General features: G+C 35.5%; 66 protein-coding genes and 1 other annotated feature (1 of these 67 only partly in view). Of the genes, 41 read left to right on the top strand and 25 right to left on the bottom strand.

Translation table 11 applies throughout. The annotated features are described in order from the left end of the window. The 5 genes from E3U55_RS07125 to E3U55_RS07105 all read left to right on the top strand — a co-directional run. On the top strand, positions 1-285 hold the 3' end of the coding sequence (locus E3U55_RS07125; protein WP_134339745.1) for a fatty acid--CoA ligase family protein. It extends 1,260 nt beyond the left edge of the window; only the last 285 of its 1,545 coding nucleotides appear in the window; the start codon falls outside the window, past its left edge; the stop codon is at positions 283-285. 170 nt (positions 286-455) lie between these two features. Continuing rightward, on the top strand, positions 456-1,466 hold the full coding sequence (locus E3U55_RS07120) for an ABC transporter substrate-binding protein (protein WP_134339744.1): 1,011 nt from the start codon (positions 456-458) through the stop codon (positions 1,464-1,466). A 12-nt stretch (positions 1,467-1,478) separates the two neighbouring features. Continuing rightward, positions 1,479-2,483, top strand: coding sequence for an ABC transporter permease (locus E3U55_RS07115; RefSeq protein WP_134339743.1), 1,005 nt, complete (start codon positions 1,479-1,481; stop codon positions 2,481-2,483). Further along, on the top strand, positions 2,467-3,264 hold the full coding sequence (locus E3U55_RS07110) for an ABC transporter ATP-binding protein (RefSeq protein ID WP_134339742.1): 798 nt from the start codon (positions 2,467-2,469) through the stop codon (positions 3,262-3,264). The genes E3U55_RS07115 and E3U55_RS07110 overlap by 17 nt, the downstream gene beginning before the upstream one ends. A 208-nt stretch (positions 3,265-3,472) precedes the next feature. Continuing rightward, the gene (locus E3U55_RS07105) at positions 3,473-3,985 is read left to right on the top strand and encodes a competence protein ComK (RefSeq protein ID WP_134339741.1); all 513 of its coding nucleotides are present in this window, start codon (positions 3,473-3,475) and stop codon (positions 3,983-3,985) included. On the opposite strand, the gene E3U55_RS07100 is transcribed toward E3U55_RS07105, so the two are convergent. Then, the gene (locus E3U55_RS07100; RefSeq protein WP_134339740.1) at positions 3,933-4,322 is read right to left on the bottom strand and encodes a hypothetical protein; all 390 of its coding nucleotides are present in this window, start codon (positions 4,320-4,322) and stop codon (positions 3,933-3,935) included. The two genes, E3U55_RS07105 and E3U55_RS07100, sit on opposite strands and share 53 nt — an antisense overlap. A gap of 142 nt (positions 4,323-4,464) precedes the next feature. On the opposite strand from E3U55_RS07100, the gene E3U55_RS07095 reads away from it, so the two are divergent. The 6 genes from E3U55_RS07095 to E3U55_RS07075 all read left to right on the top strand — a co-directional run bounded on the left by E3U55_RS07095 (position 4,465) and on the right by E3U55_RS07075 (position 14,006). Then, positions 4,465-5,112, top strand: a complete 648-nt coding sequence (locus tag E3U55_RS07095; protein WP_134339739.1) for a TVP38/TMEM64 family protein — start codon at positions 4,465-4,467, stop codon at positions 5,110-5,112. A gap of 12 nt (positions 5,113-5,124) precedes the next feature. After that, a complete protein-coding gene (gene addB, locus E3U55_RS07090) occupies positions 5,125-8,610 on the top strand; it encodes a helicase-exonuclease AddAB subunit AddB (RefSeq protein ID WP_134339738.1) in 3,486 nt (1,161 codons plus the stop codon). Then, positions 8,611-12,330 carry a helicase-exonuclease AddAB subunit AddA gene (gene addA / locus E3U55_RS07085; protein ID WP_134339737.1) on the top strand — a complete coding sequence of 1,240 codons (3,720 nt, stop codon included), beginning with the start codon at positions 8,611-8,613 and terminating at the stop codon, positions 12,328-12,330. It abuts the gene before it with no gap. Between the two features lie 119 nt (positions 12,331-12,449). Next, the gene (locus E3U55_RS17305) at positions 12,450-12,605 is read left to right on the top strand and encodes a hypothetical protein (RefSeq protein ID WP_153801914.1); all 156 of its coding nucleotides are present in this window, start codon (positions 12,450-12,452) and stop codon (positions 12,603-12,605) included. 12 nt (positions 12,606-12,617) lie between these two features. Then, positions 12,618-13,496 (top strand): aminoglycoside 6-adenylyltransferase, encoded by an 879-nt coding sequence (locus tag E3U55_RS07080; protein ID WP_134339736.1) that lies wholly within the window; start codon positions 12,618-12,620, stop codon positions 13,494-13,496. A 39-nt stretch (positions 13,497-13,535) separates the two neighbouring features. Beyond that, complete coding sequence (locus tag E3U55_RS07075) at positions 13,536-14,006, top strand: hypothetical protein (protein ID WP_134339735.1); 471 nt, start codon at positions 13,536-13,538, stop codon at positions 14,004-14,006. A gap of 75 nt (positions 14,007-14,081) precedes the next feature. Here the strand turns inward: E3U55_RS07075 and E3U55_RS07070 are convergent, their stop codons facing one another. From E3U55_RS07070 to E3U55_RS07045, 6 genes are read right to left on the bottom strand one after another with little or no spacing between them, the layout of a single operon-like run. Then, the gene (locus E3U55_RS07070) at positions 14,082-14,300 is read right to left on the bottom strand and encodes a spore germination protein (RefSeq protein ID WP_134339734.1); all 219 of its coding nucleotides are present in this window, start codon (positions 14,298-14,300) and stop codon (positions 14,082-14,084) included. Positions 14,301-14,309: 9 nt separating this feature from the next. After that, positions 14,310-14,669, bottom strand: a complete 360-nt coding sequence (locus tag E3U55_RS07065; protein WP_194840839.1) for a spore germination protein GerPE — start codon at positions 14,667-14,669, stop codon at positions 14,310-14,312. A 1-nt stretch (position 14,670) separates the two neighbouring features. Next, a complete protein-coding gene (locus E3U55_RS07060; RefSeq protein WP_134339732.1) occupies positions 14,671-14,856 on the bottom strand; it encodes a spore gernimation protein GerPD in 186 nt (61 codons plus the stop codon). Further along, complete coding sequence (gene gerPC, locus E3U55_RS07055) at positions 14,846-15,433, bottom strand: spore germination protein GerPC (protein WP_134339731.1); 588 nt, start codon at positions 15,431-15,433, stop codon at positions 14,846-14,848. Before gerPC ends, E3U55_RS07060 begins: the two co-directional genes overlap by 11 nt. 38 nt (positions 15,434-15,471) lie before the next feature. Next, on the bottom strand, positions 15,472-15,690 hold the full coding sequence (locus E3U55_RS07050) for a spore germination protein GerPB (protein WP_134339730.1): 219 nt from the start codon (positions 15,688-15,690) through the stop codon (positions 15,472-15,474). A gap of 13 nt (positions 15,691-15,703) precedes the next feature. Further along, on the bottom strand, positions 15,704-15,904 hold the full coding sequence (locus tag E3U55_RS07045; RefSeq protein WP_134339729.1) for a spore germination protein: 201 nt from the start codon (positions 15,902-15,904) through the stop codon (positions 15,704-15,706). A gap of 104 nt (positions 15,905-16,008) precedes the next feature. Here E3U55_RS07045 and E3U55_RS07040 point away from each other — a divergent pair, with 104 nt between their 5' ends. Genes E3U55_RS07040 through E3U55_RS07025 form a run of 4 tightly spaced genes read left to right on the top strand, consistent with a single transcriptional unit; the run spans position 16,009 to position 19,323 of the window. Beyond that, positions 16,009-17,166 carry a DUF418 domain-containing protein gene (locus E3U55_RS07040; protein WP_134339728.1) on the top strand — a complete coding sequence of 386 codons (1,158 nt, stop codon included), beginning with the start codon at positions 16,009-16,011 and terminating at the stop codon, positions 17,164-17,166. Beyond that, the gene (locus E3U55_RS07035; RefSeq protein ID WP_134339727.1) at positions 17,167-18,372 is read left to right on the top strand and encodes a DUF2157 domain-containing protein; all 1,206 of its coding nucleotides are present in this window, start codon (positions 17,167-17,169) and stop codon (positions 18,370-18,372) included. Positions 18,373-18,374: 2 nt separating this feature from the next. Then, positions 18,375-18,905 carry a GDYXXLXY domain-containing protein gene (locus E3U55_RS07030; protein ID WP_134339726.1) on the top strand — a complete coding sequence of 177 codons (531 nt, stop codon included), beginning with the start codon at positions 18,375-18,377 and terminating at the stop codon, positions 18,903-18,905. A gap of 34 nt (positions 18,906-18,939) precedes the next feature. Beyond that, positions 18,940-19,323 (top strand): nuclear transport factor 2 family protein, encoded by a 384-nt coding sequence (locus E3U55_RS07025; protein ID WP_134339725.1) that lies wholly within the window; start codon positions 18,940-18,942, stop codon positions 19,321-19,323. A gap of 76 nt (positions 19,324-19,399) precedes the next feature. Here E3U55_RS07025 and E3U55_RS07020 read toward each other — a convergent pair whose 3' ends face one another. After that, a complete protein-coding gene (locus E3U55_RS07020) occupies positions 19,400-20,590 on the bottom strand; it encodes an ornithine--oxo-acid transaminase (protein ID WP_134339724.1) in 1,191 nt (396 codons plus the stop codon). A gap of 127 nt (positions 20,591-20,717) precedes the next feature. On the opposite strand from E3U55_RS07020, the gene E3U55_RS07015 reads away from it, so the two are divergent. Beyond that, complete coding sequence (locus E3U55_RS07015; RefSeq protein ID WP_134339723.1) at positions 20,718-21,098, top strand: YisL family protein; 381 nt, start codon at positions 20,718-20,720, stop codon at positions 21,096-21,098. Positions 21,099-21,171: 73 nt separating this feature from the next. Then, on the top strand, positions 21,172-22,485 hold the full coding sequence (locus E3U55_RS07010) for an alpha-amylase family glycosyl hydrolase (RefSeq protein ID WP_194840838.1): 1,314 nt from the start codon (positions 21,172-21,174) through the stop codon (positions 22,483-22,485). Positions 22,486-22,532: 47 nt separating this feature from the next. Here E3U55_RS07010 and E3U55_RS07005 read toward each other — a convergent pair whose 3' ends face one another. Beyond that, positions 22,533-23,387, bottom strand: coding sequence for a DegV family protein (locus tag E3U55_RS07005; protein WP_134339721.1), 855 nt, complete (start codon positions 23,385-23,387; stop codon positions 22,533-22,535). Positions 23,388-23,527: 140 nt separating this feature from the next. Between E3U55_RS07005 and E3U55_RS07000 the strand changes: the two genes are divergently transcribed. Both E3U55_RS07000 and E3U55_RS06995 read left to right on the top strand, forming a co-directional pair. After that, on the top strand, positions 23,528-24,382 hold the full coding sequence (locus E3U55_RS07000; RefSeq protein WP_134339720.1) for a YitT family protein: 855 nt from the start codon (positions 23,528-23,530) through the stop codon (positions 24,380-24,382). 281 nt (positions 24,383-24,663) lie between these two features. After that, positions 24,664-25,560: a BsuPI-related putative proteinase inhibitor gene (locus E3U55_RS06995; RefSeq protein ID WP_194840837.1), complete on the top strand. Its 897-nt coding sequence runs from the start codon at positions 24,664-24,666 to the stop codon at positions 25,558-25,560. Positions 25,561-25,610: 50 nt separating this feature from the next. Here the strand turns inward: E3U55_RS06995 and E3U55_RS06990 are convergent, their stop codons facing one another. The 9 genes from E3U55_RS06990 to E3U55_RS06955 form a co-directional block, all read right to left on the bottom strand. Beyond that, positions 25,611-25,874, bottom strand: coding sequence for a NifU N-terminal domain-containing protein (locus E3U55_RS06990; RefSeq protein WP_134339718.1), 264 nt, complete (start codon positions 25,872-25,874; stop codon positions 25,611-25,613). Between the two features lie 81 nt (positions 25,875-25,955). After that, positions 25,956-26,816, bottom strand: coding sequence for a D-amino-acid transaminase (dat, locus tag E3U55_RS06985; RefSeq protein WP_134339717.1), 861 nt, complete (start codon positions 26,814-26,816; stop codon positions 25,956-25,958). Positions 26,817-26,905: 89 nt separating this feature from the next. Continuing rightward, positions 26,906-27,703 (bottom strand): phosphonate ABC transporter, permease protein PhnE, encoded by a 798-nt coding sequence (gene phnE, locus E3U55_RS06980; protein ID WP_134339716.1) that lies wholly within the window; start codon positions 27,701-27,703, stop codon positions 26,906-26,908. Continuing rightward, positions 27,703-28,512 carry a phosphonate ABC transporter, permease protein PhnE gene (gene phnE, locus E3U55_RS06975; RefSeq protein WP_134339715.1) on the bottom strand — a complete coding sequence of 270 codons (810 nt, stop codon included), beginning with the start codon at positions 28,510-28,512 and terminating at the stop codon, positions 27,703-27,705. The genes phnE (E3U55_RS06980) and phnE (E3U55_RS06975) overlap by 1 nt, the downstream gene beginning before the upstream one ends. Beyond that, a complete protein-coding gene (gene phnC, locus E3U55_RS06970) occupies positions 28,496-29,281 on the bottom strand; it encodes a phosphonate ABC transporter ATP-binding protein (RefSeq protein WP_134339714.1) in 786 nt (261 codons plus the stop codon). The genes phnE (E3U55_RS06975) and phnC overlap by 17 nt, the downstream gene beginning before the upstream one ends. 83 nt (positions 29,282-29,364) lie before the next feature. Further along, positions 29,365-30,279: a phosphate/phosphite/phosphonate ABC transporter substrate-binding protein gene (locus tag E3U55_RS06965; RefSeq protein ID WP_134339713.1), complete on the bottom strand. Its 915-nt coding sequence runs from the start codon at positions 30,277-30,279 to the stop codon at positions 29,365-29,367. 146 nt (positions 30,280-30,425) lie between these two features. After that, positions 30,426-30,650: a DUF3813 family protein gene (locus tag E3U55_RS06960; protein ID WP_134339712.1), complete on the bottom strand. Its 225-nt coding sequence runs from the start codon at positions 30,648-30,650 to the stop codon at positions 30,426-30,428. After that, positions 30,651-30,776: a hypothetical protein gene (locus E3U55_RS17810; protein ID WP_267195383.1), complete on the bottom strand. Its 126-nt coding sequence runs from the start codon at positions 30,774-30,776 to the stop codon at positions 30,651-30,653. 94 nt (positions 30,777-30,870) lie between these two features. Next, positions 30,871-31,707 (bottom strand): Cof-type HAD-IIB family hydrolase, encoded by an 837-nt coding sequence (locus E3U55_RS06955; RefSeq protein WP_134339711.1) that lies wholly within the window; start codon positions 31,705-31,707, stop codon positions 30,871-30,873. Between the two features lie 151 nt (positions 31,708-31,858). Between E3U55_RS06955 and E3U55_RS06950 the strand changes: the two genes are divergently transcribed. Both E3U55_RS06950 and E3U55_RS06945 read left to right on the top strand, forming a co-directional pair. Then, positions 31,859-32,623, top strand: a complete 765-nt coding sequence (locus tag E3U55_RS06950) for an alpha/beta fold hydrolase (protein ID WP_134339710.1) — start codon at positions 31,859-31,861, stop codon at positions 32,621-32,623. Positions 32,624-32,762: 139 nt separating this feature from the next. After that, positions 32,763-33,224: a flavin reductase family protein gene (locus E3U55_RS06945; protein ID WP_134339709.1), complete on the top strand. Its 462-nt coding sequence runs from the start codon at positions 32,763-32,765 to the stop codon at positions 33,222-33,224. Between the two features lie 434 nt (positions 33,225-33,658). On the opposite strand, the gene E3U55_RS06940 is transcribed toward E3U55_RS06945, so the two are convergent. Further along, a complete protein-coding gene (locus E3U55_RS06940) occupies positions 33,659-34,279 on the bottom strand; it encodes a flavin reductase family protein (RefSeq protein WP_134339708.1) in 621 nt (206 codons plus the stop codon). A gap of 213 nt (positions 34,280-34,492) precedes the next feature. Here E3U55_RS06940 and E3U55_RS06935 point away from each other — a divergent pair, with 213 nt between their 5' ends. The 4 genes from E3U55_RS06935 (at position 34,493) to E3U55_RS06920 (ending at position 37,055) form a co-directional block, all read left to right on the top strand. Continuing rightward, on the top strand, positions 34,493-35,260 hold the full coding sequence (locus E3U55_RS06935) for a dioxygenase family protein (protein ID WP_228547494.1): 768 nt from the start codon (positions 34,493-34,495) through the stop codon (positions 35,258-35,260). Between the two features lie 33 nt (positions 35,261-35,293). Further along, positions 35,294-35,764, top strand: coding sequence for a DUF3237 domain-containing protein (locus tag E3U55_RS06930; protein WP_134339706.1), 471 nt, complete (start codon positions 35,294-35,296; stop codon positions 35,762-35,764). A 9-nt stretch (positions 35,765-35,773) separates the two neighbouring features. After that, positions 35,774-36,643, top strand: coding sequence for an alpha/beta hydrolase (locus E3U55_RS06925; RefSeq protein WP_228547498.1), 870 nt, complete (start codon positions 35,774-35,776; stop codon positions 36,641-36,643). 100 nt (positions 36,644-36,743) lie between these two features. Beyond that, positions 36,744-37,055 carry a metal-sulfur cluster assembly factor gene (locus E3U55_RS06920; protein ID WP_134339704.1) on the top strand — a complete coding sequence of 104 codons (312 nt, stop codon included), beginning with the start codon at positions 36,744-36,746 and terminating at the stop codon, positions 37,053-37,055. Positions 37,056-37,117: 62 nt separating this feature from the next. Here the strand turns inward: E3U55_RS06920 and E3U55_RS06915 are convergent, their stop codons facing one another. Then, entirely contained in the window at positions 37,118-37,927 is an 810-nt protein-coding gene (locus tag E3U55_RS06915) for an undecaprenyl-diphosphate phosphatase (RefSeq protein ID WP_134339703.1), read from the bottom strand. Positions 37,928-38,002: 75 nt separating this feature from the next. On the opposite strand from E3U55_RS06915, the gene E3U55_RS06910 reads away from it, so the two are divergent. Continuing rightward, on the top strand, positions 38,003-38,296 hold the full coding sequence (locus E3U55_RS06910) for a hypothetical protein (protein ID WP_228547493.1): 294 nt from the start codon (positions 38,003-38,005) through the stop codon (positions 38,294-38,296). Positions 38,297-38,642: 346 nt separating this feature from the next. Here E3U55_RS06910 and E3U55_RS06905 read toward each other — a convergent pair whose 3' ends face one another. Then, on the bottom strand, positions 38,643-38,822 hold the full coding sequence (locus tag E3U55_RS06905; protein ID WP_134339702.1) for a YjzD family protein: 180 nt from the start codon (positions 38,820-38,822) through the stop codon (positions 38,643-38,645). Positions 38,823-38,936: 114 nt separating this feature from the next. Here E3U55_RS06905 and E3U55_RS06900 point away from each other — a divergent pair, with 114 nt between their 5' ends. From E3U55_RS06900 to fabF, 4 genes are all read left to right on the top strand, one after another. Then, positions 38,937-39,350: a hypothetical protein gene (locus E3U55_RS06900; RefSeq protein ID WP_134339701.1), complete on the top strand. Its 414-nt coding sequence runs from the start codon at positions 38,937-38,939 to the stop codon at positions 39,348-39,350. A 95-nt stretch (positions 39,351-39,445) separates the two neighbouring features. Continuing rightward, positions 39,446-40,399, top strand: coding sequence for a BMP family ABC transporter substrate-binding protein (locus E3U55_RS06895; RefSeq protein ID WP_134339700.1), 954 nt, complete (start codon positions 39,446-39,448; stop codon positions 40,397-40,399). A gap of 87 nt (positions 40,400-40,486) precedes the next feature. Then, positions 40,487-41,425, top strand: coding sequence for a beta-ketoacyl-ACP synthase III (locus E3U55_RS06890; protein ID WP_134339699.1), 939 nt, complete (start codon positions 40,487-40,489; stop codon positions 41,423-41,425). A 16-nt stretch (positions 41,426-41,441) separates the two neighbouring features. Continuing rightward, on the top strand, positions 41,442-42,677 hold the full coding sequence (gene fabF, locus E3U55_RS06885; RefSeq protein ID WP_134339698.1) for a beta-ketoacyl-ACP synthase II: 1,236 nt from the start codon (positions 41,442-41,444) through the stop codon (positions 42,675-42,677). An 84-nt stretch (positions 42,678-42,761) separates the two neighbouring features. Here the strand turns inward: fabF and E3U55_RS06880 are convergent, their stop codons facing one another. Continuing rightward, entirely contained in the window at positions 42,762-43,679 is a 918-nt protein-coding gene (locus E3U55_RS06880) for an LCP family protein (protein WP_407644101.1), read from the bottom strand. A gap of 242 nt (positions 43,680-43,921) precedes the next feature. Here E3U55_RS06880 and E3U55_RS06875 point away from each other — a divergent pair, with 242 nt between their 5' ends. Together E3U55_RS06875 and E3U55_RS06870 are read left to right on the top strand one after the other, a co-directional pair. Next, complete coding sequence (locus E3U55_RS06875) at positions 43,922-44,128, top strand: hypothetical protein (RefSeq protein WP_134339696.1); 207 nt, start codon at positions 43,922-43,924, stop codon at positions 44,126-44,128. A gap of 72 nt (positions 44,129-44,200) precedes the next feature. Next, positions 44,201-44,962, top strand: coding sequence for a DUF3603 family protein (locus tag E3U55_RS06870; protein WP_134339695.1), 762 nt, complete (start codon positions 44,201-44,203; stop codon positions 44,960-44,962). Positions 44,963-45,136: 174 nt separating this feature from the next. Here the strand turns inward: E3U55_RS06870 and trpS are convergent, their stop codons facing one another. Continuing rightward, on the bottom strand, positions 45,137-46,135 hold the full coding sequence (gene trpS / locus E3U55_RS06865; RefSeq protein ID WP_134339694.1) for a tryptophan--tRNA ligase: 999 nt from the start codon (positions 46,133-46,135) through the stop codon (positions 45,137-45,139). Positions 46,136-46,234: 99 nt separating this feature from the next. Continuing rightward, positions 46,235-46,433 (bottom strand) — a binding site (T-box leader). A 211-nt stretch (positions 46,434-46,644) separates the two neighbouring features. Between trpS and E3U55_RS06860 the strand changes: the two genes are divergently transcribed. The 3 genes from E3U55_RS06860 (at position 46,645) to spxA (ending at position 49,470) form a co-directional block, all read left to right on the top strand. Further along, a complete protein-coding gene (locus E3U55_RS06860) occupies positions 46,645-47,871 on the top strand; it encodes a putative glycoside hydrolase (protein WP_134339693.1) in 1,227 nt (408 codons plus the stop codon). A 294-nt stretch (positions 47,872-48,165) separates the two neighbouring features. Continuing rightward, positions 48,166-48,756, top strand: a complete 591-nt coding sequence (locus E3U55_RS06855) for a GNAT family N-acetyltransferase (protein ID WP_134339692.1) — start codon at positions 48,166-48,168, stop codon at positions 48,754-48,756. Between the two features lie 318 nt (positions 48,757-49,074). Next, positions 49,075-49,470 carry a transcriptional regulator SpxA gene (gene spxA / locus E3U55_RS06850; protein ID WP_134339691.1) on the top strand — a complete coding sequence of 132 codons (396 nt, stop codon included), beginning with the start codon at positions 49,075-49,077 and terminating at the stop codon, positions 49,468-49,470. A gap of 44 nt (positions 49,471-49,514) precedes the next feature. Here the strand turns inward: spxA and E3U55_RS06845 are convergent, their stop codons facing one another. Continuing rightward, positions 49,515-50,192: a TerC family protein gene (locus E3U55_RS06845; protein WP_134339690.1), complete on the bottom strand. Its 678-nt coding sequence runs from the start codon at positions 50,190-50,192 to the stop codon at positions 49,515-49,517. Between the two features lie 323 nt (positions 50,193-50,515). Between E3U55_RS06845 and mecA the strand changes: the two genes are divergently transcribed. The 4 genes from mecA (at position 50,516) to pepF (ending at position 55,927) form a co-directional block, all read left to right on the top strand. Continuing rightward, complete coding sequence (gene mecA, locus E3U55_RS06840) at positions 50,516-51,223, top strand: adaptor protein MecA (protein WP_134339689.1); 708 nt, start codon at positions 50,516-50,518, stop codon at positions 51,221-51,223. A gap of 133 nt (positions 51,224-51,356) precedes the next feature. Next, a complete protein-coding gene (gene cls, locus E3U55_RS06835) occupies positions 51,357-52,865 on the top strand; it encodes a cardiolipin synthase (RefSeq protein WP_134339688.1) in 1,509 nt (502 codons plus the stop codon). A 17-nt stretch (positions 52,866-52,882) separates the two neighbouring features. After that, on the top strand, positions 52,883-54,037 hold the full coding sequence (locus E3U55_RS06830; protein WP_134339687.1) for a competence protein CoiA: 1,155 nt from the start codon (positions 52,883-52,885) through the stop codon (positions 54,035-54,037). 81 nt (positions 54,038-54,118) lie between these two features. Next, complete coding sequence (gene pepF, locus E3U55_RS06825; RefSeq protein WP_134339686.1) at positions 54,119-55,927, top strand: oligoendopeptidase F; 1,809 nt, start codon at positions 54,119-54,121, stop codon at positions 55,925-55,927. A gap of 38 nt (positions 55,928-55,965) precedes the next feature. On the opposite strand, the gene E3U55_RS17535 is transcribed toward pepF, so the two are convergent. Then, positions 55,966-56,136, bottom strand: coding sequence for a hypothetical protein (locus E3U55_RS17535; RefSeq protein WP_194840836.1), 171 nt, complete (start codon positions 56,134-56,136; stop codon positions 55,966-55,968). Between the two features lie 241 nt (positions 56,137-56,377). On the opposite strand from E3U55_RS17535, the gene E3U55_RS06820 reads away from it, so the two are divergent. Next, on the top strand, positions 56,378-56,773 hold the full coding sequence (locus E3U55_RS06820; RefSeq protein WP_134339685.1) for a hypothetical protein: 396 nt from the start codon (positions 56,378-56,380) through the stop codon (positions 56,771-56,773). A gap of 61 nt (positions 56,774-56,834) precedes the next feature. Then, the gene (locus tag E3U55_RS06815; protein WP_134339684.1) at positions 56,835-57,185 is read left to right on the top strand and encodes a hypothetical protein; all 351 of its coding nucleotides are present in this window, start codon (positions 56,835-56,837) and stop codon (positions 57,183-57,185) included. The last annotated feature ends 175 nt before the right edge of the window (positions 57,186-57,360 follow it).

Genomic DNA, 57,360 nt, shown 5'->3' with positions numbered 1-57,360 from the left:
AATGTGTATCCACGTGAAGTAGAAGAAGTTCTTTATAGTCATAACAGTATAAGTGAAGTGGCTGTAATTGGTGTACCTGATCCCAACTTAGGAGAAGTAGTGATTGCTTTTGTTGTCGCAACTGATGATTCAGTCACCGAAGAAGAGCTTATGAAACTCTCAAAAGATAAATTAGCTAAATATAAAGTTCCTAAAGAAATTCGTTTCTTAGACGAACTTCCAAAAAATACAACAGGAAAAATTTTAAGAAGAAGTCTTAAAGACCAATTAGCATCACAACAGTAAAGTAAACGTTTTCATAATTCCTTAGCCTTTTTGGCTGAGGAATTTTTTTATTTAAAAAGGGTTGATTTTTATTTTCAAAATAAATATACTAGTCATCAACATTAAAAAATACTTTACTACATAAAAGCACACAAGCATAAAAGTGCAAAAGTGGGATTGGGGAGTTGGAAATGAAAAAACTATTAAACCTATTAATGATGTCGACGATGCTATTAATCGTTGCAGCTTGCGGAACATCAACGGATGCGGAAAGTGAAAGTAATGGAGCGAGTGGAAGTGAAGAATCACAGTTCACAGTAGGGATTACTCAAATTGTTGAGCACCCTTCACTCAATCGAGCAACAGAAGGTTTCAAAAAGGCTTTAACTGATGCAGGGTTAAATGTTGAGTTTGAAAAAGAAGTGGCTCAAGGTGATAACAATAATAATCAAATGATTGCTCAAAAATTCGTGAGTGATGAAGTTGACTTAATTTTTGCTAATTCAACACCAAGTGCTCAGAGTGCACTTAATGAAACATCAGAAATTCCGATCGTTTTTACATCGGTAACTGACCCAGTTGGTGCAGGTTTAGTGGAATCGATGGATGAGCCGGGTGGAAATGTTACAGGTACTGCAGACATGCACCCAGATACATTGCCAAAGACATTAGACCTTATTAAAGATTTGAAAGCTGCATCAATTGGTTTAATCTATAACGCCGGTGAACAAAATTCGGTATCTCAGATTGAAGCAGTTAAAGAGTTGGCAAATGAAAAAGGGCTAGGAACTGAAGAAGCTACAGTGTCATCTTCTTCTGAAGTTAAACAAGCAGCTGAATCACTAGTTGGTAAAGCAGATGCTTTCTTAGTCATTACAGATAACACAGTTGTAAGTGCACTAGAAACTGTATTAATGGTTGGTCAAAATGAACAAATGCCAGTCGTAGTAAGTGAACACGATTCAGTAAAGCGTGGTGGCTTTGCAGCTTATGGTTTTGATTACTTCGATATTGGTTATGAAGCTGGTGAAAAAGCTGTACAAATTCTTAAGGATGGCAAATCACCAAGCGAAATTCCTGCACAATTTCCTCAAAATCTAACGCTTCAAATCAACAAAGAAGCTGCAGAGAAAATGGGAGTTGAGCTAACGGATGAATTAAAGGAAAAAGCAACAATAGTGACAACTGAGAAGGACGAATAGAGGAGAGGTAATATGGTAGGGGCATTATACGGAGCAGTAGAATCAGGATTAATATACGCCATCATGGCACTGGGTGTTTATATTTCATTTAGAATACTAGACTTTCCGGACTTGACGGTTGATGGAAGCTTTGTAACTGGAGGTGCTGTTTCATCAGTTATGATCGTGAACGGCACTAATCCATTCATTGCTACTTTAGCAGGTGCATTTGCCGGATTACTGGCTGGAGTATTAACAGGGTTATTGCATACCAAAGGAAATATTAATCCACTATTAGCTGGTATTCTTATGATGATTGCGTTGTATTCTGTGAACTTACGTTTAATGGGTCAACCAAATATACCAATGCTTAATGAGACAACTTTATTTACCACGTTGTCTTCCTGGTGGCAAAGCATGAATTTAGACGGGCTCTTATTAATACCATTTGAATGGTTCGGCATAGCTGACTATGCACCGCGAACGTTTTACGTGATTGTTTCAATGATCGTCATTGTATATCTTGTTAAGAAGCTGCTCGATTTCTTCCTGCGTACAGAAGCGGGTATTACGTTACGCGCAACAGGTGATAATCAGTCGATGGTTAGAAGCTTTTCAACGAACACTAATCTTTACATAGTTGCTGGAATGGGACTATCGAATGCATTAGTTGGTTTAAGTGGAGCATTGGTCGTTCAATTTAACGGATTTGCGGATGTGAACTTAGGTGTTGGAATGATTATTATCGGCTTAGCCTCTGTCATTATCGGTGAAGTTCTATTCGGAAAAGACAAAATTGTGAGAATGACGCTAGCTGTTATTCTCGGTTCGATTGTTTACAGAGCGATTTATTCATTAGCACTGCGTGTTGAGTTTTTAGAAGCTAGTGATATGAAACTCATTACGGCACTCATTGTTGCTTCGGCCTTAGTCATACCGAACTGGTTAGATAAAACAAATGCCAAACGTCAATTTAAGAAATCAAAAAAAGCAGCATTGAAGCAAAAAGGAGCGGTTCAACATGCTTCAGCTAAATAATATTCATAAAACATTTTATCCAAACACGCCAGATGAACGCAGGGCTTTAAATGATGTGTCTCAATGTTTAAACCCAGGTGATTTTGTTACCATTATCGGCAGTAATGGTGCTGGTAAATCAACCCTTTTAAATATGTTAGCTGGAACCCTCTACCCTGATGAAGGTGACGTTTGGATTGATGGTAAAAATGTAACCGCCATGCCGGAAGAAAAACGCGCAAAATTCATCGGACGTGTCTTCCAAAATCCATTAATGGGTACAGCACCTGGCATGACAATTGAAGAGAACATGATGATTTCACTTGGTCGAACGAAGCGCAGAAGCATAATTAGCGGGGTTACGAAAAAAACTCGAGACCGCTTTCGTGAACACTTATCCACTTTAGAAATTGGCTTAGAAGATCGTTTGAACTCTAAAGTTGGACTCTTATCTGGTGGTGAACGCCAAGCTTTATCTCTATTAATGGCAACATTCACTGAACCGAAAATTTTGTTGTTGGATGAGCACACAGCAGCTCTTGATCCTTCAAAGGAATCGCTCATCATTAACTTAACGAAAGATTTAGTTGAAAAACATAAACTAACGACAGTTATGGTGACACACCAAATGGAACAAGCGATTGAACTCGGAAACCGATTATGGATGATGGATGAAGGTAACGTCATTTTTGAAGCGGATGAAAACAAGAAAAAAGATTTAACCGTGCCTGATTTATTAAATGAATTTGAAAAAGTACGTGGCCGACGCATGGCAAATGACCGGGCGTTGTTAGCCAAATAATTCTCAATGAAGCTCAACCCTGATATTTAGGGTTGAGTTTTATTTTTTACTTTTTGTTAATATTTTTAAGTAAATAGGTAAAAAATTATCGTTATTTTGTGTGTTTTTCGTTTTGAACACTTAAAAATTTGCAATTAGGTGACTTAACTTTTTTAATGTTTTTTTATATATTTTATTCGAAAAAAGACAAATTAAGGAGGCGTAATAGATGAAGTTTAATGATACACCTAAAATTTCAGGGAAAACGATGGTAATCCGTCCTTATGAACTCGGTGAAGATAACTTTGGTTCATATGTGTTAGAAAAAGGTGGTGAGTATTATACTCATCTTAACCCTAGACAGCTTATGGATCAGACCTGTAAAGAATATGGTGCAGACCTTAGAGGACGTCTAAACGGTACACAGCATATTTCAGGTGTTAATCGAAAAGCACCGATTGCGATTGATACTCATAGCCAAGTGTTCTATGTCCCAACAACATCCCCTAAGTCAAAGGAATGTACGTGGCTTTGTTACAATCACATTCAATACATTGAAAAAGTGAAGCCAAAGGTTACGAAAGTTCATTTTAATAATGGTAAAGAAATTATATTAGATATTTCTTATTCCTCTTTAAATAATCAATTACAAAAAACAGCTCAATATAGTGATATGTTAGAAAAACGAGTTAGAAAGCTTCAGAAAGAAATCGAGCTTGATCTTTTAGAGCTTCAACCATAAGTTCTTGATAAAGCATTTCAACTTTTTTCCGAACGGCGGGGTTAAAGTACCGGCGTTCTTCTTCGTATCCTCGAGCAATAAAAAGGTACGTCGAAAACGTATCATTTTTCTGCACAAATACAACATCCATCTGACCCTTACGCATTTTCGCTCTTAAGCTTTTTCGTTCATTCTTCGCAAGTTGTTCCATATGTCTTAACAATTTCAAATAAGGTTCTTTTATTTTAAATGCTCCTGTCTCGATCTGTTTAATATCTTTTTCAAGGACAATAATGGCCATAGATAGAAAAAGAAAGCGGGAAGTAATTTCAAATTCTTCGTCTTTTAAGTAACGCATGGTGTTCATCCCTCCACTGTAATCGAACATGTGTTCTTATTATAGTTTATTGTTGAAAATAATTCAAGAAGGGAACAGTATGCAAAAGGCTGTTTTTTTTATAAAATAGTAATAGATGAGATAGAGATAGGAGCTACTAATGATGAACGAGGGATATTCTAATCTTGATGAATTAAAAGACATGCTCTCAGATTCTGTAATCGGGAGTTATATTATACAATTATTAGAATTCTATGGAAGCTTGGGTCCTATTCCAGGACTTGCTCTTCCTTTTATAGAAGCATTTTTACCATTCTTACCAGTTATTGTTTTTATATTAGCTAATTCCATTGTGTATGGCTTATTCTTCGGCTTTTTATTTTCCTGGATTGGCTCAGCAGCTGGTGCGATTTTAGTATTTATTTTGGTTCGTAAATTAAATAAATACCATTGGGTGCAACGGTTAAAACAACAAAAGCAGGTTCATAGGGTTATCGGCTTCTTCGATCGCCATGGGTTTGGACCAATTTTCTTATTATTATGTTTTCCATTTTCACCTTCCGCGATTATTAATGTCGTTGCAGCATTTACTAGAATTTCTCTTCAACAATTTATGCTGGCGGTTTTATTAGGAAAAGCTGCTATGATATTTTCGGTATCCTATGTTGGTGATAGCATTGCGTCTTTTGCTCAGAATCCTTCTAAGACAATCGTGGTCGGTGTCTGTATAGGGCTGTTTTGGATTATTGGTAAATTAATTGAAAAACGGATGACGGCAAAAGCTGATAAACTTAATGAATTAGAGGAGTAAGGGGGAATTGTTATGGCCTTACAATTTATTTTAGGACGTTCGGGTTCAGAATTCGGACATTACATTTTAGATGAGATCACCGAGGAGATTAAACAGGATCCACAAGGTGATCCTATTTTTTATTTAGTGCCAGACCAGATGGCCTTTCAACAAGAATATGAGCTTGTAAGAAAGCCGGGGGTAAGTGGCTCAATCAGGGCACAAGTGTTTAGTTTTTCGAGACTTGCCTGGTACATATTTAACGAAGTTGGTGGAGCAACGAAACCGTTTATATCGTCAACTGGTATTCAAATGATGCTTAGAAAGCTTGCGGAAGAGCATAAAGAGGAACTAGTCGCTTTTCAAGAAGCGGTAGACAAGCAAGGTTTTATTGATCACCTAGAAAAAATGATTACAGAATTAAAACGTTATCGAATCACGCCAGAATCCTTAAACAGTGTAGTCATGGAGATGGCTAAGTTTCAACACCAGCACCCTAATGAAGTGGCATTAAAAAATAAATTATCAGACCTGGCTCTGATCTATTTTGAGCTAGATCAACAATTACGTGGTCATTATATTGACCATGAAGACCAACTGGAATTAATGGTCGAAAAAATTAGACAGACAGGTATTTTAAGTGATTCTACTATTTACATCGATGGGTTCCACCGTTTTACACCTCAAGAATACTATGTTATCGAAGCATTAATGAAATATGCGAAAGACCTGAAGATTACACTCATGATTAATCCAGGTGTGTCTGATGGCAGTGAGCTGGACCTTTTTTATCAAACTAAGACGACGTATGATACTCTGGCAGAAATTGCTGAAGAAGCGGACATTGAATTAGACGAACCGTATTATTTATCACCTCAACAACGTTTTAAGGGAAATGGTGCGCTCGAGCATATGGAGCGTTATTTTGAGATGCATCCAATCCCTGAATATAAAGGTGAAACGCCAATAAAATTAGTTGAGTCTGTTCATCCCAGAGCAGAAGTTGAAGGTGTGGCACAGGAAATCACACGTTTAATCCGTGATGAAGGCTATCGCTATCGTGATATGGCCATCTTAATTCGTCAACCTGAAGTGTATCATGATTTAATTCAAACGATATTTGAAGATTATGAGATTCCGGTTTTCATCGACGAAAAGAAGACGATGTTGAATCACCCATTTGTTGAGCTGATTCGAACAGGTCTAGAAATTATTAATAGTAATTGGCGTTATGATGCTGTTTTCCGTTTACTTAAGACAGGCTTTGTAATACCTGACGATGAAGAGTATCCACTTACCGAAGAAGCGGTTGATACCTTGGAAAACTATGTTTTAGAATATGGGATTCGCAGAAGAGATCAATGGTTATCTAAAGAAAAATGGCCATACCAGCGTTTTACAGGTCTAGAATTCAGACGTCAAACGGATGAAGAGCAAGAGATGGAGAATCAGATTAATGCTTACCGTAAACAGGTTGTCCGAGCTTTAGAAAGATTTGATCAGAAAATCCATGATGCAAAAACGATAGCGGAAAAGTGTCAGGCAGTTTTTGAGTGGTTAGAGCATTTAGATGCCCCACGTTCGCTAGAAAAATTACGTGATCACTATGATCAAGTAGGACGCGTTGAAACAGCACGTGAACAAGAACAAGCTTGGCAAGCTGTGATGGAATTATTTGATGAAATGGTAGAAATGATCGGAGAAGATGAAGCATCTGATGAATTGTTCTTACAAGTCGTTGAAGCTGGATTTGATACTCTGACTTTTGCTCAAGTGCCACCGACGATTGATCATGTGATTATAGGTAGCGTAGAACGCTCACGTATCTCAAACGTCAAAGCGGGCTTTGTACTAGGAGCAGTAGAGGGTGTTTATCCGCTAAAGCCGCCTGGTGAAGGAATGGTCACAGATGATGAGCGTTTAATTCTAGAAAATCACGGGGTGACGTTAGCTGATCGTGCAGAGCGTGTGTTATTAGACGATCGCTTCTATATGTACATCGCCTTTACCTTAGCATCAGAAAAGCTTTGGGTTAGTTATCCGTTAAGTGATGAAGAAGGACGTTCAAAAGTCCCTGCGCCGATAGTGAAGCGTCTTGATTCGATGTTTCCAGAAGCTGAGCATAAATGGATTATGGATGATGAAGATGAACAAGATCCATTACGTTTTATTAATAATCAAGAAAAATCTCGTGCGATCTTAACAGCTGAACTCTCAAAATACCTTCGAGGTTATCCGATGGCTGATGTTTATTGGGATACCTTACATTGGTACGTTAAGCATGAAGTTCAAGGCGGAAAAACACAACGAGTGTTGCAAAGTTTATTTTACCGACCAGAACCGGACAACCTTCAGTCTGAAACCGTTAGTCAATTGTATGATCAAACGATTCGATCCAGTGTCTCTCGTTTAGAGACGTATCATCAGTGTTCTTATCGTTATTTTGCGCAGTATACGTTAGGCTTAAATGAACGTAATACGTTTCAGTTGGCGGCACCTGATATTGGGCAGCTCTTCCATGAATCATTGCGCCATATCACCGAATGGGTGTATGAAGAAGGAAAAGCATTTTTTGAGTTAACTGAAGAGGAGATTCAAAAGTATGCCAGACGTGCTGTAGAACAATTGGCACCAATATTGAATCACCAGATTTTATTCAGTTCAAATCGATATAAATATATTTTGCGAAAGCTTGAACAGGTAATAATCAGAGCGACCAATGTCTTAGCTTATCAGGCGAGACATTCTAATTTCGCGCCTGCTGGAATTGAAATTGGATTTGGGCGTAAAAATAAGTTACCGCCTCTACAGCTAAACTTACCTCATGGCTATCAATTGGAGCTAAGTGGCCGAATTGACCGTGTGGATCAAGCTGAAATTGACGAACAACTCTATTTAAGAATCATTGATTACAAATCTAGTCAAAAGGATTTGAGTTTAGTAGATGTTTATTATGGTTTGGCTCTACAGATGCTGACGTATTTGGATGTAGTTTTAACCCATTCATCTCGTTGGGTAGGTAAACAGGCTGAACCAGCAGGGGTTCTCTATTTCCATGTTCATAACCCGACCATATCTGATCCAAAATCAATGGATGAAGAAGCCATTGAGGAAGAGATGATTAAGCAGTTCAAAATGAATGGTTTGTTATTAGAAGATGAACAAGTTGCTCAGTCCATGGATCAATCTTTGGATACTGGTATGAGTAAAATTGCGCCTTTTGGTGTGAAGAAAGATGGTTCATTTAGAAGTGGATCGAAAACAGTCGATCAAGAAGTGTTTCAGCGCATGAATCATTATGTAAGGAATGTAATGACACACGCTGGAAGCGAGATCGTCAATGGAGAAGTAAAACTTAATCCATTCCAGAAGAAAGACGTGGTGGTTTGTACCTACTGCCCGTTCCAATCGGTGTGTCAGTTTGATCCTACATTGGATGAGCACGAATACCGACGATTAAAAGAAGATAAAGATTCAGTCATGTTACAGAAAATTTTAGAACGAGAGGGGGAGTTATAAATGAAGTGGACAGAAGAACAAGAGCTTGCCATTTATGAAGATGGAAAAGATATTTTAGTTGCAGCAGCGGCTGGTTCAGGGAAAACGGCCGTACTTGTTGAACGAATTATTCAAAAGATGCTTCGTGAGCAGGATCCATATAACATTGATGAAATGTTAGTCGTAACATTCACTAATGCAGCCGCACAAGAAATGCGTACACGAGTTGGTGGAGCGATTGAAAAGGCTTTACAAGTGAATCCTGATTCCATTCATTTGAAAAAACAACTCTCACTCTTGCAGCGTGCGAACATTTCGACGCTTCACTCTTTCTGTATGGAAGTGGTAAGAAAGTACAGTTACCAACTCGATTTAGACCCGAGCTTTCGAATTCTCGATAATATTGAAGCGGAATTACTACGTAATGATATTATTCAAGAAGTGTTTGAAGAGTGGTACGGCAAAGAAGGCGAAGAGCAGGAAACGTTCTTCCGCTTTGTCGATAGTTTTTCCAATGATAGAGATGACGCCAAGGTGGAAACACTTGTTTTAAAAATGTATGAATTTGCGATGCAGAATCCTTGGCCTTATCAATGGCTGGAACAACAGCAGGCTACGTATAAATTATCTGAAGGGGTAACACTTGATGACCTCACGTGGATGCCAGTGGTTCGTCAAGATATCAAGGAAAACTTAGAAGCGATGCTTTTCGATGTCAACCAGGCTATCGACATGGCTCAGGATGTTAATGGACCTGACCATTATATGCCTAACTTGACCGAAGACAAGGAACAAATTCAGAAGGTCATGGAAGCAATCGGTGCACCTTGGGATGAATTAAGAAATGTGTTTAAAGAGAATGAGAAGTTCGGTAAATTATCTGCCAAAAAATCAGACTGTGATGAAGAACTTAAAGAAGCAGTTAAAGACATTCGTAACCGATATAAAGATCGTATGAAAAAGCTAATCGAACGCTGGTTTAATCGTCAACCTGAGTCATTAATTGAAGACTTACATAAGTTAAGTCCGGTAATTGATCAGTTAGTTGTTTTAGTGAAACAGTTCCATGAACGTTTCCAAGCAGCAAAAAAAGAGCAGGCCATGGTCGACTTTTCTGATTTAGAACATTATTGCTTAGAAATTTTATTAGATGATGAAGCAACGCCTGACCATCTGGTTGGTTCGACTGTTGCGCAGCAATTCCAAGGTCAATTTAGAGAAGTATTGATAGATGAATACCAGGATACAAACCTAGTTCAAGAAACTATTTTACAGCTCGTTACACAAGGTGAACAGGCGGGTAACTTGTTTATGGTTGGTGATGTAAAACAGAGCATTTACCGTTTCAGGCATGCTGAACCAACACTTTTTATGGACAAATATAAGAAATTCAAGTCGACAGAGGTCCCTTCTTTACGAATAGATTTAGCTCGGAATTTCCGTAGCCGTAAAGAAGTATTAGACTCAACCAATTTTATTTTTCGCCAGTTGCTCGATGAACAAGTTGGGGAGATGGAATATGATAAGGACGCAGAATTAATATACAGTAACCGCGTCTATGAACAATTAACGACGTCTGATGTCGATACCGAAATGCATGTCATTACACAAGATGAATTAGAGGATGAGTCAGTATCTGATGAATGGAAGTATATCCAAAAAGCTCAGTTAGAAGCACGTGCTTATGCTGAAAAAATTCAGAAATGGATTGGTACTGATGGATCAGATCCTATGAAAGTCATCGATAAAGAAACTGAACAAATACGAAATCTTCAATATAGAGACATTGTGATTCTCATGCGTTCAATGAGCTGGGCAAGTGTGATTGTTGAGGAATTGAAACAGTTAGGCGTGCCGGTTTATGCTGATATATCATCAGGTTACCTTGAAGCCATGGAAGTCCAAATCATGTTAAATGTCTTAAAAACTATTGATAACCCTCAGCAGGACATTCCACTTGCCAGCGTGTTGAAATCACCTATTGTCGGTTTATCAGAAGATGATTTAGCGAATATTCGTTTACATGGAAGAAAACAGCCTTTTTATATTGCGATGAAAAATTACATTCGCCAAGGTGAAAATTCACATGTCGTTAGACAGCTCACTGCTTTTGTATCAATGTTTGAAGGCTGGAGAGAAGAAGCTCGCTACGGCGCCCTATCTAAACTGATTTGGCAAATTTATCGAGACACAGGATACTTCGAATTTGTGGGAGGTACTCCTGGTGGCAAACAGAGACAAGCTAACTTGCGAGCGTTATATGACCGTGCGCGTTCCTATGAGAATTCGTCCTATCGTGGATTATATCGTTTCTTACGATTCATTGAACGAATGGAAGAACGTGGTGAGGATTTAGCATCTGCTCGAGCCTTGGGTGAACAAGAAGACGTTGTGCGAATGATGACGATTCACAAGAGTAAAGGTCTTGAGTTTCCTGTTGTTATTTTAGGTGCAGCTGATAAAAACTTTAATGAAATGGACTTCAGATCACAATATTTGCTTCATAAAGACCAAGGATTTGGAGCGAAATATATGGATGTTGATAAACGGCTTATGTTTACGACTTTCCCATTTGAAGCTATTAAAGTAGCGATGAAACGAGAGATGCTAGCCGAGGAAATGCGAATTTTATATGTTGCTTTAACCCGTGCGAAAGAGAAGCTAACCATTATAGGTACGGTGAAAGACTGGGAAAAACGATTATCAAAATGGAATGAGGTCACATCTCACTTCGAGTGGGTATTACCGCCGCATGTCAGAACTGATCAAGCCACATATATGAATTGGATTGGCACGGCTTTAATCAGGCATAACCTGGCAGAAACGATCCAAATCAGTGGAGTCGGTTCAAATGTTCCTGCAACGATCCGTGAAGACGATTCTAAATGGCAAATTAAGGTTCAACATGCTAGCGAACTGATGGACCCTAAGTGGATCACAGTAAAACGTAATGATGAATTGGAGCAACTCATTAAGGATTGGGACAATCAGCATTTACCGAATCAATCTCAGGCTTATGACGAGGTCGACCGCCGCTTGACATTTATTTATCCAAATAAAGATAGTGCATCAAGACGTGCAAAACAAACCGTTACAGAAATTAAACGATTAAGACAAGTTGCTGATGATTATAGTGGTTTAGACCTTATGAAAAACCAGCCAAAGATGAGGTTCCAACGCCCTAGGTTCATGCAGCAGGATGCTAAGAAATTAACGAAGTCCGAGATTGGTAGTGCTATGCATACCGTTATGCAGCATTTACCGATGGACCGAGAGTGGACTAAGGTCAGTTTAGTTGATTTTGTAGATGGACTTGTCATCAAAGAAATTTTGCGTGAAGAAGAAGCGAAAGTAATAGATTATAATGCTATCCTGACATTTTTAGAAAATGATATTGGTCAGACGGTAAAAGAAGCTAAACAAGTCAAACGAGAACTGCCTTTTACCATGGAACTACCAGCTTCAGAAGTCTATCCAGAATGGAAGGACCCACTTGAAGAATCTGTGATCATTCAAGGTGTCATCGACTGTTTATTTGAAACAGAAGATGGCTGGTATCTATTAGATTATAAAACTGATGCCATATTTGGTGATTTAACAGAAGATAAGGTCAATGAATTAAGAGAACGTTACGCCGTACAAGTTGAATTGTACCAGCGTGCAGTCGAATCAATATGGAATATTAAATTAGAAAAAGTATACTTGTATTTCTTTGAACAAGACTTGTTCTTAGAAAACTAACCTCAACAATGGTTTAGATTTTACATCTAAGCCATTGTTTTTTGTTTAAGTTATGCTACCATTTAAATTAACAATAATTTCTAAATTTTCATACTAAAAGGGAATCGGGAAATTAATTTATGGGCTTTTTATTTTTATTAATTCAATTAGGGATATTCCTGATTGTAGTTAGTACATATCACAATGAAAAGATGTTAAAAAAGATTCATGAACAGAATGAAGAAACAGGACAATTTAATGATGAAAACGAAGTAGTAGCTAAGCTAAATTTATAGGAGTGTAATATAGTGAGAAACGAACAAGAAATGTTTGATTTAATATTAAATGTAGCAAAAGAAGATGAACGAGTAAGAGCAGTTTATATGAATGGGTCGAGAACTAACCCTAATGTCCCAAAAGATATTTTTCAAGATTACGATATTGTGTATGTAGTCGAAGATATCACATCATTTATAAATGATGAAGGTTGGATTAAAATTTTTGGTGACCTGCTCATGGTTCAAGAGCCTGATAAGTTGGACAAAGGAAAAGGGGAAGAGGCTGATTTTACTAAAAGGTACGCCTACCTCATGTTATTTACCGATGGGAACCGAATAGATTTATCACTACAGTCAATTGATTACATGCTTTCTAAAATACATCTTGAACCAGCTATCCCTTTATTGGATAAGAATAATATTTTACCAAAAGTTCCTGACCCAACCGGTGTCGAGTACCATGTTAAAGCACCTACAGAAGGAGAGTATAATAGTGTTACAAATAACTTTTGGTGGTGCTCTCAAAATGTAGCCAAAGGTATCTGGCGAGATGAATTACCCTATGCCAAGTTGATGTTTGAATATACGATGCGTGATGCAGTTGACCAAATGGTGGCATGGTGGATTGGCATGCAACATGATTATCAGCTATCAGTAGGTAAATTAGGTAAATATTTTAAAAATTATTTGCCAAAAGACTACTGGAAAATGTACAAAAATACATACTCTAATGCGGATTATGAACATATGTGGGAATCAATTTTTACTTCAGCAGAATTATTCCGTATATTAGCTCAAGATGTAGCTAAATATCATAACTTTAATTATCCAACTAAAGATGATCACAGTATGACCAAGTATTTAAAGCGCGTCAGAGAATTATCTGGAGATGCTAAAGGGATTTTTTAGTTCGGTAGTGTCAAAATTTTAGGAATGGTGGGATGACCTATGAAAAAATTTCTGTGTGTTTTGTTTCTCCTTATTGTTGTAGCCTGCGATAGTCAAAGTACAGAATCAAATAATCATACCGACTCTTCATTCGAAGTTAATAATCAAACTCTACACGGTGAAGAAGGCAAGTTTGGCATCATTAAAGTTAATGGTGAAGAGAATGAGCCTGAATTTATCGCTGGAACAGTCGGAAGGTTGTACTATTTATATTTTTGGGGAAACGAAGATGGAATGATTGGCAAAGAATATCGTATGGAAGCGACACACCAAGAAACTGGAGAAACAAAAATTTTATATGAAGATATGATTCAACGTCCGTTTAGTGAAACAAATATTGATGCAGATGCAGCTAGTGGAGCGAAGTTTGCATTTAATACTGAGGATGCCGGTTGGTGGACGATTGATATATTTATTGATGATGAACCCTTCTCGAGTTTTATGATTGAAGCTAAAACTTTAGAGTCATAGAGTATGACTGGATTAGGAGGGACCGCCAGTAAATCAAAACTCCCGTCAATCATTAACGGGAGTTTGTTGCTATAATTATGCGTTACCTGCCACGTTTTGGTCGTTCACGTCTGGATCGAACGGGTTTGTTGTGCTGAAAAGCTGATTTGTACAGATGAAATCACCTGTATTTAATGATCCAGCACCAGAATTCGTCTTTGAGGAACTTTTCGGTGCGATATAGAAAGCGTCACCAAAGTTTACAGTTCCTCCGCCGACACTATTTATTTTTAAAGGACCTACAATTGAAGGCATTCTTTTCACCTACTTATTTTTTTGTAAAATACGTTTGTGTCTGACAATGCTAACAGCTTTCCCATGCTTAAATGAACCTACATGAAGTACGGAGCTTCCCGTCAAACCAATTGAATTGATTGAATTAATTCGAATTGGGCTATAATTTTCTCGGTTTACTTGAACAGGGCTTTCTTTTAAAAAATTCGGAAGAGGTTCCTTAATAATTTCTTCGTCATCGGTAATATATTCCTTGTAGAAAACAGGGTTTTCCTTTTGTACAGCACGAGCTATTGAAAAAGGGTAAACTCCCTCACTATCACCTATTTGAATAGTTCCACTAAATTCTAATGAGTTACAAAAAATACTCTTCACACGACTATCTCTCATATTAACCACCTGAGACTGGCCCGAATGGGAAGACATTTTCGAATACGTATGATTCAGGTGGGGTGTCAAAGCGTGAGGCAAGCTGCAGATGCTCAACATCTCCAATAATAAATAAAGATGAAGTTGAAACGCCGTCAACTTCAATATAATTAACATTTAATTCATCATTAAATATATTAACTTTCATCGTAATTCTCCTTAGTGTTGTTCAGATACGTTGTAACGCCTTGTGAAATTTCTTTTTTAATGTGATTAACTAACATGGTTACTTGTTCACGATCTATAATTAAACGATCATCCTGATTCAAGTTTTGAATGTGTTGTTTTATTCGATTTGGTAATTGTTTTCTTAAATCTTGAAACAAAATAACGCGCCATTCGTCTGAAATATTAATGTCATTTTCATTTGAAAAATCATTAATAATTTTGGGGACTTCTTTTCTAATATAAGGTAATAATTGATTATAAATCTGCTGTTCCATAGGAGTTGTTACTGGTTCAGATGATTCTTCAGGTAAATCTAATTGTTCAAAAGGCAAGTCTTTATGAGGAGTTAGACCAATGTTTAGCGTACCTTCGAGTGTCTCAATTTTAAGTTGCTCAAAATTGTACTCAATTTTTTCGACTTGGGATTTAGAAGATTGTTTTTGTGCTTCTGATAGCTCATCAATTTTGTCTTTTAGTTCTTGAATTAATTGCGTTTGCTGGTTAATTTTCTGTTCGAGGTATGCAAGTTGCTGCCAAACGGTATTGGATTGTTCCATAATCAACTCCTCCTTACTTGTAATCTATGAAAAAACGCCTAATTAGTGAAAGGCATAATAGGCATATCAATAATCGGCGATTCTGCTTCACTGACGGGCTCAGCTTCTTCAGCAGGTCCAGTGAAACCACCTGTATTGTATGCATTAGAGACTGATTGAATAGATCCAGAACTTCCAATTTGAAGAACGGAGGAATTGGTGATGGATTCTACTTTCAGAAATTGTATTTGTATTTGCTGATGAATGGTTAAACACACTTAGATCACCTCATTAGTCAATAACATCTCGATCAAAAACAATAGTTTCTGATTGACCGAGTTGAACGTTGATCCCGTTACCAGTATTAAAAGAGCCGCCACCTGCATATGTTTTCGCCGAACTAATGGGTTGAATATAATAGGCATCTCCCACATGGAAAACAGCAGAAGAAGATACACTATTGACTTTAATTGCACCGACAAATCCAGGCATGATATTAACCCCTTTCATCCTAATATATGAGTCCAACAGGTTATTTGTTATAGATAAATTGTTCTGATAATAGTGTTATAATATGTAAAAAGAGAGGTATATATATGGAGCATGGTCAACCTAATCAAAATCGCGTCATAGCAATTGATGCGATCAGAGGAATCGCTTTATTCGGTATTTTAATGGTGAATCTATTATCATTTCATTCACCTCATTTTTTATATGGTGGGAAAGAAGATTTTTATGATAATGGCAGTGTCTTAGCAGTAATTGATATTTTCTTTCAGGCCAGCTTTTATCCCTTATTCTCAATGCTTTTCGGGCTCGGAATGTATATGATGTATGAACGATTACAAGAGAAGGGATTAGAGCAAAAACCTATACTTGTTAGACGCATGGTGATTTTAGCGGTATTTGGACTGGTCCATGGTATTTTTATATGGTATGGGGATATCATGCTCGTCTATGGGATTATTGGTTTAATAAGCTTAGTTTTTATTAATAAGAGCTCCGCATCTCTTAAAAAGTGGGCGTTTGGCTTCTTAATTGTTGTGACAGTAATTATGTCTGCTTTGTCATTCGGGGCTAGAGAGCTCCTTGATACTATTAATCAAGCAAAAATCAATCAATCTTTTACTCATTATCAAGGTGATTTTAGTTCCATCCTGCAACAAAATGTTAATGACTGGGTGTATATGAATAACCCTTTTCAATGGATCATCATATTTTTAAACATTTTACCAATGTTCTTGTTTGGAATGATGATACAAAAACGTGGCTGGGTTAGAGATTTAAGTGACCATCGTAAAGACATTAAAACGTGGTTAATAGGTACTTTTGCTATATTTGTAGTGTTTAAGGTGGGGCCTTACTTATTTGGTATGCCGACTTGGTTAAACAGTGCCCAAGATATGATTGGTGGATCATTTTCTAGCATATTCTATTTTCTGTTATTCTTAGTCCTTATTAACAAAAGGAATGTTTCATTGATCACGCGAATATTATCAAATGTTGGTAGATTATCGTTAACGAACTACATTATGCAATCCTTATTAGGTGTGTTGATATTCTATGGAATAGGATTTAATTTATATGGTAGTTTAACTGCTTTCGAGTTAATTTTGGTCGCGATTTTAATCTTCAGTTTTCAAATGTTATTTAGCTATTGGTATGTTAAATATTTCAGGTACGGACCATTAGAGTGGGTATATCGATCATTAACATATCGTGAAAGGCAACCCATGTTAAAAAAGGGTGATTAGATGAAAAAAACCTGGTTAAAAGAAGAATCAGAGAAATGGGTTAATGATGGGATCATTAATTCTGAACAACGTGAACAAATTATGGGACGTTATCAAGATAAGAATCAAGTCTCGTTAATATTCTTTTTTTCAGCTGTATTAGTTGGTCTGGCATGTTTATCATTTGTAGCGGCTAATTGGCAAGCCATTCCTGAAACCATTCGTATGGCCTTAATCATAGTATTTATGATTAGTTTTTACGCTTTGGGAAGTTGGTTTGAAAATAAAAAGCAATCACCCTATAGTGTCTTTTGCTATGTGATTGCCTTAGCTATTTTCGGTTCAGGAATCTTCTTAACTGGGCAAATGTATCATTACAGTTTGAATAACGTATTCCCTTTTATTGTATGGGGATTAGCTGCCTTATTAATCTATTTAAGTCGCCCGCACCTATTTTTATGGTTTGTGGGAGTAATAATTGTCACGGTTGGTCAAATTTATGGATTATCCAATATGCATAACTTTGATTGGTGGCTATTTAGTTTATTTATGGTTGGTTATGGGTCAGTCATATTTATTAAGCCAAAAATGTCAGCTTCCTGGTTGTTTGCTATAGCATTCTGTATACAAATCTTAGGGTATTCGCTAGATCAGCTGGGTGAATATTATTGGCTCTTTATCTTTACTTTAGTGTTATATACCATTGGTGGGGCGGTTTCGGATGTTAATGTTAGTAGACCATTCCAATGGGTGGCTTTAATTTTTATGTTCATTTTAACAATTGTGGAAGCATTAATGTTTGAGTCCAGCTACTCTCGACCAGATGTAGGTCCGGATTTAATTTTCTATCTAGTTTGGGCTATATTATTTGGTTTAGCAGTCGTACTTACCTTAAGAAAAGATTATCGCATTATTTTACTGCAACTAGTTTTATTTTTACCGATTTTTGTATGGCCTGACTGGACTTCAATGTTAGCTTATATTGTGTTGTATCTGTTTTCTATTGGTAAGTTGTTAGAAGGTTATCATCAATATGACCAGAGAAAAATTCATGTGGGAACAGGTGCCTTTTTAATCAGCACCTTTATCGTTTATATGCAGGTAGCATGGGATTTCCTGGATAAGTCGTTGTTTTTCCTAATCGGCGGAATCATTTTATTTGTTATTGGATTTATTCTAGAGCGTCATCGTAAGGGGTATGTCAGTCAAAAACGAGAGGATGTGTAATCGTGAAGATATTTAAAACGTTAATAACTAAAAGGCTGTTTTTAATTGCGATTGCACTGCAAGTTGTATTTTTATTAACGATGTTCGGTTTAAACTATTTCACAGAACAATTTGGAGATGTGATTCGTTTAGAAACTGAACCTTATGACCCTCGTGATGTTTTCTATGGAGATTATGTTCACCTTAATTATTCAGCAGAATTAATTTCATCTGAGAATTGGTTTGCGTCTGAAGAAGTAAAAGGGAATCAAGTCATTTACGTGCTTTTGAAACCAGATAATCGAGGTATTTATAAAGTAAAAGCTGCTTCAGATAAACAAATCGATCCACAGGAGTATGAAGTAGTCATTAGAGCAAGGTATAGGTATAAAGATTTTAACAACAAGCATCGAGTCGACTATGGATTAAATCGGTATTATATCGAAGAGGGTACAGGCGAGCGGTTTGATACGATGAATGAAAAAATGTTAGTTACCATAGCCTTATCACCATGGGGGCAAAAGAAGATATTAAACGTCGAAGAAATGGATTAGAAAATATAACTTAATCACAGAAAGGGTGAACGCAATGAACAAGGGAAATCTATCTAATAAAGAAAGAGCAAGTTCATTTCTCAAACTCGTCGCATCTGGTGAAGTAAAAGAAGCATTTAGTGAATATGTAAGCAAAGAAGTTATTCACCATAATCCTTATTTTAGTGCAGATGCTAATTCACTTATGAAGGCGATGGAAGAAGATGCTTCGATGAATCCAGATAAGTCACTTGAAATCAAACATACTATTGAAGAGAACGATATGGTAGTTGTTCATTCACATATGAAACAAAATGCTGAGGACATGGGTTATGCTCTTGTTCATATGTTTCGTTTTGACGACAAACAGATTATTGAATTATGGGATGTTGGTCAAGAAGTGCCTGAAAATTCTCCTAACGAGAACGGGGTATTTTAACTTTAAAATTTGATGAAAATTATGTGATAAAAAAGGGATTCTCATTAAATCGAGAATCCCTTTTGTTGATATAGAATTATAATACTTCTTTAATTTTTTCAATCGCCCAAGCTAAGTCCTCTTTGTCAATAACAAGTGGAGGTGCGAAACGAATCACATTTTCATGTGTTTCTTTACATAGTAAACCTTTTTGTTTTAGTTCTTCACAGTATGAACGAGCTGGCTCAGTTAATTCAACCCCTATAAATAATCCTTTACCACGAACTTCTTTAATCTTAGGGCTATCAATCGATTTTAACTCGTTTAACATGTAGTCGCCTAATTCCTTAGAACGTTCAGCTAATTTTTCGTCTTCTAATACTTCAAGAGCTGCAACAGAAACGGCACAAGCTAGTGGGTTACCACCGAATGTTGAACCGTGTGAACCTGGATTGAAGACGCCTAGAATATCCTCGTTAGCTACCACACAAGAAATAGGGAAGACCCCTCCTCCAAGTGCTTTACCAAGGATTAATACATCCGGATCAACATTTTCCCAGTCACAAGCGAACATTTTACCTGTACGAGCCAGACCAGCCTGGATTTCATCAGCCATGAATAATACATTATTTTGTGCACATACATCATAAGCTTCTTTTAAGAAACCTTCTGGAGGCATAACAATCCCAGCTTCACCTTGAATCGGTTCAAATAAGAAACCAGCCGTGTTTTCAGTGATGGCTTCTTTAAGTGCATCTACATCACCGTATGGAATGACTTTAATTCCAGGAAGTAATGGTCCAAACCCACGTTGGTTATCTTCTTCAGAAGATAGAGAAACTGCTGTCATCGTACGGCCATGGAAGTTTCCTTCACAAGCGATGATTTCAGCTTTACCATCTTCAACACCTTTGACATCATATGCCCAACGACGTGCTGCTTTAACCGCTGTCTCAACAGCTTCAGCACCTGTATTCATTGGTAATGCCATTTCTTTATTTGTTAACTTACAGATCTTTTCATACCAAGGACCAAGTTGGTCATTGTGGAATGCACGTGATGTTAGTGTCACGCGACCAGCTTGTTCATTAAGAGCCTGAATAATTTTCGGGTGACGGTGCCCCTGATTAACTGCTGAATAAGCACTTAACATATCTAGGTAACGATTGCCTTCAGGGTCTTCTACCCAAATACCTTCAGCTTTCGATACGACAATTGGCAAAGGTACATAGTTTCTTGCACCGTATTTGTCTGTTTGTTGCATGATTGATTGACTTGAATTCGACATGATATCCCTCCATTATGTAATCGCTAACAACCATTATACAGTTTTATTTACATTGTTTCAAAGTTGTCAACATTTTAACACACAGGCTTGGTAAAAAATGATAGGATATAGACAAGGAGGAATGATGATGTTATATAATACTCATTTTCACATTACCACTTGGGTAATCGGAATAATTTTATTTTTAGTTGTTTTATCATTAATAAAAAAATCAAATCAAAAAGCTGCAAAAATCACACATATGGTATTACGTTTATTCTATGTATTAATTTTAGTGTCTGGTGCGCTACTGTACTTTAATAATTATATCAATGCGGGTGGTAGCCTTTTTGCAGAGGCAATCATTAAATCAGTATCTGGTGTATGGTTAATTGCAGCAATGGAAATGATTCTAGTAAAAGTGAAAAAAAGTAAGTCAACATTCGCAGGATGGCTTCAATTCGTGATTATGATCATTTTAGTCATTTCCTTAGGGTTTGGGCGTTTACAATTAGGTATTCTTCCATAGAAAATTTTAAAAGTCCCTGATCAGGGGCTTTTTGTATGTATAAGAAAGTTTTTATGAAAGTGAGATGAACATCATGAAACTAAAAATCATTGGGCTGACGCTATTATTTTATATGTTAGTACCATTTCTAGTTCAAGCAGAGCAAAACAAAAATGTTTATTATTATATTCTCGTCGACCGATTTGAGAGCGGGGAACAGCAAGATCAAGCTGATGTAGATGTAGACGACCCAACCGCTTATCACGGCGGGGATTATAAAGGAATAGAAAACAGAATAGATCATCTAAAGACATTAGGGGTTACACATGTAATTTTATCTCCTGTATTTCAATCTGAGAATTACACAGGATTTAATGTAACTTCATATGAGGAATTAGAAAAAACTTTCGGAACACAATCTGATTTAGAGGGTTTAATAAATCAATTAAAAGAAAATGATATAGAAGTTATACTACATTTTCCTTTAAATACTGATTTAGCAGAACAAGAATTAGTGGATTACATGACGAGATGGTCAAACAAATTGGATATTGGTGGGTATTATTTCTCTAACACTAATCAATTTTCAACTGATTTTTGGGAGCGCGTTTCTGAAGAAGTAGACGGTCTCAAAATTGGAGAGGCAAAAGATAATTCAGAAGAATTATTGGAGGATGGATTTCACCAAGTCCTTAAGCGCGATAATATGAACGAGCTAGTAGATTTCTTTAAACATTATGACCAACCCATAGACCCATTGATGAATGTTATGAATTTGAAGAATGACAAAATTATTAATGCTATGGATTTGTATGATACAGATCGTTTCACTCATATTTTTTCAGAAACAGGAAGTCATCCTATTACTCATTGGAAATTAGCCATTACTTTTCTAATGACTACTAATAATCATCCATTATTCTATCATGGGTCAGAAATACCACTTGATGGCGTGAAAAGTGATAATACACATCATCTAATGGTGAATTTTTTAGCTGGTGAAGATCAGCTGATTAAACATATTGAAAAAATATCAAATGCTTATGATAATTTACCTGCATTAGCTCAGGGTGATATGGAGATATTGCATGCGGATGATAGCTATTTAGTGTTTAAGAAAACTTATCAAGATGAAACAAACATTGTAGCCATAAACAACAGTTCTACTTTGCAAAGAGTAGATATTGATTTACCTGCAGGCAAAGAGCTTCGGGGTATTCTTAAGAACGATTTGATTCGTGAAAATAGCGATGGATCTTATTCTGTAGCGGTAGAGCGTGAAGCTTCAAACATTTATATGGTTCAAGAAAATACTGGTATTAATTTGCCATTAGTATTGGTCTTTGGTGGAGTGATGTCAGTCTTTATTGTTTTTGCTATATTAATGTATAGAAAAAATAGAAGATAAAAATAAAAAGCTGTATAAAAGGGTATAACCCTCTTATACAGCTATTTTCAACTCTGATTGAAGAAGAATAGGGCAATGGTTCCAGGACCCGCATGCGCACCTATAGCAGAACCAATTGGGGAAACAATAACTTGTTTCGGGTTAATTTCTTCTTGAATTAATTCTTTTAATTTGTTTGCATTTTCCTCATCATCACCGTGCGTGATTGCAATAGTTTGTTCATTTAAATTCTCACCACGTTCGTTCATGAGGTCAACCATACGCCTTAGGACTTTCTTTGCTCCGCGGATTTTTTCCAGTGGAATCAACTTACCATCTTCAACATGAAGCAATGGTTTGATTTTAAGCAAGCTTCCTACGAATGCTTGAGTTCGGCTAACTCGTCCACCGCGATGTAAGTATTCTAAATCATCAACAGTAAAAATATGCTCAATGTTATTAACATAGTGATTAGTCATATCAAGGATATCTTGTACGTCGCCACCACGGTTAGCAAGTTCAGCTGCATGATAAGCAATTAGGCCGCATCCTAAAGATGCTGCTTTTGTATCGATACAATAAAGATCAGCATCTGGGTAATCTTCAGCAATTTGTTCTTTGGCAATGATGGCACTTTGGTATGTACCAGATAATTCTGATGAAAAAGCCATATAGATTACAGCTCGATTCTGTTCAACGTGTTTTTTAAAAATCTTATAAAAAGATTCTGGAGTAGCTTGAGCTGTTTTCGGGCTTTTACCAGCTCTCATAGCATTATATACGGTTTTAGGTTCAATGGATTCCCCATCAAGGTAATCTTCACCATCAAGGTGAACAAGTAACGGAACGGAATCTATTTGATATTGTTCTTGGATGTCTTTAGGTAAATCTGAGGCTGAATCGATTACAATTTGAACATTCATGAATTTCCTCCTAAAATTAAAAGTATAGTATGATGTTATGTAAGAAGTTGTTTATAATTTGTCTTAATTTTAAGTGTTTTCTTTATTTAAGTTTATATGTCAATGATTGAAACGTCAATGGATTCTTCAGGGGGTAAGCTATGTTTATATTTGAAGTAAAACGATTTATTATAGTTGTAGTAGGAGCCATATTTAACGCATTTGCATTAAACTTTTTCTTAATTGAAGCGAACGTTTATGCGAGTGGGTTCACTGGGGTAGCCCAAATGACCTCAAGTATTTTCCAGGATTTTTTAGAAATCGATTTAAGTACTGGTATTTTACTATTCTTATTAAACATACCCGTTGCCATATTGGGGTGGTTTAAGGTTGGTAAAGGTTTTACGGTTTATAGCGCAATTTCAGTTGCGGTTACAACGTTTTTCCTTGAAACTATACCGCTTATGAATTTAGCGGATGATATTTTACTTAATGCAGCATTTGGTGGAATTTTAGCCGGAGTCGGTGTAGGAATCACGCTTAAATGGGGTGCTTCTACCGGTGGTATGGATATTATTGCTATGGTATTATCGCGTTTAAAAGATCGACCTATTGGGATTTATTTTTTAGTTTTAAATAGTGTTATCATTTTCCTTGCTGGTTGGCTCTATGAACCAGAAAAGGCACTTTATACATTAGTGACTTTATATGTTACGACTCGTGTGATTGACGCGATTCACACACGTCACGAGAAGTTAACCGCAATGATTATTACGACAAAAGGTAATGCGCTAACAAAAGCTATTCACTCTAGAATGGTACGTGGAATCACAAGTGTTCCTGCGAAAGGTGCTTTCAGTAATGAACCAAGAGAGATGTTAATGATTGTTATTACACGATATGAATTATATGATCTTCAACAAATTGTAAAAGATGTAGATCCAAATGCCTTCACCAATATCGTACAAACGACTGGTATTTTCGGTTTCTTTAGAAAAGATGATGAAAAGGTGTAACCTTTAGAAAATAGATAGCGACTATTTAAGTAAAGATGCTGTTAGAGCTAAGTGTTGATAAGGTACAGTAATTGATTAGAGAGAAATATCATCTAAAAGCGAAAGGTGGCGACTCCTGCGGGAAAAGCACGAGTCTCGAGACCCCACAGGCAGTGCATTTCTGCCGAGGAGGCTCGAGCCGTGCCCGCGGAAAGCGTCCGCCTGTAGCGATTCGTAGAATCAACAACAAGCTTTAACTTAGCTTACTTAAAAGAAACTTTTACTAAATGGAGGGGGCAATTATGTTAAAGAAAGCAGGATTTTTACTACTATTTTTTGTAGTTTTAGTAGGTTGCGGTACTGCTGATCAATCTGAAGAAGAAGCTTCTCAAGGTAACCAAGGAACAGGAGAGTCAACTGAGGAGGAAGAGCAGATGAATGAAGAAGAATCTTCTAATCAAGAGTTACAATCCATAATTGACCAATTAAGCTTTAAGACGGGTGTAACGACTGAAAATAATCAAGCTGTATTTAATATGGCTCTAAAAAATAAGAGTGACCAAGAAATAGAACTTTCTTTTAGTTCAGGACAGCAATATGAAATAATCGTGACTGACCCAGATAACGATGAAGTCGTTTATAAATTTTCTGAAGATATGATGTTTACCGAAGCAATTGAAAACAAAACGTTTGATTCTAATCAGACGATTGAATGGGAACAAACTTGGGACTATCAGAATGGTCGAAAACGTGTTGAAGCTAAAGAATATAATGTAAAGGTAGAATTGCTGCCAATGGCCATTAACCAACAAAATCTGGACAAAACACCTTTTGTTAAAGAAACGTCAATGGAAGTGCCTAAGTCAGATGAAGCATCAACTCAAGCAACGGATGAAGAAGTGTTTAGAAATATTGAAGTTCAAGGTAAGAATGGTCAATATACAGTTACTGGAGAAGCAAGAGTCTTTGAAGGAGTATTCCATTACACGGTAGAAGATGGTCATTTTGTGTATGTGGAGGAACAGACCGTTCAAACTGATGGAGCCCCAAGTTGGGGAGAGTTTGAAATTGAAGTTAACATTGATGAAGAAAAATTGCCTGCCAATGGCGTATTATCAATCGTTTTCTACACATATGATGCAAAAAGTGGGAAACAAGCTCACCACTACCAAATGACATTAGACAATTTTAATAATTAAGGTATACACAATAAAAAGCATCTCGTCCACTGACGAGATGCTTTTTAAAATTAATAACCGTGATCTTCAAATACTTTTTCAACCTTAGGAATGAGTTGATCCCACTCTGCATCAAAAGTTTTGTTAACAGTGATGAAGTTGTGATAACCAAATACATTATCAACGCCTTCATGTTTCATTAAATCATTTAAAATAGCATGTTCACTCGTTTCACCTTGCATAACTGAAATACTATCATCACCTTCAAAAATAACATGATCAACAGTAAATTTCATTGCATTTGGGTTAGGAGTTGCTTCCGCAATTACACTCATTTATATCCCTCCCTAGTATTCTCTATATAATATTAGCACGAATTTAACCTGTAAAAAAGAATTGTGTACAAATGTATCAAATTATTTGGTTAATTGTTGAATTTTGTGATGCTCAAAAAATGCATTCAATAGTTGCTTAGCAATTGGTCCAGGTTTTCCATTCCCAATTACAGTCTCATCTATTTGAGTAACTGGTATGACTTCTGATGTTGTAGAGGATATAAACACTTCATCAGCTTCTTTAAGCTCTGCTACGGTGAAAACCTTCTCGTTAAATGGTAAGTCCAGTTGTTTGGCTAAATATTTAATATATAGCCTTGTTATACCATTTAGAATAAAATTGTTCGCTGGGTGAGTTTGTATCACTCCGTCGTTAACGATAAATACATTGGTTGAACTACCTTCAGTAACATGGTTATAATCTCTATAAAAAATTGCCTCGGAGGCTCCAATATCTAAAGCATGTTGTTTAGCCATGACATTACCTAAAAGATTTAAACTTTTAATATCACATCTGTGCCAACGAATGTCCTGATAAAGAGTTGCTTGAATGCCATTCTCCTGTTTATCAAGCGGTCTTGAAGTAGGAATTGGATAAGCAATAACAGTTGGCTTGGACTCCTTAGGGAATGGGTGAGATCGGGCAGCAATTCCACGAGAAATTTGAATATAAATGCCGCCATTATTCACTTCGTTTTTCTTAAGGAGCTCTAATAATAATTCTTTTAATTGTTGATGATTAATATCATACTTAATTTTAGCTTCGTTTAAGCTATATTCTAATCGCTTAAGATGGTCATCAAATAAGAAGAATTCGCCATCATAAACGCGAATAACCTCATAAACACCATCTCCAAATTGATTCGCACGGTCTTCAATATCAATTAAGCATTCTTTTCGATCAACAAATCGATCATGAAATAATACAATCACAGTCGTCATCCTCTCGTTTCCGGTTATATCAATAGTATATGGTAAAAATCACAATGTAAATAAAAAAAGAGTTGCTAATTCAGCAACTCTTAAATTCATTATACTAAACGTTTTCTGATTTTTGTAGAAGCAAAGTCAATAACTGAGACAACAACAATAATACCTAACAGGATTAGACCTAATTGTTCCCAGTTTCTGTTTGCAGCTGCAATAACAATTAATGTACCAATACCACCCGCACCAACTAAACCTAGGATAGTCGAGGCACGAATATCGATTTCGAAACGATATAATGCGAATGATAGAAATTCAGGAAGTACTTGTGGAAAGATTGCATAAAATAGAATCTGCATCTTATTAGCACCATTTGCTTCCATTGCTTCAACGACTTTCATATCGATACTCTCAATAATTTCAGCGTATAGCTTACCTAACATACCAAAGGCTGTTAAACCAATAGTTAATACACCGGCGAAAGGACCAGGGCCAATTGTAATGACAAATAGTATCGCTAAAATAAGCTCTGGGAAAGTACGGTCCAGGATTAAAACCCATTTACCTAATGTGTTCCAAATAGGTGATTTCACCATGTTCTTTGCAGCCCAAAAACCGAAAGGAACAGCTAAAATGGCTGCTATTAGTGTCCCGGCATAAGCAATAAAAACAGTTTCAATAATATATTCCCAAACTTTTTCAGTTTGTGACCAATCTGGGTTAAATAATTTAGGAATAACACGGTTGAATTTTTCACCTAAATTATTGAATATAGACCAATCTGATCGGTCATAAACGCCTTTAAAGGCCCAAACATATATAACTGCAAGTATTACAAAAATACTCCAATTACGGACTCTTTTTTTCTTTTCATGTGGTTTTGGTGGTAGTATTTGAGCCATTATACAACTCTCCTTCTCAGCATGTTACTAACTGTTTCAATTAGAATAACAGCTACTAATAAAACAATTAGAATTGCCATGACGTTTTGGTATTTTAAGAAGTTTAATTGTGTATCAATAATTGATCCAATTCCACCAGCACCAACGAAACCTAAAACTAATGAAGCACGTACGTTTAATTCAAATACATACAAACCGTATGAAATGAATTGAGGTAATACTTGAGGAACAACGCCATACCAAATTACTTGGAAAATGTTTCCTCCAGTTGATCGAATGGCATCCAGCTGTCTAGTATCAATTGTTTCAATTGTTTCACTCAATAATTTAGCTAATAAACCTAAAGAGAAGATGGTTAATGCTAAAATACCTGGAATAATACCAATACCAAACAAACTAACAAAAATTGTTGCTAATAAGATGTCTGGGATTGTACGTAGAATATTTAAAATTGAACGTGTAGTTTGATAGACAAACTTATTTGTAACAATTGTATTAGCTGCCATTAAACTGGCCGGAATACAAATTAAGATAGAAAAAGTTGTCGCAACAACTGCAATTTGAACCGTTTCTATTAATGGATCAATTGCCACAGGTATATAATCCCAATTAGGAGGGAACATCGTCATTAATTTGTTAATAATGACAGGAAAATCAAATAATAATCTTAGAAAATCTGATCCAGTTTCATTTAAACTGTAGAAGTAAAATAAAATAACGATCAAAAATACAAATGATATTTGAAGTTTTAGTTTTCGCGGATAAAGTGAATAGACATTTGAATGTTGTTGATTATTCTTCTCCGTCATCAGAGTCACTTCCTCTTAAGTCGTCCTCTCGAATTGGACGGTTATAAATTTGTTCAAATGTTTTCTCATTTACTTCACTCACTGGTCCATCGAAGACAACCTCACCATCTCGCATACCAATAATTCGATCAGCATACTCCATAGCCATATCGATAAAGTGTAAGTTTACAATCGTTGTAATATTGTCTTCTTGATTAACTTTCTTTAAGTATTGCATAACCTGGTGTGATGTAGGTGGGTCAAGACTTGCAACCGGCTCGTCCGCTAGAATTAATTTAGGGTCCTGAGTTAGTACTCGAGCGATACTAACACGTTGCTGTTGACCACCACTTAGTTGATCTGCACGTTGATATATGTATTCTTCAATATTTACACGTTTAAGATTTTCATAGGCTCTTAGTTTATCTTGTTTAGAATATAAGTTAAAAATACTTCTTAAAGTTCCTGTATGACCTAGTCGACCACTAATTGTATTTTTGAAAACACTAGAACGGTTTACTAGATTATAGTTTTGGAAAATCATTCCCACTTTTGTTCGAAGTTTTCTTAAACCTTTTCCTTTTAAATCAAGAACGTTTTCATCTTCAACATAAAGTTCACCTTCAGTTGGGCTTACCATTCTGTTGATACTTCTAATAAAAGTAGATTTTCCAGCTCCTGATAAACCAACAATAACAACAAATTCGCCTTCATTAATCGTCACATTAACATTTTTTAAACCTGGTGTTCCATTAGGATAAACTAATGATAAATCTTTAAAAGTAATCATCGTGGACTTCCTTTCTTGTTTAAAAAATAGGGAGAGATGGTAGTCTCTCCCTATCCAAAGCTATTCATATAATAATTATTAGATTACTCGTCTAAAACACTTTCGTCTAATTCTAGTTTTTCGTAAGTTTCTTTAACTACGTCAAAATCAGACTTGTCTGCTTCAATAATTGCATCCCAGTTATAAACTTCATTCATGATTTTAATCATTTCTTCGTCATCGTTGAAGCTTAAGAATGCTTCTTTGATATCTTGAACTAATTCATCATCTAGTGTTCCTGGTACAGTAATTGTGTCATTTGGAATTTCTTTAGTTGTACCAATTACTTTTAATTCATCCATAATGTTAGGATAATCTTCTACCATTGTTTCACGGACATCATCAAATGTAGTTGCAATATCAGCTTGACCTTCTAGTACAGCAGCTGCTGATGCATCGTGTCCACCAGAGCTAACTGAATCCTTGAAGAATTCTTTTTGTAACTCAGTTGTAGATTCTAGGTCGTACATTTCCATTAACTGTGCAGCTGGGAATAGGTAACCTGATGTTGAAGAAGCGTCACCGTAAGCCCAAATCATATCTGAAGCATGTTCTTCTAAATCTTCTAATTTATTAACTGGTGAGTCAGCACGTACTAGATATTGTGCAACGTATGTAGCGCTACCATGACGTTCAGACTTTAAAATTGGCTCAACATCGTATTTGCTGTCAGCAAGTACGAAACCGAATGCAGGAATGAAACCGATATGAGCAGTTCCAGCTCCTAAACCTTCAACTAATGCACTATAACTAGTCATTGTTTCAGCTTTAACTTCTTTACCTAAAATTTCCCCTAATTCTTTAGCAAGTGGTTCAGCTGTTTCCGCAATTTTGTCCGAATCCTGAGACGGTACAAATCCCATGATTAGTGTGTCTGGATTAGCTTTGTCTCCACTAGATCCACAAGCTGCTAGAAGCATAAGAGAAGCAGCCATCATTAGCACTAAAAGTTTTTTCAATGTAATTCCCCCTTAATAATTTTGAAACAATTTTATTATAAATGAATGAGAGAGATTAGTACAACATAATTTTATAAAAAATACACACATTTACACTATTTTTACAAAAAATGCGACACAGAGTGACCTGTGTCGCTAAAGTTGGGTTATTTCAATTTGTTTTGATTTATTTTTTGCTCAAATTGCCTTATTTCATCTTGATCTTCAGGGGAGCTTTGTTCGTAAGCTGATTGAATGCTTTGTTGTACACTTTTAATGCTGTCATCATCTATATTCTCTTGTGCTTGATGGCTTTGCTTCGCTTTTTTATTGTTCATATTTGTTAAGCGCTGCATGGTTTGTTTGGCTTGCTTGAGAAAGTTATTCTCCATTTAGAATCCTCCTCGTGTATGACGATCGGCTTCTGCTTTTTTACGTTTTTTGTCTGTGAACTGTTCTTGCTTAATTGAAGCTGTTTTATTTTTTCTTTTCCTGCTGTAGATCGGTTGCGATTTCATTAAAAATCCTCCTCACCACTATTAAAGAAAAAAACTGAACACATTTTGATGTGCTCAGGTATATTTTGCGCAGAAAGATGAAAAATATAATTAATTATTCTTTAGTTAATATTGGAGTAGGAATATTTAAATATTCTTCAATAAACTGTGCCACACCATCTTCATGGTTGGTGATAGTGGTTTCATTCGCTAAAGATTTTAGTTCTGGGATACCGTTACCCATAGCAACCCCAGTGCCAGCGAATTCAATCATTTCTAAGTCGTTATCTTCATCACCAAAAGCGATAATTCGACTTTGAGGGATATCATACTCTCTGGCTATTTTTTGTAAACCAATTGCTTTGTGTAATCCAGATTTGATAATTTCAATAACATGAAAAGGCGCACCCCATTTACGATGGTCAACGACTGAAGCATGCTGATCATCTAAAGCTTGTCGAATCTGTGTAACACTTTCTTCATAAGGGTGAATTAATAGCGATGATGGATCTCCAGTTAATGTTTGGTTAAGATCACCAATAGTTGCAGGATGTTCTAATCCTTCCAGGAAAAATTGGTTAAAAATATGTTCAGTATTTTTTGTAATAAATACCTGATCTCTAATTTCTGCCATAATATTTTGTACACCAACTTGGTTAGATGTATCAATAATTTCTAATGCAGACTCTCTAGGTAATGGAGAATGCATATGGTCCCAATTCTTATTTCTGGGGTGATGGATCAAAGCACCATTCATATTAACAATTGGAGTATCTAACTCAAGTTGGGAATAGAATTGTTTACTCACACGATAAGGTCGGCCAGTAGCAATGACGACAACATGTCCTTGCTCTTTAGCAGCCTTAAGTGTTTGTACCGTTCGTTTTGAAATTATTTTATCATTATTTAAAAGCGTACCATCTAAATCTAATGCGATTAGATGTCTTTGCATAGTATTCACCTCGTTCAATCCCCATATAATTTTTTCTAATTAAAACATTTTACCATAATCCAGTTCAACTGTCATATACACGATGAATAAATTGAAAGGAGTTTATCTATCATTTATTATAGTAATAAAGTGTTTTGAGAGGGGATACATAATGATTGTTATAGATCATACTAAAGTTAAACATATACCTGTGTTAACAGTTGTAGATGAAGAAAAGATAAATCAACCTCTACCTGTATTAATTTATTTTCATGGATTCACAAGTTCTAAAGAACAGGATTTGGCACAAGCCTATTTATTAGCAGAGAAAGGTTATCGTGTCCTTTTACCTGATAGTATGCATCACGGTGAGCGTATGACTACGCACGACCCTAATAAAATCCAATTTGATTTTTGGAAAATTGTTATACAAAATATAGAAGACTTACAAAACATTTATTTATATTTGAAAGAAAATGACTTGGCATTAGACGATCGAATAGGCATCGCTGGTACTAGTATGGGAGGCATTACAGTAGCAGCAGCACTTACCAGGTTCGATTGGATTAAAGCAGCTGGAATCATGATGGGGTCAGCTAAAATAAGCGAAATGGCAGAGTATTTGCTTAAAGGTATTGAACATCAGGGAATAGAGCTCCCACTAAGTAAAGAAGAAATAGAGCAGCAAATGGAATCACTAAAGACCATTGATTTATCAACTCAATTAGAAAGGTTGAACCACCGTCCAATCTTTATTTGGCATGGTGAGAGCGATCAAGTTGTCCCATATCAACATTCAACTTCTTTTGTAGATCTATTAAAAACATCACAATATCCAGAAGAACTCTATCAATTTATTTCAGAACCGAATCGAGATCATAAAGTCAGTAGAGAGGCGAAATATGCTTTAAGAGACTGGCTATTAACTCATCTTTAATAAGAACGATAAATAGACCCTTGTCCATGAAGCAAGGGTTCTTAAGTACCTTTAACTGGTTTTTATTTGATGACATGTTCTTTAAGATTAAAAGATAGAATGGGATATGAGCTATTTTTTGTTACAAGGGGGAGATTTCATGGATTCTAAAGAACTTCGTAATTGTTTAGGTCGATTTGCAACAGGTGTCACAGTGGTTACATGTGAAGATGGAGAAGAATGCCATGGGTTAACAGCTAACTCATTTACGTCAGTCTCACTAGACCCACCATTAGTTTTGGTATCAATAGACCGTAAAACTAGAGCTTATCAAAAACTTAAAAATAATCGTTTTATTGTTAATATCTTATCTATAGACCAGGAAGAGACAGCTATGCATTTTGCTGGAAAGCCCTGTGAGGAGTTACCATTTAAATGGGAGAAGTCCGATTACGGCCATCGTATAGAAAATTCGTTAGCCTACATTGAATGCGATCCTTGGGCCGAGTATGATGGTGGTGATCACGTTCTATTCCTAGGAGAGGTTAAGAATTTTGAGTATCAAGAAGGTGAGCCATTAGGTTATTTCTGTGGTAAGTTTTCAAGGATTGAAGAGAAATAGTATTAGTAAATTGTTAACTAGCTCTCACGTTTATGCGTGAGAGTTTTTTGATAGGGATTTGTAAAAGCTTAATGTTGATAAAGGTTAGAAGATGATAGGTAGGATTTATTCACGAAAAGCGAAAGGCGGCGACTCCTGGTCGACTAAAAGCGGCCACGTCCTGCGCCTGCGGTTACTCGGCGCAAAATAACGCAAAGAAGTAAAGCAAGTAGCTTTTGTGGCCAACGTCGACACTTGACCATCCAGGTCTTCGCGGGAACAGCACGAGCCGAAAATCACGGGGGAGTTACCTGCGTCTTCCAAGAATGCTTCGAAGTAGGCTTCCTCGGTGCAAAGGTGCAATGAAGATTATTCATTGATGTTCCTTCGTTGAGGCCGTGCCCGCGGAAAGCGTCCGCCTGTAGCGATTCGTAGAATCAATAACTTAAACTCAATTAATCACCTTTAGTCGGTCGTTCCAGATAGATGGTTTCACCTAACTCAGCGTAATTCGGTCCAGCTAGTCGAGCGATGGGGTTAAGGTTTTCGGCGTTAATTTTACCATCTTCACAAATTTGTTCATCGATGTGGTACCGAATGACTTTACCTAAAAATAAGTCATTATTATAATTTCCATCCTCACCTAAAGGAATATGTTGAAATAACTGACATTCCAACCTAACTTTAGATTCTTTTACCCCGGGTACTTTGATTAAATCACTATCCACTGTATTCAGTCCAACTCGTTCAATTTCACTCACATCTTCGGAATAGGGAGCAGATGTCTGATTCATTTGCTCTAATAAATTCATATCCAGAATGTGAACGACAAATTCTTTGCCAGAAAGAATGTTTTTCGCAGTATGCTTCTTAATTTCACCTTTTACTCGTCCTACAGATAATACAATCAACGGTGGTGTGCCTGAGACCATGTTAAAAAAACTAAATGGAGCAGCATTTAAGATTCCTTTTTCATTTAGAGAAGTAACGAAAGCAATCGGTCTTGGAATGACACTCCCACTAAGTAACTTATAGTTTTCCTTACCAGATAAATCATTAGGATTAATAGACTTCATTAAATCACCTCTAAATTAAAGCTTAGCATAATTCTATTATTTTCTAATTTATGATGCTTCAAACCTCTTTATTTTCATCAAAATATCGGTCATATAACTGAAATCTATTAATAATATATTAGTAGCTCTTGTACAAGCATGAATGATTCCAAATCGAACTATGATGATCTATCAAAAATTGATGATGAAGACATTGAAGAGGAGGAAACGAATTTGAGTAATACACAATATGAACATCGAGTCAGTGACACTTATAAATTATTTACGACTCATCTAAAAAACTTCTTGGCTGAAGCAAATCCAACCCGTGAAGAGTTCATGGAATTTGTAAAATGGGCCGATCAACTAGGTCGAAGCGGTGAAATTCCATTATTTATGAATGTATTCATTGAATCATCTGTTTTAAAAAACATCTATACCAATCACCCAGGTACCCAGCCCTCATTACTAGGTTCTTATTATATTCAAGGAGCCCCTATCTTAGCCAAGCCTTACCAACTACCAATGCGTGTAGATGAAAAAGGGGAAAAATTGAAATTCTCAGGTTATGTACGAGATGTTAATGGCACCCCTTTAAAAAATACTTTAGTTGATATGTGGCAATGTGATACTAATGGATGCTATTCATCATTTAATTCAGATGCACCTCCTTATAATTTGAGAGGTCGTTTTTATACGGATGAACATGGGTTCTTCGAGGTTGAATCGGTTGTTCCTGTCCCGTATCAGGTTGCTACAGATGGACCAACTAACCAATTTATAAAAAAGATTGACCACCAAACATATCGCCCCGCTCATTTGCATTTTATGTTAAAGAAAAAAGGATACGAGACATTAATTACACAGGTGTTTTTTGAAGGGGATGAGTGGTTACAATCAGATGTAGCAGATGGTGTGAGACCGTCACTTATTACGCAGTTAAACGATCAAGGTGATTATAAAGAAGCTACATTAAACTTTGTTATGCGCGACTTAAATTAATGTAAGTATCGATGTTTACAAGGGGGAAGGAGTATGGAGCACTTCGAAGCACCTGGATTAAGCTTTTTGTTTAATATTGAACTGACCATTGATCAACCTTATCACTTAGGTGTTACACCAATTGGAAACAGGCAAATCATTCGTGTAAACGATGGTTATTTTCGAGGTGAGAAATTAAATGGCACCGTAGTTCCTGGCGGAGATGATTGTACCACCTTATTAGATGATGGAACGATTATGCAAGATGTAAAAATTTTGCTTAAAACTTATGATGGTGAATACATTTTAATGACTTATCAAGGCATTAGAACGGGTTCTAAAGATGTTCTTAAACGATTAGATAATCATTTAGTTGTTGATGTTAATGAGTATTATTTTGTAACTCAACCAAAATTTGAAACGTCATCCAAAAAATATGACTGGTTAAATAAAAGAATATTTGTATCCAGAGGTAAACGAACGCCAGATAAATATAATTACTCGATCTATACGGTAGGTGATTGATGAGTGAAAATGTGGCGAAAAAAAGTGTTAGAAAATGGCCATCAGTTATTTCTACATGAGACTCCAGGCAATAAAGGGACAATAATAGCTGTACATGGGTTATTAGGTCACCATATGCAGCTGGGACATTATCAGAGGGCTTTTGAAAACCAATATCGTATGATCACCTATGACTTGAGAGGTAGAGGGAAAAGCACTAATGCAAGCTTTGATACATGTATAAATCGACATGTAGAAGACTTAGTCTATTTAATTTATGCGCTGAAAATTAAAAGCCCCATACTATTAGGTTATTCAACAGGTGCTTATATCTGTTTGAAAGCTGCAGCTTTAATTGATGGTGTTTCAGCTGTTATCCTTCTGGATGGCGCTGCTCAGACAGATGAAGGGCAAAAAGAGCTTATCTTACCTTCCATTGTTCGATTAAAAAATGTGTATCCCTCACGTTTGTCATATATTGAAGAATCACGAGTTAATTATGAAAAATTAGGTATCCGCTGGTCAGAGCATATGAATAGATTTGTAAATTACGAAATTGAAAAGAAGGGAAATTACTGGACTCAAAGATCAAACCCTAATTTAATTGAACAAGATTTTCTTAGTTCGTTCGAATATAATATAGAAAATATTGCACCTAAGATAAATGTTCCAGTTATGCTGATACATGCTGAAGGTAATGTAGGTAATCGACCATTTTATTATGAATCTCAATTTAATAAACTAAAAGAACTGATCAAAGATATTCAAATAGTAAAGTCAAAAGCAAATCACTTTTCATTAGTATTTAACAGACAAATTGAGTTAGAGTGGAAGATGTTAAAGTTTTTAAATGAATCGAAAGAGAAAGTTAACGTAAGTTCATCCACTAATAAAAAATGAATTGTACACATAACAGTAACAAGTACAAATTCTTAGTCCTTTAAAATTTATAAAAAACATGTTTATAATAGAATAGAGAAAGTTGAAGGAGGACTGACAAATGGATAAAGCGATGGAAGAAAATCTTTGGGGCGCTCTTGAAAACGTAATTGACCCTGAACTTGGTATCGATATTGTAAATCTTGGACTTGTTTATGGCGTTGACTTAGATGATGATGGTAAGGCTACTGTTACAATGACATTAACTGCAATGGGATGTCCACTAGCTGGTACGATTGAACAAGACGTAAAGCGTGCGCTTTCCGATCTCCCTGAAGTTGACGATACAGAAGTAAATATTGTTTGGAATCCACCATGGACTAAAGAGCGTATGTCTCGTTATGCAAAAATTGCACTTGGAATTCCAGATTAATCTTTTAAGACATGAAAACCTAGCCTTGTTATTAAGGCTAGGTTTTTTTCAGTTTTATATGATTACAACAGTAAAAACACTAATGCTCCAACGATGAAGCAGTAAAAAGCAAAATATTTAAGGTTTCCTGATTTCATAATGTTAATAAACCATAACAAAGCAAAGTACGAAGCAATAATGGAACCAATTAAAGCTACTAATAATAGTACGGCTTGGCTTGAGAAGTTCTTAGTAATTTCATCGATAGAAAAAATCATAGTACCTAAACTAACTGGAATATACATTAAAAAGGAAAACTTAAGTGCAGCTGATCTATTAAAGCCAACTAGCATCGCTCCAACAATGGTTGCTCCAGAACGACTGATTCCAGGAATTAATGCAATAGCTTGTGCGACCCCTACAATAAAAGCATCTTTAATCGTAATTTCATCATCGGTTTTGAATCCTTCCAAATTACGAATAATCCATAAAGCAATCCCAGTCAAAATAAGTGAAATACCTACAACCTTAACACTTTCACCAATGATTCCACTTATTGTATCTTCAAACAAAACACCCAATAAACCTGCTGGAATAGTCGCAATTACAAGTAAGAAAATATAGTTAAAATCTGACTTATACTGCTCGTCCCTTTGCAATAAAAACCTTATTCCATTTACAACAAGCTCAATTAGATCTTTTCTGTAAACGATTAGTACCGCTAATAATGACCCAAAGTTTACAAACACTTCAAACCCTAAACCACTCATATCGATACTCATTAGTTCTCTTAAAATAACTAAATGACCGCTTGAAGAAATAGGAATCGGTTCAGTAAAACCTTGGAATAAACCGAGAAAAAGAAATTTCAATAATTCCAAAAAATCAACCATCATAATTCCTCCTAATCTGTGCACATATCATGGATTTTTTGAATAAGTTAATCGTGAAAAGGGAGGTACGATTCTGTGAATACTTATTCAAAGGATCATATGTATAATTTATGTAAGAAACACATGAAACAGTACGTGTTAGTGGAAACGACCCAAGGAGATTCGTTACAAGGTGTCATTGTTGATTTGGATGATGAGCATATTTACCTTGTAACACCAGTATTTCAAGAGCAGCAACGTCAGTTTTATCCGTATGGGGGATATTATCCGTATGGCGGATATTATGGCTATCCACCTGGAGTAGGTTTAAGACGATTAATCTTACCTTTGACTGCCATAGCTGCATTAAGTTTATTACCTTGGTATTAAGAAAGGCGCAAAACGGAAGTTTAGCTACGTTTAACAGTCAGTAACAATTGAAATTGAACTGACTGTAACAACCTGATAAGAACAACTAACAATCGAAATTCCTTCGATTGAAGTTGTTCTTTACGAGCCAGTGACTGGATCGACTAAGCCGAGTTAAAGGAAACACGACGAGTGATAACGAGTCGATGTTGACTTATCGTAGGATTTGTCGGGAAGTCACCCAGTCGTTGGCCGATTTGCGCTAGACATTATTCATATAATCTTAATAAGGTATAACACACATCATGATGTTGTTAAAAAAAAGAGGTTGACTCAACGTCATTTAAATTTGAGTCAACCTCTCCTATTAATTCGGTGAGTCTTCTTTTATAACGCCATCTCCTAGTATTACTGCTGCTAGGGTGAATAGCGCTGTTAGAACCGTTGCTAATGTTAAGCTAAAGTCATCACCAGTCATACTAGCTAGTACATAAACAACCATTAAACTTAATAAGAAACTCCAGATTACTGTCCAAATTAAACGCATATATTGTCACCTCATTTATCAATACATTCCAAAGTACAGTTTACCAAAGGTTTTTAAAAAAATAAATATTTTTTAATTGATGTTTCCATTATAGACACAAAAGGATGGATTAAAATGAAGATTTTTATAAAAGGGTGTTTCCAACCACTTCCTTATGAATTAGTTAAACATTTGATCAATCAAGATATAGAAGTTTTTGGTCAAGATCATTATGAAGAAGACGATGAGAAGTTTGAACGCTTTGCTAAAATTGGAAGACATGCTTCCTTTCATTTGTATGACTCTAAAGAGCCTTTGCGGGCAGATTGTTATTATGATTTTACAATAGATAATCTTTTATGTGAATTTTATAAACTTGAAGATCAAATTATTAAAGTACATGACAGTGATTACAACCGTAAGCAGAACGGAGAACAACTTATTGATGAAAAAATTATATTTTTAGCAAGCTTAAAAGATTACTCACAATTCCCAGACCATATTAAACTTAACGGAGAGGGTGAGTGTTCCATCCACTTAATTAAGTAAATTTTGAGTAAATTTTTAACCTGAATGGTTGCTATATCTGAAGAAAAGCGACAAAATAGTTATATATACTTATATCCAGAATCGGAGTGCTGGGGTTGAGAATAGTATGGACGATGATGGTTGTTATAATGGCAACCACAATTTTGACAAGTTGTGGACAGTTATTTGACCGAGGACAGTTGAATAACGTTGGGTTACTGGTAGATGGGACGATTCATGATGAGACATGGGGGAAAGGCGCTTACTTAGGTGTGTTAAATATAAAGGACGAGCACAATGTAAGTGTCATCACTAAAGAAAATGTTAATTCATTAAGAAAAACAGAAGAATATGTGAAAGATATGGATCGTCAAGGTGTGAACCTTATTTTTGGACATGGTGCATCATTTGGAAAATATTTCGATCAAATCAATGAATACTATCCTAACATTCATTTTGTATATTTTAACGGTAACACGTTTGATAACAATATTACCAGTATTCATTTTGATGGTTATGATATGGGATACTTTGCAGGCGTTTTGTCTGCTCAAATGACCAAACTAAAGAAAATTGCTATCATATCTGCATTTCAAAACCAACCTGAAGTACAAGGTTTTTTTGAAGGGGTAAAAGATACTGATCCAAGCATTAGAGTGATATTAAGATCTGTATTTGATTGGTATGACCAAAAACGAGCGTTATCTTTATTCAATAATCTAATGGATGATGGTATCGATGTGGTTTACCCTGCAGGTGATGGATTCAATGTACCCATAATTGAGAAGGCATCAGAACATGACATTTATTCAATTGGTTACATAAATGACCAACATGATATATCACCTAAATATGTCCTGACAAGTACTATTCAAGATTTAGAAAAACTATATTTAGAAATCGCTAATCAATATAATCGAGATGAATTGCCTTCAGGTATCATTAGTTATGGTTTCGATGATCAATATGTTTACTTAGGCAAATATGGAGACACAGTGCCTGAAAGCACACGAGAACGAGTTGAAGAAGCGATACAACAATATTTAAAATCCGGAAGAATTGGAGATTAAGACCTTTTCTTTCGGCTCTTTTTTTGATAAAATTATAACCAGGTCATAATATATGATAATAATAGTTTGTAATGAGGAGATGACCATATGAAAGCAGGTATTGTTGGTACTGGACATTATGTTCCAGATAATATTGTTACAAATAAGGATTTAGAAAAAATCGTAGATACGTCTGATGATTGGATTCGTACACGAACCGGAATAGAAGAGCGTCGAATTGCACCAGATGAAATTAACACATCACATATGGCGTATTATGCAGCAGTAGATGCATTAGAGGAAGCCGGAATATCAGGAGAAGAGCTTGATATGATTTTGGTTGCAACTGTTACGCCTGATATGGGTTTTCCTTCAGTTGCATGCCAAATCCAGGAGCGTTTAGGAGCTTTTAAAGCGTCGGCAATGGATATTAGTGCTGCGTGTTCTGGATTTATTTATGGAATGGTTACGGCTAAGCAATTTATTGAGTCAAACACCCACAAAAACATCTTAGTTGTAGGTGTTGAGAAACTTTCTAAAATTACAAATTGGGAAGATCGAAATACTTGTGTATTATTTGGTGATGGTGCAGGTGCTGCAGTTATTGGACCAGTATCTGATAACCGTGGAATCCTATCATTTGAACTAGGTGCTGATGGCACAGGCATTCCACACTTGCATCAAACTCAAGAAGACTTTATTCATATGAACGGTCGAGAAGTATTTAAATTTGCGGTAAGACAAATGGGAGATTCAGCTTTAAATGTTATTGAAAAAGCTGGGTTGACTAAAGATGATGTGGATTATTTAATTCCTCATCAAGCTAATATACGTATTATGGAAGTTGCAAGAGAGAAACTAGATATACCAGTTGAAAAAATGTCTAAATCAGTAGACAAATACGGAAATACTTCAGCAGCTTCAATCCCAATTGCTTTGTCTGAAGATGTAAAAGCAGGCAATATTAAAGAGGATGAAACAGTAATCTTAGTTGGTTTCGGTGGCGGCCTAACGTGGGGTGCTGTCGCATTACGCTGGGGAAAATAAGAGGAGGTTATAAACTATGTCTAAAAGAAGAGTAGTTGTTACTGGTTTAGGAGTTGTTTCTCCAGTCGGTAACGATGTGAATACAATGTGGAATAATATTACGAATGGAAATGTTGGAATTGGTGATTTAACAAAATTAGATCCAGAAGATTTTTCAGTGAAAATTGCTGGTGAAGTCAGAGATTTTGATGCAACTAATTATATGGAGAAAAAAGAAAAGCGTAAAATGGACTTGTTTACGCAATATGCAGTTGCTGCTTCGAAAATGGCGGTCGAAGATTCAGGTTTAGAAATTAACGAAGGAAACGCTAATCGTGTTGGTGTATGGATAGGTTCAGGAATTGGTGGAATGACCACATACGAAGAAAGTTTTAGAAAATATCAGGATAAAGGCCGAGTTAGTCCATTCTTCATTCCGATGATTATTCCAGATATGGCTTCTGGTCAAGTATCTATTATCTTAGGGGCAAAGGGGATTAACTCTTGTTCAGTAACAGCTTGTGCATCTGGTACGAATTCAATTGGAGATGCATTTAAAGTGATTGAACGCGGTGAGGCTGATGCCATGATTACTGGAGGTGCAGAAGCGCCATTTAACCATATGTCGATAGCCGGTTTCTCTTCTATGGGCGCATTATCTAAGAGTACAGACCCTAAAACAGCCAGCCGTCCATTTGATAAAGAAAGAAGCGGCTTTGTAATGGGTGAAGGTTCAGGTGTTGTAATCCTTGAATCATTAGAATCTGCTCAAAAACGTGGAGCAAAAATTTATGCTGAAATTGTTGGGTATGGCTCAACAGGGGATGCTTATCATATTACAGCTCCAGCGCCAGAGGGGGAAGGCGCTGCGCGTGCGATGCAACAGGCATTAGATGACGCGGAAGTGAATATTGATGAAATGGACTATATCAATGCTCATGGTACAAGCACAGAATTAAATGATAAATATGAAACAAATGCTGTTAAAACTGTATTCAAAGATCATGCCCATAAGTTAGGGGTGAGCTCTACAAAATCAATGACAGGGCACCTGTTAGGAGCTGCAGGTGGTATTGAGGCCATTATTACTTGTTTAAGTATTAAAGAGAGTATTATGCCGCCAACTATGAACTATGAAACACCAGATGAAGAGTGTGACTTAGATTATGTACCTAACGAAGCACGTCAACAAGAGGTAAAGGTAGCGATGTCTAATTCACTTGGCTTTGGTGGCCACAATGCTTCACTTGTATTTAAAAAATTTAATGATTAATTTTAAAAAACCTCCCATTTCCAGTTAGGAAGTGGGAGGTTTTGTTTAATTTGAATTCTCTTCTGTTTCAGAATTAGTATCCGTTTAATTTTGTTTTGTTTCATCATCTTCTTTTGGTTGTGAAGTAAAGAACTCTTGAAATGCTTCTCTATTTTTAGATAAGTTAATACTTAATGCTAACCCTGCATGCTCGTAACTTTTACTACTATAAGTACCATCAAGTGGAATTCGCATTGTTTCAACTTCATCAGGTTTGTTTAATAGAAAATCAGTTGCAAATTTTACAATATCTGGTCTTGACATCGTAGTTTCAATATATGGCTCAATAGTACCTATTGCTTTCGGGATTTTTAAAAGACTTGCAAACGACAGCATTTCTTCTTTGAGTGCACTCATGACTTGTTGTTGTCGTCTAACGCGGCCAAAGTCACTTTCACGATCATTTCTAAAGCGAGCGTATCCTAATAATTCTTCACCATCAAGCTTTTGGACACCCTCTTCTAAATTAATGCTTAAGCCTGCAGCTTCATCGGTATAATACATACGTTTTTCAACATCAATTTCAATACCATCCGGGGCAATTTCATCTACAATACGTTCAAACCCTCTAAAATCAACTATTGCATAGTCGTTAATGTCTATATTAAAGTTTTCTTTTATGGTTTTTCGTAATAATTCAGGGCCGCCAAAAGCGTAAGCCGCATTTATTTTATTATGTCCATGACCAGGAATTTCAACATAAGTATCTCTCATAATTGATACTAGCTTAGCTCGATCATGTTCAGTATCGTATTGACCAATCATGATTGTATCCGTTCTTGAACCACCTTGCGCATCAGAGTCTTCCCCTAAGATTAACACATTAATTGTTTCATCAAGTGGTTCTTCTGCATCGAAATCGCCCCCATGCCCGGTTCGATCTTCTTCATTGCCGTCATTTCTACCCTCAATGTCCGCGTTTGATTCAGATTTTGCTTCCCAATATTGGAAGACAAAAAACATAATCATGCTCAAGAACAAAATCAACATGATGGATATAATCGTTTTTCTTTTACGTTTTTTCTCTCTCCGTCTTTTCTCTTGTCGCTTTGAAACCATTAAACTGTCCCTCTCTCTGTAAAAATACCCTAAATTTAAATTTACACTTAAATTTCATATAAGTAAAGGATGATTATTATTAAATATTTTTGACATGTCATCATATACATATTATATGACGAGTGGACAAGCTTGGAGGTTACAATATGTGGCAGTTAGTCTTATTTTTAATTGGATTTGGCTTCACATGTGTCGGTGGAGTAGCAATTATAGGGTACTTGAATTTTTTGCCAGCAGGTATGCCCACATATGATTTTTTGATTTTTATATATAAACGTCCAGAGTGTTATCTAGTCCCTAGTGGTCTATTCTTTATGTTCTTTGCTATGTATAAAAGCCCATTTGATTCATAAATTTAAGAATAAAAATAAATCTCTTGGTCATAATGAGCATAAATGGAGGATTATGAAAAGTGAGGGATTATGATGTTATACGTTCATGATATTTGGGTGAATTGGTTTGAAGGTGAAGAGAATGGATATAACGTCTGTCAATTTCACGAGTGGCGTAAAGAGGATGCCATTGAGCTCTTAGACCAAATACCTGTTGTACATGTAGAAGAAGAGCTTTATAACTACATAGAAAATAACATGCAAGATCTCCCTAAAATACTTCTAGAGCAAGTTTACCAACGTGCTTATTTAAAAAAACATCATAAGAGGATCTCCCTAGATTATGCGTTTGTTGTGACTGATGGTGAACATGCATTAGCTGTAGATACTTTAGGTTATGAGATACCTGTTAGAAAAAGTCGTCTAATACCGCGACAAGAAAGGCTAGTCTTAGACCTTGTTAAACAAAAAGTTCCGATGACTTTCTCCTTCAAAAGACCAATACGACACAAAGAACACCATTTGCTATCACTAGAACCTGTTTATATGGTCGGTCTTACAAGAAAAGAACGACAATTAAAACACTTATTAATGTTGATGATTGATCAACTGAACCAAAGCCAGCGTATTGATGAATTAAGGTACTGGTTAACAGAATGGAAACCTGAGTTGTATAAGAAAATTCAAGTGATGTCATTTAATGAAGGATACGAATTATTGTTAAATGAAGTAAAGTCAGGTTGGAATTCTAAACACGAGGAATTATGTGAAAAGATGGCAAAAGGCCAACCGTTTTTCGAAAGACTTTGGGAAATGGAACAACGAAAGAAAAATGTCCTTAAAGGCTCTTCATAATTAAATAAACCCGGAAACTTTAGTGGAAAATGATGGTTTAGAATAGGGCCTAGTGATCACAAGTACTTACTGAAAAATCTTGAGAACTTATTAGAAAACTTGAGTACTAAAAATTTCAATTTGAGTATTAAATCAAAAAATCTCTCACAGCATTTTTGTGAGAGATTTTTTGGTTTATCGTTTTAAGTGTACGCGGCCTAACCCCATTGCTTTTTTCGCTTTCTTTAACATTTTTGAAGCAACAAAATCAGCTTGGTCTCTACCACGATCAAGGACCTCATCTAATTCTTCGGATTCATAATAATTATAATAACGTTCTTGAATATCTGTGATTCTTTCTTTAACAATTTGAGCTAAATCACCTTTGAAATCGCCATATCCTTTACCCTCATAGGATTTTACTATGTCTTCAATTGACTGATCTGTAAAACTTGCATAAATATTTAATAAATTTGAGATGCCTGGTTTGTTTTCTTTGTCATACTCAATGATTCCTTCAGAGTCCGTAACAGCACTTTTGATTTTCTTCTCAATCTGTTTAGGCTCATCCAATAAGAAAATCGTTGCTTTATGATTGTCATCTGATTTACTCATTTTTTTCGTTGGGTTTTGAAGTGACATCACACGAGCACCAACACCCTGAATTTTAACATCAGGAACTGTAAAGATATCATTGTATCGTTTGTTAAAACGCTCAGCTAAATTTCTTGTTAACTCTAAATGCTGCTTTTGGTCATCACCGACAGGAACAATGTCAGTTCCGTATAGTAAAATATCAGCAGCCATTAAAGGCGGGTAAGTAAATAAACCTGCTGTCACTGATTCTTTACCTTCAGATTTATCTTTGAACTGAGTCATGCGCTCTAATTCTCCAACAGTGGCCACACATTGTAACATCCATGCCAGTTCTGCGTGTGCCGGAACCTCAGACTGAATGAATAGAGTAGATTTTTCTGGGTCGATTCCACACGCTAAGTACATCGCGGCTAATGAACGTGTTTGGTCTCTAAGCTTAAGCCGATCTTGAGGTACTGTAATCGCATGTTGATCAACGATACAAAAAAAGCTATTGTATTCATCTTGTAGTGGAGGGAAATGCTTCATGGCGCCTAAGTAGTTACCAATAGTTAATGTTCCTGAAGGTTGAATACCTGAAAATAATGTTTTGGTCATTTGAATGACTCCTTTCAATATATTAATTAATACTTCGGCAGAATTAACTCATAACGTTTATAGATTATAAAAAACAAAAAAAACCACTCATCCCCTTAAAATAGGGACGAATGGACCGCGGTGCCACCCTAATTACCTTAATACAATAAGGTCATCTTAAAACGCTTATTAACGGTTGCGAACCGGAAATTCTGCTCTAAAGCCCCAACTTCAATCTGCACATACATACCTGTTCCCACTATCCAGGCTCACTGTTATGAGAGGTGAAGATTTACTTAAGCTTTGTCCTTGCATTTATCTGTCATTAGTTGTTCAAATATTATATGCAAAAAACTAATAAAAATCAAATGTTTTAGGTATTTATCTTCAGTAAATTAATATATCCTAGAAAATTATTATATTCAATAGAATTTGGTGAAAATTTTTTCAAAAAATTTCAATATAGTACTCTATTTTTCTGTTAAATATAATATAATGTAATAAAGAGAAACAACTGGGGGAATGCCGACATGAGAAAGAAAAATTACATAATGTTTGTTGTAGCGCTGTTGCTGTGTTTTTGGACAACCAATCTAGTGTTTGCGGATGAAGAAAACACAGAAGAAGAAACTATTAAAACGGTTTCTTTTTTACAAGGTTTTGAGACTAATATTAAAGAGAGAGTTTTACCAGATCCATTACCAAGATATGTATATGATTCAGGATTAAACTTTGAATATCCTGATGCTGTTCGAGGAATCTTTTTAACGGGTCACTCGGCTGGTAATTCAAAATTCGAAGGGTTAATTGATTATATCAATAATACAGCGCTAAATGCGATGGTTATTGATGTGAAGGATGACAATGGATATATTACTTATAAGTATGCTGAAGATTCACCTTACTTTGAGGCATCACGTAACTTTATCAGTGAACCTCGAGCAATGCTGGAGCGTTTAGAAGAAGAGCAAATCTATCCTATTGCAAGAGTTGTTGTCTTTAAAGACACGTATTTAGCTCACAAAAAGCCAGAATGGTCATTTAAAGAAAACGGGCAAATTTGGGAGAACGGAAACAAGGATGCATTTGTTAACCCATTCGTCAAAGACGTTTGGAAGTATAATGTTGAAATTGCAAAAGAAGCAGCAAAATTAGGGTTTCAGGAAATACAATTCGATTACGTAAGATTCCCGGAAGGTTTTGAGAGACGTGATGAAATTTTAGAGTACAGCCGTGGGGATTACGACGACGCCAGTTTAGATAATGTCAAAGAACGTGTTAAAGCCGTTTCAGAATTTGTAGCATACGCTAAGAAAGAGCTAGAACCTTATCAAGTGGATGTATCAGTCGACATATTTGGTTATTCAGCAACTATTGAAGAAGCACCAGGTATTGGTCAGAATTTCACAAAAATCTCAGAGAATGTTGATGTCATATCATCAATGATTTACCCAAGTCACTGGGGACCTGGATATTTTGATATTCCATTCCCTGATAAAGAGCCTTATCGTTTAGTTGATGAATATGCTAAAAAAGAAAATGAGGTTCTCGCTAAATTAGAAAATGCACCAACAAGTAGACCATGGATCCAGGATTTCACAGCTTCGTGGTTATACAGAGGTTCACCATTTGTTTATGGTCCAAAGCAGGTACAAGCACAGATCGAAGCTTTATATGCTAATGGAATTTACGAATACCTCATTTGGGATCCTTCCAATAAATACACTAGAGGTGTCGACTACGACCCTAAAAACTAAATTTAAAGCTAAAGAGAACTGTTTTTATGGCAGTTCTCTTTTTATTTTAATAACAATAAAAGTATATTTTAAACATTCAAGAGGAAATTAAAGGATTGTAGAATAATAAAAAGGGATATTAAATAGAAGGTTAATAAAACATGAAAATTACATGTAAATGCTACCAATCCATTGTATTTGAAATTTAACCCTTTCTCATTTATTGGTTATAATTATATTTGCAAAAGACTTAGCATAAAAATTGATATGTGCAACACGATAAAGACTAATAATAGTCGTTAAAGGAGTAGATCAATGAATTGGTATGAAAAGCTTAACCAGTACTTTCCTGTAGAAGAGATGAAATCAAAAGAACATTTTGAAATGCTTCTTAAAGAAAAAGGAGACGTTTATTATAAAGATGAAGGTGAATATCATGTCATGATGTATGCCGAGTTCGACTCGTTCATTTTTATTGATTACGTTTATGTATCTCCTAAATCTCGTGGACAAGGAATTGGCCATAAACTTATGGAAAAACTGAAAGCGAAAGGTAAGCCGATCATCTTAGAAGTTGAACCTGTTGATTATGAAGATACGGATACTGAGAAGAGATTACACTTTTATAAAAGAGAAGGCTTTAAACATGCTCAGTCAATTGGTTATACAAGAAAATCACTAGCGACTCAAGAATTAAACACATTAGAGATTCTGTTTTGGACGCCCGATGAAGATTCAGAGCAAGTGATTTATGAAAAAATGAAAGAAATGTATACTAAAATTCACACTTATAAAGATGAAGAGATCTATGGTGAATCATATCAACCTGTGGAAGAAGTACTAACGATCGATAAAACAAGAGATGTTGATATATTTAATGGATTAAAAAAGCCTAAGGGTGTTTAATTTTCAATTAAGAGCTGTCCAATGATAAATGGACAGCTTTTATTCGTGTTCTATACTTATACATAATTTATTTTGGTAAAAATAATAATTTTTTCTACAAAATATGTTTATTTATTCTAAAGTGGGGTAAAACAAAAGTATACTTAATTTGCTACCCGGGTAATTGTGAATAAAATATTACAATTAGATATTTGAGCTATCCAAAATTTGCACACTATTGTATAATATTAATGGAAGGTAATTTAAATTAATTATAAACTAATAACAGTTTCAAACCTGTTAACAATAGAGTGCCTTTCAAAAAGGAGGGTGAATGGCATGGTAACCTTATTTACTTCACCAAGCTGTACATCTTGTAGGAAAGCCAGAGCATGGCTAGAAGAACATGAAATTCCTTTTAAGGAACGTAATATCTTTTCAGATACACTAACAGAAGATGAGATTAAAGAAATCTTACGCATGACTGAAGATGGTACGGATGAGATTATCTCAACTCGTTCAAAAGTTTTCCAATCATTAGATGTCAGTCTTGATCAAATGCCGCTTAAAGATTTAATTAGTTTAATTCAAAAGAACCCTGGCTTGTTACGTCGCCCAATCATTTTAGATGATAAGCGCCTGCAAGTTGGATATAACGAAGATGAAATCCGTCGTTTCTTACCGAGAAAAGTACGTTCATTTCAGCTTAGAGAAGCTCAACGTTTAGTTAACTAATATAAAATCACAAAAAGTCGAATCGATTATCGATTCGACTTTTTTTATCTTTTTACCATTTTGTTGGAGAAGCCTAGAAAACACACTAATACAATTGAAACAAGTGGTAAGTATAAGTGTTCATTAGGAATACTCATAAAGATATTTTCTAAACGTTCTTCTTTTAAGATTAAATCAGCACTTGTATAGGCTAATAAAGATGCACCGGCATAAACAATGATTGGATATCTATTCATTAACATCAGTATAATTTTACTTCCAAAAATAATTATTGGGACAGATACAGCTAGTCCAAATACAATTAACATGACATTGTTGTTAGACGCAGCGGCAATGGCAAGAACGTTATCAAAACTCATAATTAAATCAGCTACAACTATGGTTTTAACTGCTCCAATTAATGTAGTTGAAGATTCTATATTTACTTCCTCTTCCTTTTCATTAAGAAGCTTGAGAGCAATGTAAAATAGGAATAGTCCTCCAATTAATTGGACATAAGGGATGGTTAATAAATAGATTGCAACTGTAGCTAAGCAGACACGAATGATTATGGCAAGGCTTGTCCCTAATACAATCGCCTTATTTTGATTTACCTTTGGGAGGTTTCTACTAGCCATTGCTATTACTACTGCATTGTCTCCACCTAAAATTAAATCTAAACCAATGATGATTAATACAGCTTTTAATAATTCCCAATTAAGATCAATGAATAATAATTCCATAAAAAACCTCCAAAATAAGTAGTGACAAATTCTAAAAAATAGTTTAAAATCATACATTAAATAAAATGAATGCAGAAAGTTTGTCCCACATTTTAATGTGTACTATACTCGAGTCATAGTAGAAATTAGGGCAAATATGGATTTGTTGATTTTATTTAAAAAAGCATTTTCATTTTAAGACTACCTATCATAAAATATGATAAAGAAGTCCAGCTTATGAAAATGATTAATAATTATTTGAATAGGGTAAACAATTTACAACTAATCAGGATAACTAGGCAGTCCTTCCCAGTTTCGATTATTAATGAAGGGAGAGGAATATAATGGAAATAGAACGTATAAATGAAAATACTTTGAAGTTTTACATTTCTTATCGAGACATTGAAGAAAGAGGCTTTAATCGCGAAGATATTTGGTATAATCGCGAAAAAGGCGAACAACTTTTCTGGGAAATGATGGACGAAGTTAATGATGAAGAAGATTTTAGTATAGATGGTCCACTGTGGATTCAAGTGCAGGCTTTAGATAAAGGGTTAGAGATTGTAGTGACAAAAGCTCAAGTATCAAAAGATGGAGAGAAGCTTGAGTTTCCAAGTGAAGAAGTAAACCCGTTACAAACTAATCTAGATGAAAAACTTGAATCATTAATGGATAAAAGCAGTCAGAAGCGAAGAAAAACGAAAAAAACATTTAGACCTGAACGTGAAGCCAAAGAAGAAAATGAAAACCAAGGTGATTTAGATCTAATGGTTTACTTTAATGATATTGAGGATGTAATCTCACTAAGCCATTCTCTATCAGATAGTCGTTTTATCGATGATCGCCTGTATGCCTATGAAGATCAGTACTATTTATATGTGGCTTTTCCAGAAGGTTATTTAAGCGAGAAAGAACAAGAGAATTATATTAGTCGGATTCTCGAGTATAGTGAAGAATCAAGCATGTCGATTTATTATCTAATGGAGTACGGAAATAAAGTGTTTGAACAAGACGCACTGAAGCAATTAAAGAAAAAGTTTCAGCTACAATAATGTAGGGAAGAGCACTGATAAGGTCAGTGTTCTTTTTTTGTTTTATAGCTCAATTCTTAGTTGCAATATGGAAAATAATTCTGTATCTTTAATTTAGGTCTTTAGGTCGATGAGCAGAAAAGGATGAGTCACAATGTTGAAATGGGTTCAAGTATTCATATTTATAATCATCGTATCTGCTGTGTTTGTGTTATCTTATAATATTTGGGAAGGACGTTTAATTACAACGTTCTCGGTTTTTTTATCGATTTCTGCGGTATTGATTGGATTCATCATATTTATTGAAAATCGAAACCCTTCTCAAACATTAAATTGGTTATTAGTATTTGCACTATTTCCTGTACTGGGCTTCTTTTTCTATCTGATTTTTGGTCGAAATTATAAGAAGAAAAAGCGCTTTAAAGAAAAGCAGGAAGTGGATGAAGCTGCATTTAACCGAGTGGAAGGTCACCGAACTTTTGATGAAAACGAATTAAATCAAATGGGTGATCATCAAAAGATGTTATTTAGACTTGCCCAACACCTGGGTAACTCACCTATTTCTTTCAATACAGAAACAAAGGTGTTAACGAATGGTAAAGAAACCTTTCCTGCGATTTTAGACGCACTTGAAAAAGCAGAGCACCATATTCATATGGAGTATTATATTTTTAGAGATGATGAACTAGGTAATCAATTTAAAGAAGTATTAACTAGAAAAGCTAAATCTGGTGTGGAAGTAAGATTACTATATGATGCAGTAGGTAGCTGGAAGTTATCAGATCGCTTTAAGAGTGAACTCGATAAAGCTGGTGTGCAATTTAAAGCATTCTCACCTGTTAGAATGCCCTTTATAGGTAATCGAATTAACTTCCGAAACCATCGTAAAATTGTAGTAATTGATGGGAAAATCGGGTTTGTAGGCGGGCTTAATATTGGAGACGAATATCTAGGTAAAGTTCCGGCGTTTGGTAATTGGCGAGATACACATCTCTTTGTTCGTGGAGAGGCTGTCCGTAGTTTGCAAACAATTTTCCTGCAAGATTGGAATTACGAAACTGGTGAATATTTGTTAAAACCAGATTATCTATCGCCCGAAATTATTGATGATCATTTTGGTGGCGTACAAATGGTAACAAGTGGTCCAGACAACCAATGGGAAGCCATTAAAAAATTGTATTTCTCAATGATTATTTCTGCAAAAAAATCGATATGGATTGCTTCACCTTACTTTATACCTGATGACGATATATTAACGGCAATGAAAGTGGCAAGCTTAAGTGGTGTGGACGTCCGTTTATTAATGCCAAGACGTCCAGATAAACGTATTGTGTTTCATGCGTCACGCTCATATTTTCCTGAATTAATGGAAGCTGGCGTGCGAATTTTTGAATACGAAGATGGATTCATGCATAGTAAAGTTGTTATTGTTGACCATGAATTGGCTTCAATTGGAACCTCTAATATGGACATGAGAAGTTTTCATTTAAACTTTGAAGTGAATGCATTCTTATTTAGAACTGAAAGTACAAATAAATTAGTAGAAGATTTTAAAGAAGATTTCCTTAAATCTAGAGAGATTGAACCTGAACGTTTTAAGAGTCGATCAATCTTTTTAAGAGTGATGGAATCATTATTTCGATTATTATCACCATTATTGTAAAAAGGGGAAGATATCAGTTGTTAAAAGCAGTTGATCAAAATGGTGCAGAAATTATGGCGCATAACAAAACTCATGAACAGCTTGAGCTATTGCGCCATCAGCCCCTTTATTGTCCTGAATGTCGTCAGAAGGTTATTTTAAAAGCTGGACAAATTACCATACCTCACTTTGCCCACCACCAACAAACTGATTGTCCGAATAAGCGATCTGAGAGTGAAGAACATCTAAAAGGGAAATTAGATTTATATGACTGGGCCATTCATCAAGGCTTTCCTGCCAAAATCGAACACTCTTTACCTTCTATTAATCAACGCCTTGATGTCATTTTTAAAGTAAAGAATCAATGGATTGCTATTGAGTATCAATGCTCACCCATCAATCCCTCTGTACTAAACTCAAGAACTATAGGTATTGCTTCAAAAAACATTTACCCCATTTGGATTTTTGGAACAACGTATTACAAACCCAATCGTTACAAAATAAAAATGAATTCAATCTTACGTTCAAGTGTATTTTATTCTATGAAAAGTAAACTGAACCAACTATTCTTTTATGATTCGACGAAAGAAAATTTAGTGATAGCGAGTGATCTTTATAGCAATAAGTCACAAGCGTTCGCTCACATATGTTCTAAACGCCTAAATCATACGAAGTTTAGTGATTGGTTTGAATTTAGGCAATTAAATACATCCATACTCTACAACAAGTGGATATTAGAAAAGAAGTTTTTTCGTACAAGTCAGAAGAGGCATGTAACACACATAGAGCAACAATTTTTGAATGATTTATACCAGCGTGCTTTACATCCACAATTCTTACCTTCATGTGTTCATCTACCCGTTAAAAATGCCCACCGATATAAAACACCCATCCATATCTGGCAAACCTATGTCATCCTGTATTTGAATCATCAAGAAATTGGAGATATATTTACATTTAAGCAAGTCTACCATTCAGTAAAGAAATACTTTGATGACTCATTTACGTCAATTTACCCAAGTGATGTAACTCACCCAATTTTATATTATCTAAGATTACTTTCGAAATTAAACCTTATAAAAGAAGTTAGGAAGTCGATGTTTGTGAAAGCAAAAGAATTTTATTTTCCGAATACATTAGATGAAGCTTTACAAGAAGATCGAAAAATTTTACAAAAATTATTAAAGTTTTAAATAATCAAATCATATCTTTTACAGATGTCTAATTTTTCTATAAAATATAGAAGAGACTAAAATTTTGGGGAGGTTACATAAGTGACAGAAACTGTTACAGGTTTAAAAACAAGAGAAGAAGTACCTACTGAATTAACTTGGGATCTAGAGGCTATCTTTCCTACAGATGAAGCATGGGAAAAAGAATTTGAAGCATTAAAACAAAAGTATCCAAAAATAGAACAATACAAAGGGAAGATCTCTGAATCATCTAATCAACTATTAGAAGTATTTAAATTTGAAGATGAACTAAGAGGACGATTAATGAAGCTATTCGTCTATGCTCATATGCGTTCAGATCAAGATACTGCAAATAGCAAATATCAAGATCAAAACGCACGTGCTTATAGCTTAGCAACGCAAGTAATGAGTGCATTTAGCTTCGTTACACCTGAGATTCTAGCTATGACAGATGAAGAAATTGAGAACTTCTTAAATGAAAATGATGAGTTAAAGCATTATGAAAAAACATTACGTGATGTAATGAAATCACGTCCTCACGTGTTAAGCGAAAAAGAAGAAGCATTATTGGCTCAAGTATCTGAAGTGACTTCTGCGCCTTCAAATGCTTTTGGAATGCTTAACAACGCTGATATTAAATTCCCTAAGATTAAAGATGAAAATGGGGAAGAAGTTGAGCTGTCACACGGACGTTTTCGTGAATTCTTAGATTCAAAAGACCGTTCAGTCCGTGAAAATGCTTTTAAAGCTATGTATGAAACCTTTGGCCAATATCGCAATACATTCGCTGCAACGTTAACTGGCCAAGTTAAAAAAGACAATTTCTTTGCTCAAGCAAAAAATTATCAATCTGCACGTGAAGCAGCATTAGATCAAAATAATATTCCTGAAAAAGTATATGATAACTTAGTTGAATCCGTTCATGAACGCTTACCGGCTTTACACCGTTACATGGACCTTAAGAAAAAAGCTTTAGGTGTCGATGAATTACACATGTATGATATTTACACGCCATTAGTTGATGAAAAGATTAAAGTAACAATTGACGAAGCAAAAGATTATGTTCTTAAGGGATTAGCACCACTAGGTGAAGAATATACTAGTATTGTACAAAAAGCTTATGATGAGCGTTGGATTGACTGGATCGAGACGAAGGGCAAGAGAAGCGGTGCCTATTCATCTGGAAGCTATTTAACAAATCCTTATATTCTAATGAACTGGCAAGATAATGTAGATAATACATTTACATTAGCGCATGAGCTGGGTCACTCGTTACACAGCTACTATACACGCAAATACCAAAGCCCTCGCTATGGTGATTATTCGATTTTCGTAGCAGAAGTGGCTTCTACAACAAATGAAGCATTATTGAATGATTACATGTTAAAAACATTAGACGATAAGAAGAAGAAGCTATATCTATTAAACAACTTCTTAGAAGGATTCCGTGCAACAGTTTATCGTCAGACTATGTTTGCAGAATTTGAGCATGAGATTCACAAACGTGATCAAGATGGCGAAGCTCTAACTGCCGATAAATTAACATCTATTTACTATGACCTTAATAAGAAGTACTTTGGCGATAATATTGTAGTGGATGAAGCAATTGGTCTTGAATGGGCACGAATCCCACATTTCTATATGGGATACTATGTGTACCAATATGCGACTGGTTATTCAGCAGCTACAGCACTAGCAAGCAAGATTTTAGAAGAAGGCGACTCAGCTGTTGAACGTTTTAAAGATTACTTAAAAGCAGGTAACAGCGAAGATCCAATTGATGTTCTTAAGAAAGCTGGAGTGGATATGACAACGAAAGATCCAATTCTAGCTGCATTAGATGTATTCGAAGAAAAATTGAATGAATTTGAACAATTATTAAGTGAATAAAAAAGCACTGGGATCCTTTAAAGCTGGGTCCCAGTGTTTTATTTATATCGTCTATAAGAATTCTTTTGAAAAATGACATAAAAGAAAATGAAAAACGTCAAAAACAAGAATGGTATTGAAATAACCTTAGGTACTAAATTCATCATACCTAATAAATTGAATAAAAACGCCCCCATAATTAATAGCGTCCAAAATAAGAATTGTAACATATTATTCCCTCCAATATTGTACCTATTACCATTGTATGGACAATGGTAAATTTCATGAATTGAAAAATTAAAAGAGTTATTTTCTAAAATCATAAAATGAATTTTAGAGTGCAATTGGATATTTATGTTAAAATGAGGGTGAGTTGTGAAGAAATGTACTTAAACTATAGGGGCAGAAGAGTTGAAGAAGTTTAATCTTTATTTTAATGAGAACGTCTAATCCATAAAAGGGGAATACGCGATGAAAAAGTGGGTTTTGATTTTCTGTGTTTTAATGTTAAGTATTGTCGGATGCGGTAAACAGGATGTTGCTGAATCGTATATAAACACTACATTCATAGTCAAAGAACGAATCGAAGATACTTTTGACTATAAAGTAATAAACGAAATCGAGAATAAAAATTCAGCACAAAAAATAATTAATATTTTCAAAAATGTTAAATGGGAAACAAATACAGAGAGAAGGATGGCTACTGAACCTGATTACCGAATGAACAATTATGCAATATGGATTACTCCAAACGGTGATAGGTTAGAGATTATTAATAAAGACAACAGTAATTATGTGCGTTTAACTCTAGAAAAATCAGCAGAATTATTTAAGGTAATGACTAGAAATGAACTCAAATCCAGATAACCTTTATTCAACAAATTGGGGGCTAGAATTTAAGAAAGGTTTTTAACACAGGGGGGTTAATATGTGTAGAGAATGTTATATAGTATCTGAATTATTTAATGCAGCAAAAAGTCACCCACATCAGAATTATATTCCATCACTAGCATTTATAAATGAAATGTTGAAACAAGAAAGAATAGAATTATTTGCTGGCGATTGTCCATTAGAAGAAGTCGAAAAACATTTATCTGACGAGCTTCACTATACTATTAAGCATTGTTTTAGATGCAAGAGTTGTAAGTTATATTTTTTAATTGGTGCATGTATTAGAGGAGTGCCTATTTATGAAATTAAAGAAAATATAGAAACAGTAAATTTTGATAATATACTTTGGGGAAGGTTTGGAACCTTGTATAAACAAAATAGTAGATAAACTTCATTTTTGATTATTGAAGAATATATTATCTTATTCATCTATTGGGGCAAGAGCATTCCTGTAGAGCGTTAAATTTCAAGTTTGATAAAAAAAGAGTCCCTCGCTAAGATGATTATAGACAAGTAAACCAATTCTTAGGAGGAACTCTTATATGAAGTATAAAATGCAAAAT

The sequence above is a fragment of the Filobacillus milosensis genome (assembly GCF_004402015.1).
GTDB lineage: Bacteria > Bacillota > Bacilli > Bacillales > Alkalibacillaceae > Filobacillus > Filobacillus milosensis.
This window is presented reverse-complemented; position numbering and strand designations above follow the sequence as displayed.

Bases quoted from the DNA above. Each gene is read 5' to 3' on its own strand.
- E3U55_RS07120 (WP_134339744.1), top strand. From the start codon at position 456: ATGAAAAAACTATTAAACCTATTAATGATGTCGACGATGCTATTAATC.
- E3U55_RS07115 (WP_134339743.1), top strand. From the start codon at position 1,479: ATGGTAGGGGCATTATACGGAGCAGTAGAATCAGGATTAATATACGCC.
- E3U55_RS07110 (WP_134339742.1), top strand. From the start codon at position 2,467: ATGCTTCAGCTAAATAATATTCATAAAACATTTTATCCAAACACGCCA.
- E3U55_RS07105 (WP_134339741.1), top strand. From the start codon at position 3,473: ATGAAGTTTAATGATACACCTAAAATTTCAGGGAAAACGATGGTAATC.
- E3U55_RS07100 (WP_134339740.1), bottom strand. From the start codon at position 4,322: ATGCGTTACTTAAAAGACGAAGAATTTGAAATTACTTCCCGCTTTCTT.
- E3U55_RS07095 (WP_134339739.1), top strand. From the start codon at position 4,465: ATGAACGAGGGATATTCTAATCTTGATGAATTAAAAGACATGCTCTCA.
- addB (WP_134339738.1), top strand. From the start codon at position 5,125: ATGGCCTTACAATTTATTTTAGGACGTTCGGGTTCAGAATTCGGACAT.
- addA (WP_134339737.1), top strand. From the start codon at position 8,611: ATGAAGTGGACAGAAGAACAAGAGCTTGCCATTTATGAAGATGGAAAA.
- E3U55_RS17305 (WP_153801914.1), top strand. From the start codon at position 12,450: ATGGGCTTTTTATTTTTATTAATTCAATTAGGGATATTCCTGATTGTA.
- E3U55_RS07075 (WP_134339735.1), top strand. From the start codon at position 13,536: ATGAAAAAATTTCTGTGTGTTTTGTTTCTCCTTATTGTTGTAGCCTGC.
- E3U55_RS07070 (WP_134339734.1), bottom strand. From the start codon at position 14,300: ATGCCTTCAATTGTAGGTCCTTTAAAAATAAATAGTGTCGGCGGAGGA.
- E3U55_RS07065 (WP_194840839.1), bottom strand. From the start codon at position 14,669: ATGAGAGATAGTCGTGTGAAGAGTATTTTTTGTAACTCATTAGAATTT.
- E3U55_RS07060 (WP_134339732.1), bottom strand. From the start codon at position 14,856: ATGAAAGTTAATATATTTAATGATGAATTAAATGTTAATTATATTGAA.
- gerPC (WP_134339731.1), bottom strand. From the start codon at position 15,433: ATGGAACAATCCAATACCGTTTGGCAGCAACTTGCATACCTCGAACAG.
- E3U55_RS07045 (WP_134339729.1), bottom strand. From the start codon at position 15,904: ATGCCTGGATTTGTCGGTGCAATTAAAGTCAATAGTGTATCTTCTTCT.
- E3U55_RS07040 (WP_134339728.1), top strand. From the start codon at position 16,009: ATGGAGCATGGTCAACCTAATCAAAATCGCGTCATAGCAATTGATGCG.
- E3U55_RS07035 (WP_134339727.1), top strand. From the start codon at position 17,167: ATGAAAAAAACCTGGTTAAAAGAAGAATCAGAGAAATGGGTTAATGAT.
- E3U55_RS07025 (WP_134339725.1), top strand. From the start codon at position 18,940: ATGAACAAGGGAAATCTATCTAATAAAGAAAGAGCAAGTTCATTTCTC.
- E3U55_RS07020 (WP_134339724.1), bottom strand. From the start codon at position 20,590: ATGTCGAATTCAAGTCAATCAATCATGCAACAAACAGACAAATACGGT.
- E3U55_RS07015 (WP_134339723.1), top strand. From the start codon at position 20,718: ATGTTATATAATACTCATTTTCACATTACCACTTGGGTAATCGGAATA.
- E3U55_RS07010 (WP_194840838.1), top strand. From the start codon at position 21,172: ATGAAACTAAAAATCATTGGGCTGACGCTATTATTTTATATGTTAGTA.
- E3U55_RS07005 (WP_134339721.1), bottom strand. From the start codon at position 23,387: ATGAATGTTCAAATTGTAATCGATTCAGCCTCAGATTTACCTAAAGAC.
- E3U55_RS07000 (WP_134339720.1), top strand. From the start codon at position 23,528: ATGTTTATATTTGAAGTAAAACGATTTATTATAGTTGTAGTAGGAGCC.
- E3U55_RS06995 (WP_194840837.1), top strand. From the start codon at position 24,664: ATGTTAAAGAAAGCAGGATTTTTACTACTATTTTTTGTAGTTTTAGTA.
- E3U55_RS06990 (WP_134339718.1), bottom strand. From the start codon at position 25,874: ATGAGTGTAATTGCGGAAGCAACTCCTAACCCAAATGCAATGAAATTT.
- dat (WP_134339717.1), bottom strand. From the start codon at position 26,816: ATGACGACTGTGATTGTATTATTTCATGATCGATTTGTTGATCGAAAA.
- phnE (WP_134339716.1), bottom strand. From the start codon at position 27,703: ATGGCTCAAATACTACCACCAAAACCACATGAAAAGAAAAAAAGAGTC.
- phnE (WP_134339715.1), bottom strand. From the start codon at position 28,512: ATGACGGAGAAGAATAATCAACAACATTCAAATGTCTATTCACTTTAT.
- phnC (WP_134339714.1), bottom strand. From the start codon at position 29,281: ATGATTACTTTTAAAGATTTATCATTAGTTTATCCTAATGGAACACCA.
- E3U55_RS06960 (WP_134339712.1), bottom strand. From the start codon at position 30,650: ATGGAGAATAACTTTCTCAAGCAAGCCAAACAAACCATGCAGCGCTTA.
- E3U55_RS17810 (WP_267195383.1), bottom strand. From the start codon at position 30,776: ATGAAATCGCAACCGATCTACAGCAGGAAAAGAAAAAATAAAACAGCT.
- E3U55_RS06955 (WP_134339711.1), bottom strand. From the start codon at position 31,707: ATGCAAAGACATCTAATCGCATTAGATTTAGATGGTACGCTTTTAAAT.
- E3U55_RS06950 (WP_134339710.1), top strand. From the start codon at position 31,859: ATGATTGTTATAGATCATACTAAAGTTAAACATATACCTGTGTTAACA.
- E3U55_RS06945 (WP_134339709.1), top strand. From the start codon at position 32,763: ATGGATTCTAAAGAACTTCGTAATTGTTTAGGTCGATTTGCAACAGGT.
- E3U55_RS06940 (WP_134339708.1), bottom strand. From the start codon at position 34,279: ATGAAGTCTATTAATCCTAATGATTTATCTGGTAAGGAAAACTATAAG.
- E3U55_RS06930 (WP_134339706.1), top strand. From the start codon at position 35,294: ATGGAGCACTTCGAAGCACCTGGATTAAGCTTTTTGTTTAATATTGAA.
- E3U55_RS06925 (WP_228547498.1), top strand. From the start codon at position 35,774: ATGTGGCGAAAAAAAGTGTTAGAAAATGGCCATCAGTTATTTCTACAT.
- E3U55_RS06920 (WP_134339704.1), top strand. From the start codon at position 36,744: ATGGATAAAGCGATGGAAGAAAATCTTTGGGGCGCTCTTGAAAACGTA.
- E3U55_RS06915 (WP_134339703.1), bottom strand. From the start codon at position 37,927: ATGGTTGATTTTTTGGAATTATTGAAATTTCTTTTTCTCGGTTTATTC.
- E3U55_RS06905 (WP_134339702.1), bottom strand. From the start codon at position 38,822: ATGCGTTTAATTTGGACAGTAATCTGGAGTTTCTTATTAAGTTTAATG.
- E3U55_RS06900 (WP_134339701.1), top strand. From the start codon at position 38,937: ATGAAGATTTTTATAAAAGGGTGTTTCCAACCACTTCCTTATGAATTA.
- E3U55_RS06890 (WP_134339699.1), top strand. From the start codon at position 40,487: ATGAAAGCAGGTATTGTTGGTACTGGACATTATGTTCCAGATAATATT.
- fabF (WP_134339698.1), top strand. From the start codon at position 41,442: ATGTCTAAAAGAAGAGTAGTTGTTACTGGTTTAGGAGTTGTTTCTCCA.
- E3U55_RS06880 (WP_407644101.1), bottom strand. From the start codon at position 43,679: ATGTTTTTTGTCTTCCAATATTGGGAAGCAAAATCTGAATCAAACGCG.
- E3U55_RS06875 (WP_134339696.1), top strand. From the start codon at position 43,922: ATGTGGCAGTTAGTCTTATTTTTAATTGGATTTGGCTTCACATGTGTC.
- E3U55_RS06870 (WP_134339695.1), top strand. From the start codon at position 44,201: ATGTTATACGTTCATGATATTTGGGTGAATTGGTTTGAAGGTGAAGAG.
- trpS (WP_134339694.1), bottom strand. From the start codon at position 46,135: ATGACCAAAACATTATTTTCAGGTATTCAACCTTCAGGAACATTAACT.
- E3U55_RS06860 (WP_134339693.1), top strand. From the start codon at position 46,645: ATGAGAAAGAAAAATTACATAATGTTTGTTGTAGCGCTGTTGCTGTGT.
- E3U55_RS06855 (WP_134339692.1), top strand. From the start codon at position 48,166: ATGAATTGGTATGAAAAGCTTAACCAGTACTTTCCTGTAGAAGAGATG.
- spxA (WP_134339691.1), top strand. From the start codon at position 49,075: ATGGTAACCTTATTTACTTCACCAAGCTGTACATCTTGTAGGAAAGCC.
- E3U55_RS06845 (WP_134339690.1), bottom strand. From the start codon at position 50,192: ATGGAATTATTATTCATTGATCTTAATTGGGAATTATTAAAAGCTGTA.
- mecA (WP_134339689.1), top strand. From the start codon at position 50,516: ATGGAAATAGAACGTATAAATGAAAATACTTTGAAGTTTTACATTTCT.
- cls (WP_134339688.1), top strand. From the start codon at position 51,357: ATGTTGAAATGGGTTCAAGTATTCATATTTATAATCATCGTATCTGCT.
- E3U55_RS17535 (WP_194840836.1), bottom strand. From the start codon at position 56,136: ATGTTACAATTCTTATTTTGGACGCTATTAATTATGGGGGCGTTTTTA.
- E3U55_RS06820 (WP_134339685.1), top strand. From the start codon at position 56,378: ATGAAAAAGTGGGTTTTGATTTTCTGTGTTTTAATGTTAAGTATTGTC.
- E3U55_RS06815 (WP_134339684.1), top strand. From the start codon at position 56,835: ATGTGTAGAGAATGTTATATAGTATCTGAATTATTTAATGCAGCAAAA.